This window comes from Caulobacter segnis (assembly GCF_029543125.1).
GTDB lineage: Bacteria > Pseudomonadota > Alphaproteobacteria > Caulobacterales > Caulobacteraceae > Caulobacter > Caulobacter segnis_D.
Genome location: NZ_JARQWW010000005.1, coordinates 339526 through 393883, shown reverse-complemented (window position 1 = coordinate 393883; position 54358 = coordinate 339526). Strand labels below are relative to the sequence as shown.

Annotated in this window: 56 protein-coding genes and 1 tRNA gene (2 of these 57 running past the window's edge); 25 read left to right on the top strand and 32 right to left on the bottom strand. The window is 68.1% G+C overall.

What is annotated here, in order from left to right:
- Positions 1-943: the 3' portion of a phosphogluconate dehydratase gene (gene edd, locus P7B02_RS16785; protein WP_277787493.1), read on the top strand. It extends 875 nt beyond the left edge of the window; 943 of the gene's 1818 nt are visible here — the last part of the coding sequence; its start codon lies beyond the left edge, outside the window; its stop codon occupies positions 941-943.
- Between the two features lie 34 nt (positions 944-977).
- Here edd and P7B02_RS16780 read toward each other — a convergent pair whose 3' ends face one another.
- The 4 genes from P7B02_RS16780 to P7B02_RS16765 all read right to left on the bottom strand — a co-directional run bounded on the left by P7B02_RS16780 (position 978) and on the right by P7B02_RS16765 (position 3951).
- Positions 978-1673, bottom strand: a complete 696-nt coding sequence (locus P7B02_RS16780; protein ID WP_431355826.1) for a Crp/Fnr family transcriptional regulator — start codon at positions 1671-1673, stop codon at positions 978-980.
- Between the two features lie 258 nt (positions 1674-1931).
- Positions 1932-2987 (bottom strand): SDR family oxidoreductase, encoded by a 1056-nt coding sequence (locus P7B02_RS16775; RefSeq protein ID WP_277787491.1) that lies wholly within the window; start codon positions 2985-2987, stop codon positions 1932-1934.
- 1 nt (position 2988) lies between these two features.
- The gene (locus tag P7B02_RS16770) at positions 2989-3489 is read right to left on the bottom strand and encodes a pyridoxamine 5'-phosphate oxidase family protein (RefSeq protein WP_277787490.1); all 501 of its coding nucleotides are present in this window, start codon (positions 3487-3489) and stop codon (positions 2989-2991) included.
- Positions 3490-3549: 60 nt separating this feature from the next.
- Positions 3550-3951 (bottom strand): DUF983 domain-containing protein, encoded by a 402-nt coding sequence (locus P7B02_RS16765; RefSeq protein WP_277787489.1) that lies wholly within the window; start codon positions 3949-3951, stop codon positions 3550-3552.
- A 76-nt stretch (positions 3952-4027) separates the two neighbouring features.
- On the opposite strand from P7B02_RS16765, the gene P7B02_RS16760 reads away from it, so the two are divergent.
- On the top strand, positions 4028-5365 hold the full coding sequence (locus tag P7B02_RS16760) for a PLP-dependent aminotransferase family protein (protein ID WP_277787488.1): 1338 nt from the start codon (positions 4028-4030) through the stop codon (positions 5363-5365).
- A gap of 57 nt (positions 5366-5422) precedes the next feature.
- Here the strand turns inward: P7B02_RS16760 and P7B02_RS16755 are convergent, their stop codons facing one another.
- The 3 genes from P7B02_RS16755 to P7B02_RS16745 all read right to left on the bottom strand — a co-directional run bounded on the left by P7B02_RS16755 (position 5423) and on the right by P7B02_RS16745 (position 8811).
- Positions 5423-6352, bottom strand: a complete 930-nt coding sequence (locus P7B02_RS16755) for an SH3 domain-containing protein (RefSeq protein ID WP_277787487.1) — start codon at positions 6350-6352, stop codon at positions 5423-5425.
- A gap of 97 nt (positions 6353-6449) precedes the next feature.
- The gene (locus P7B02_RS16750; RefSeq protein WP_277787486.1) at positions 6450-7577 is read right to left on the bottom strand and encodes an acyl-CoA dehydrogenase family protein; all 1128 of its coding nucleotides are present in this window, start codon (positions 7575-7577) and stop codon (positions 6450-6452) included.
- A gap of 28 nt (positions 7578-7605) precedes the next feature.
- Complete coding sequence (locus P7B02_RS16745; RefSeq protein ID WP_277787485.1) at positions 7606-8811, bottom strand: acyl-CoA dehydrogenase family protein; 1206 nt, start codon at positions 8809-8811, stop codon at positions 7606-7608.
- Positions 8812-8961: 150 nt separating this feature from the next.
- Here P7B02_RS16745 and P7B02_RS16740 point away from each other — a divergent pair, with 150 nt between their 5' ends.
- A complete protein-coding gene (locus P7B02_RS16740) occupies positions 8962-10617 on the top strand; it encodes a bifunctional lysylphosphatidylglycerol flippase/synthetase MprF (protein WP_277787484.1) in 1656 nt (551 codons plus the stop codon).
- Here P7B02_RS16740 and P7B02_RS16735 read toward each other — a convergent pair.
- Entirely contained in the window at positions 10614-10817 is a 204-nt protein-coding gene (locus P7B02_RS16735) for a hypothetical protein (RefSeq protein ID WP_277787483.1), read from the bottom strand. The genes P7B02_RS16740 and P7B02_RS16735 overlap by 4 nt on opposite strands.
- Positions 10818-10965: 148 nt before the next feature.
- Here P7B02_RS16735 and P7B02_RS16730 point away from each other — a divergent pair, with 148 nt between their 5' ends.
- From P7B02_RS16730 to P7B02_RS16715, 4 genes are all read left to right on the top strand, one after another.
- Entirely contained in the window at positions 10966-13926 is a 2961-nt protein-coding gene (locus P7B02_RS16730; RefSeq protein WP_277787482.1) for a peptidoglycan-binding protein, read from the top strand.
- 80 nt (positions 13927-14006) lie between these two features.
- Positions 14007-14927: a sulfite exporter TauE/SafE family protein gene (locus P7B02_RS16725; RefSeq protein ID WP_277787481.1), complete on the top strand. Its 921-nt coding sequence runs from the start codon at positions 14007-14009 to the stop codon at positions 14925-14927.
- Positions 14927-15685 (top strand): TIGR02186 family protein, encoded by a 759-nt coding sequence (locus tag P7B02_RS16720; protein ID WP_277787480.1) that lies wholly within the window; start codon positions 14927-14929, stop codon positions 15683-15685. The genes P7B02_RS16725 and P7B02_RS16720 overlap by 1 nt, the downstream gene beginning before the upstream one ends.
- Positions 15686-15689: 4 nt before the next feature.
- Positions 15690-16139 (top strand): DUF3429 domain-containing protein, encoded by a 450-nt coding sequence (locus P7B02_RS16715; protein ID WP_277787479.1) that lies wholly within the window; start codon positions 15690-15692, stop codon positions 16137-16139.
- Positions 16140-16266: 127 nt separating this feature from the next.
- On the opposite strand, the gene pdeM is transcribed toward P7B02_RS16715, so the two are convergent.
- Both pdeM and P7B02_RS16705 read right to left on the bottom strand, forming a co-directional pair.
- Complete coding sequence (pdeM, locus tag P7B02_RS16710) at positions 16267-16968, bottom strand: ligase-associated DNA damage response endonuclease PdeM (RefSeq protein ID WP_277787567.1); 702 nt, start codon at positions 16966-16968, stop codon at positions 16267-16269.
- 11 nt (positions 16969-16979) lie between these two features.
- Positions 16980-19556, bottom strand: coding sequence for a ligase-associated DNA damage response DEXH box helicase (locus P7B02_RS16705; protein WP_277787478.1), 2577 nt, complete (start codon positions 19554-19556; stop codon positions 16980-16982).
- A gap of 123 nt (positions 19557-19679) precedes the next feature.
- Between P7B02_RS16705 and P7B02_RS16700 the strand changes: the two genes are divergently transcribed.
- Positions 19680-20747, top strand: a complete 1068-nt coding sequence (locus P7B02_RS16700) for a RelA/SpoT domain-containing protein (RefSeq protein ID WP_277787477.1) — start codon at positions 19680-19682, stop codon at positions 20745-20747.
- Between the two features lie 2 nt (positions 20748-20749).
- On the opposite strand, the gene P7B02_RS16695 is transcribed toward P7B02_RS16700, so the two are convergent.
- A complete protein-coding gene (locus P7B02_RS16695; RefSeq protein WP_277787476.1) occupies positions 20750-20878 on the bottom strand; it encodes a hypothetical protein in 129 nt (42 codons plus the stop codon).
- Positions 20879-21245: 367 nt separating this feature from the next.
- Between P7B02_RS16695 and P7B02_RS16690 the strand changes: the two genes are divergently transcribed.
- The 3 genes from P7B02_RS16690 (at position 21246) to P7B02_RS16680 (ending at position 25643) form a co-directional block, all read left to right on the top strand.
- Complete coding sequence (locus P7B02_RS16690; RefSeq protein ID WP_431355828.1) at positions 21246-23921, top strand: ATP-dependent DNA helicase; 2676 nt, start codon at positions 21246-21248, stop codon at positions 23919-23921.
- Positions 23918-25114, top strand: coding sequence for an MFS transporter (locus P7B02_RS16685; RefSeq protein WP_277787474.1), 1197 nt, complete (start codon positions 23918-23920; stop codon positions 25112-25114). Before P7B02_RS16690 ends, P7B02_RS16685 begins: the two co-directional genes overlap by 4 nt.
- Before the next feature lie 67 nt (positions 25115-25181).
- On the top strand, positions 25182-25643 hold the full coding sequence (locus tag P7B02_RS16680; RefSeq protein ID WP_277787473.1) for a hypothetical protein: 462 nt from the start codon (positions 25182-25184) through the stop codon (positions 25641-25643).
- Here the strand turns inward: P7B02_RS16680 and P7B02_RS16675 are convergent.
- The 4 genes from P7B02_RS16675 to P7B02_RS16660 form a co-directional block, all read right to left on the bottom strand.
- Entirely contained in the window at positions 25640-26575 is a 936-nt protein-coding gene (locus P7B02_RS16675) for a prephenate/arogenate dehydrogenase family protein (RefSeq protein WP_277787472.1), read from the bottom strand. The genes P7B02_RS16680 and P7B02_RS16675 overlap by 4 nt on opposite strands.
- The gene (gene hisC, locus P7B02_RS16670; protein ID WP_277787471.1) at positions 26572-27687 is read right to left on the bottom strand and encodes a histidinol-phosphate transaminase; all 1116 of its coding nucleotides are present in this window, start codon (positions 27685-27687) and stop codon (positions 26572-26574) included. Before hisC ends, P7B02_RS16675 begins: the two co-directional genes overlap by 4 nt.
- A gap of 11 nt (positions 27688-27698) precedes the next feature.
- Positions 27699-28499, bottom strand: coding sequence for a chorismate mutase (locus P7B02_RS16665; protein WP_277787470.1), 801 nt, complete (start codon positions 28497-28499; stop codon positions 27699-27701).
- A gap of 95 nt (positions 28500-28594) precedes the next feature.
- The gene (locus P7B02_RS16660; protein WP_277787469.1) at positions 28595-29548 is read right to left on the bottom strand and encodes a DUF2125 domain-containing protein; all 954 of its coding nucleotides are present in this window, start codon (positions 29546-29548) and stop codon (positions 28595-28597) included.
- Positions 29549-29579: 31 nt separating this feature from the next.
- On the opposite strand from P7B02_RS16660, the gene P7B02_RS16655 reads away from it, so the two are divergent.
- The gene (locus P7B02_RS16655; RefSeq protein WP_277787468.1) at positions 29580-30134 is read left to right on the top strand and encodes a gamma-glutamylcyclotransferase; all 555 of its coding nucleotides are present in this window, start codon (positions 29580-29582) and stop codon (positions 30132-30134) included.
- Here the strand turns inward: P7B02_RS16655 and P7B02_RS16650 are convergent.
- Genes P7B02_RS16650 through ftsE form a run of 4 tightly spaced genes read right to left on the bottom strand, consistent with a single transcriptional unit; the run spans position 30131 to position 33111 of the window.
- Positions 30131-30844 (bottom strand): lysophospholipid acyltransferase family protein, encoded by a 714-nt coding sequence (locus P7B02_RS16650; RefSeq protein ID WP_277787467.1) that lies wholly within the window; start codon positions 30842-30844, stop codon positions 30131-30133. The genes P7B02_RS16655 and P7B02_RS16650 overlap by 4 nt on opposite strands.
- 11 nt (positions 30845-30855) lie before the next feature.
- A complete protein-coding gene (locus P7B02_RS16645; protein WP_277787466.1) occupies positions 30856-31458 on the bottom strand; it encodes a YdcF family protein in 603 nt (200 codons plus the stop codon).
- 10 nt (positions 31459-31468) lie between these two features.
- Entirely contained in the window at positions 31469-32365 is an 897-nt protein-coding gene (locus P7B02_RS16640; protein WP_277787465.1) for a cell division protein FtsX, read from the bottom strand.
- The gene (ftsE, locus tag P7B02_RS16635; RefSeq protein WP_277787464.1) at positions 32362-33111 is read right to left on the bottom strand and encodes a cell division ATP-binding protein FtsE; all 750 of its coding nucleotides are present in this window, start codon (positions 33109-33111) and stop codon (positions 32362-32364) included. Before ftsE ends, P7B02_RS16640 begins: the two co-directional genes overlap by 4 nt.
- Positions 33112-33167: 56 nt before the next feature.
- On the opposite strand from ftsE, the gene P7B02_RS16630 reads away from it, so the two are divergent.
- Together P7B02_RS16630 and P7B02_RS16625 are read left to right on the top strand one after the other, a co-directional pair.
- Entirely contained in the window at positions 33168-34001 is an 834-nt protein-coding gene (locus tag P7B02_RS16630) for a DUF3426 domain-containing protein (protein WP_277787463.1), read from the top strand.
- A complete protein-coding gene (locus tag P7B02_RS16625) occupies positions 33994-34518 on the top strand; it encodes a phosphoribosyltransferase (RefSeq protein WP_277787462.1) in 525 nt (174 codons plus the stop codon). Before P7B02_RS16630 ends, P7B02_RS16625 begins: the two co-directional genes overlap by 8 nt.
- Before the next feature lie 51 nt (positions 34519-34569).
- Here P7B02_RS16625 and lysA read toward each other — a convergent pair whose 3' ends face one another.
- The 3 genes from lysA to argH are packed head-to-tail and all read right to left on the bottom strand — an operon-like array spanning position 34570 to position 37522.
- Positions 34570-35841 (bottom strand): diaminopimelate decarboxylase, encoded by a 1272-nt coding sequence (gene lysA / locus P7B02_RS16620; protein WP_277787461.1) that lies wholly within the window; start codon positions 35839-35841, stop codon positions 34570-34572.
- A complete protein-coding gene (lptM, locus tag P7B02_RS16615; RefSeq protein WP_277787460.1) occupies positions 35838-36107 on the bottom strand; it encodes an LPS translocon maturation chaperone LptM in 270 nt (89 codons plus the stop codon). Before lptM ends, lysA begins: the two co-directional genes overlap by 4 nt.
- Positions 36104-37522 carry an argininosuccinate lyase gene (gene argH, locus P7B02_RS16610; protein WP_277787459.1) on the bottom strand — a complete coding sequence of 473 codons (1419 nt, stop codon included), beginning with the start codon at positions 37520-37522 and terminating at the stop codon, positions 36104-36106. Before argH ends, lptM begins: the two co-directional genes overlap by 4 nt.
- Between argH and P7B02_RS16605 the strand changes: the two genes are divergently transcribed.
- The 3 genes from P7B02_RS16605 to P7B02_RS16595 all read left to right on the top strand — a co-directional run bounded on the left by P7B02_RS16605 (position 37523) and on the right by P7B02_RS16595 (position 39273).
- Positions 37523-38155 carry a TlpA family protein disulfide reductase gene (locus P7B02_RS16605; RefSeq protein ID WP_277787458.1) on the top strand — a complete coding sequence of 211 codons (633 nt, stop codon included), beginning with the start codon at positions 37523-37525 and terminating at the stop codon, positions 38153-38155.
- 98 nt (positions 38156-38253) lie between these two features.
- Entirely contained in the window at positions 38254-38457 is a 204-nt protein-coding gene (locus P7B02_RS16600; RefSeq protein WP_277787457.1) for a cold-shock protein, read from the top strand.
- A gap of 60 nt (positions 38458-38517) precedes the next feature.
- Complete coding sequence (locus tag P7B02_RS16595) at positions 38518-39273, top strand: GNAT family N-acetyltransferase (protein WP_277787456.1); 756 nt, start codon at positions 38518-38520, stop codon at positions 39271-39273.
- Here the strand turns inward: P7B02_RS16595 and P7B02_RS16590 are convergent.
- Genes P7B02_RS16590 through P7B02_RS16580 form a run of 3 tightly spaced genes read right to left on the bottom strand, consistent with a single transcriptional unit; the run spans position 39252 to position 41664 of the window.
- Entirely contained in the window at positions 39252-40148 is an 897-nt protein-coding gene (locus P7B02_RS16590; RefSeq protein ID WP_277787455.1) for a DMT family transporter, read from the bottom strand. The genes P7B02_RS16595 and P7B02_RS16590 overlap by 22 nt on opposite strands.
- A 31-nt stretch (positions 40149-40179) precedes the next feature.
- Complete coding sequence (gene gluQRS / locus P7B02_RS16585; RefSeq protein ID WP_277787566.1) at positions 40180-41031, bottom strand: tRNA glutamyl-Q(34) synthetase GluQRS; 852 nt, start codon at positions 41029-41031, stop codon at positions 40180-40182.
- A 3-nt stretch (positions 41032-41034) separates the two neighbouring features.
- Complete coding sequence (locus P7B02_RS16580; protein WP_277787454.1) at positions 41035-41664, bottom strand: TetR/AcrR family transcriptional regulator; 630 nt, start codon at positions 41662-41664, stop codon at positions 41035-41037.
- Positions 41665-42087: 423 nt separating this feature from the next.
- Here P7B02_RS16580 and P7B02_RS16575 point away from each other — a divergent pair, with 423 nt between their 5' ends.
- Positions 42088-42651, top strand: a complete 564-nt coding sequence (locus P7B02_RS16575) for an HNH endonuclease (RefSeq protein WP_277787565.1) — start codon at positions 42088-42090, stop codon at positions 42649-42651.
- 58 nt (positions 42652-42709) lie between these two features.
- Here P7B02_RS16575 and P7B02_RS16570 read toward each other — a convergent pair whose 3' ends face one another.
- Entirely contained in the window at positions 42710-44119 is a 1410-nt protein-coding gene (locus P7B02_RS16570; protein ID WP_277787453.1) for a hypothetical protein, read from the bottom strand.
- A gap of 205 nt (positions 44120-44324) precedes the next feature.
- Between P7B02_RS16570 and P7B02_RS16565 the strand changes: the two genes are divergently transcribed.
- A complete protein-coding gene (locus P7B02_RS16565) occupies positions 44325-44651 on the top strand; it encodes a hypothetical protein (protein WP_277787452.1) in 327 nt (108 codons plus the stop codon).
- Between the two features lie 53 nt (positions 44652-44704).
- Complete coding sequence (locus P7B02_RS16560; RefSeq protein ID WP_277787451.1) at positions 44705-45583, top strand: TraB/GumN family protein; 879 nt, start codon at positions 44705-44707, stop codon at positions 45581-45583.
- Between the two features lie 17 nt (positions 45584-45600).
- Here P7B02_RS16560 and P7B02_RS16555 read toward each other — a convergent pair whose 3' ends face one another.
- Genes P7B02_RS16555 through P7B02_RS16545 form a run of 3 tightly spaced genes read right to left on the bottom strand, consistent with a single transcriptional unit; the run spans position 45601 to position 47281 of the window.
- On the bottom strand, positions 45601-46167 hold the full coding sequence (locus P7B02_RS16555; protein ID WP_277787450.1) for a demethoxyubiquinone hydroxylase family protein: 567 nt from the start codon (positions 46165-46167) through the stop codon (positions 45601-45603).
- A complete protein-coding gene (locus tag P7B02_RS16550) occupies positions 46164-46688 on the bottom strand; it encodes a disulfide bond formation protein B (protein WP_277787449.1) in 525 nt (174 codons plus the stop codon). The genes P7B02_RS16555 and P7B02_RS16550 overlap by 4 nt, the downstream gene beginning before the upstream one ends.
- Positions 46682-47281, bottom strand: a complete 600-nt coding sequence (locus tag P7B02_RS16545; protein WP_277787448.1) for a YqaA family protein — start codon at positions 47279-47281, stop codon at positions 46682-46684. Before P7B02_RS16545 ends, P7B02_RS16550 begins: the two co-directional genes overlap by 7 nt.
- A 158-nt stretch (positions 47282-47439) precedes the next feature.
- Between P7B02_RS16545 and P7B02_RS16540 the strand changes: the two genes are divergently transcribed.
- Genes P7B02_RS16540 through P7B02_RS16530 form a run of 3 tightly spaced genes read left to right on the top strand, consistent with a single transcriptional unit; the run spans position 47440 to position 49176 of the window.
- The gene (locus P7B02_RS16540) at positions 47440-47685 is read left to right on the top strand and encodes a hypothetical protein (protein WP_277787564.1); all 246 of its coding nucleotides are present in this window, start codon (positions 47440-47442) and stop codon (positions 47683-47685) included.
- 1 nt (position 47686) lies between these two features.
- Positions 47687-48694 (top strand): fumarylacetoacetate hydrolase family protein, encoded by a 1008-nt coding sequence (locus P7B02_RS16535; RefSeq protein ID WP_277787447.1) that lies wholly within the window; start codon positions 47687-47689, stop codon positions 48692-48694.
- Complete coding sequence (locus tag P7B02_RS16530) at positions 48691-49176, top strand: MarR family winged helix-turn-helix transcriptional regulator (protein ID WP_277787446.1); 486 nt, start codon at positions 48691-48693, stop codon at positions 49174-49176. The genes P7B02_RS16535 and P7B02_RS16530 overlap by 4 nt, the downstream gene beginning before the upstream one ends.
- Here the strand turns inward: P7B02_RS16530 and P7B02_RS16525 are convergent.
- From P7B02_RS16525 to P7B02_RS16515, 3 genes are all read right to left on the bottom strand, one after another.
- Positions 49118-49501 (bottom strand): (2Fe-2S) ferredoxin domain-containing protein, encoded by a 384-nt coding sequence (locus P7B02_RS16525; RefSeq protein WP_277787445.1) that lies wholly within the window; start codon positions 49499-49501, stop codon positions 49118-49120. The two genes, P7B02_RS16530 and P7B02_RS16525, sit on opposite strands and share 59 nt — an antisense overlap.
- A 38-nt stretch (positions 49502-49539) precedes the next feature.
- Positions 49540-49971: an NIPSNAP family protein gene (locus P7B02_RS16520; RefSeq protein WP_277787444.1), complete on the bottom strand. Its 432-nt coding sequence runs from the start codon at positions 49969-49971 to the stop codon at positions 49540-49542.
- Positions 49972-50055: 84 nt separating this feature from the next.
- Positions 50056-50140, bottom strand: a tRNA-Leu gene (locus P7B02_RS16515).
- A gap of 298 nt (positions 50141-50438) precedes the next feature.
- On the opposite strand from P7B02_RS16515, the gene P7B02_RS16510 reads away from it, so the two are divergent.
- Positions 50439-53456 carry a TonB-dependent receptor plug domain-containing protein gene (locus P7B02_RS16510; RefSeq protein ID WP_277787443.1) on the top strand — a complete coding sequence of 1006 codons (3018 nt, stop codon included), beginning with the start codon at positions 50439-50441 and terminating at the stop codon, positions 53454-53456.
- Positions 53457-53529: 73 nt separating this feature from the next.
- A protein-coding gene (gene ggt / locus P7B02_RS16505; RefSeq protein ID WP_277787442.1) for a gamma-glutamyltransferase crosses the window boundary here: on the top strand, positions 53530-54358 show its start. It continues 899 nt past the right edge of the window; the window shows 829 of its 1728 coding nt (coding positions 1-829); its start codon is at positions 53530-53532; the stop codon falls past the right edge of the window.

Here is a 54358-nt window from a genome sequence, read left to right as displayed (position 1 = left end):
CAACGGCGTGGTCGGCCTGATGGCCACCGGCGGCTCGACCAACCATGCCCTGCATCTGCCCGCCATGGCGCGTGCGGCGGGCATCCAGCTGGAGCTGGAGGACATGGACGAGCTGTCGGCGGTGGTGCCGCTGCTGGCCCGCGTCTATCCGAACGGCTCGGCCGACGTGAACCAGTTCCATGCCGCCGGGGGCATGGCCTTCGTCACGCGCGAGCTGCTGAACGCCGGCCTGGCCCACGAGGATGTCCTGACCGTGGCCGGCCACGGCCTGTCGCGCCTGACCCAGGAGCCGCATCTGGATGGCGAGACCCTGGTCTGGAAGGATGGCGCGTCGGAGAGCCTGGACCGCGAGATTCTGCGCCCGGTCAGCGACCCCTTCCAGCATGAGGGCGGCCTGCGCCTGCTGAAGGGCGGCTTGGGCCGGGGGGTCATCAAGACCAGCGCCGTGAAGCCGGAGCACCGCACTGTCACCGCGCCGGCCGTCGTGTTCGAGACCCAGGAAGACTTCCTGGCCGCCTTCAAGCGTGGCGAACTGGACCGCGACTTCATCGCCGTGGTCCGCTTCCAGGGCCCCGCCGCCAACGGCATGCCGGAGCTGCACAGCCTGTCGCCGGCCCTGGGCGTGCTGCTGGATCGTGGGTTCAAGGTGGCTCTCGTCACCGACGGCCGCATGTCCGGCGCCTCGGGCAAGACGCCTGCCGCCATCCACGTGACGCCGGAAGCCGCCAATGGCGGTCCGCTGGCCTATGTGCGCGATGGCGACATGGTGCGCCTGGACGCCGACAACGGCGTGCTCGACATCCTGGTGGACGCCGCCGAGCTGCGCGCCCGTCCGGCGGCGGTGAAGCCGGCGGACCTGCACGGCTTCGGCCGCGAGCTGTTCGGCTGGATGCGCCAAGGCGCCGGCCCCGCGGATCGCGGGGCGAGCGTCTTCTACGCCTGAAGCTCTTCTCCTGCCCCGCTTGCGGGGGAGGAGACTAGTCGAACGAGATCGGCAGGAGCTTCTCGTAGAGCCTGCGGGACGCGCCGTAGCACTCGCAGGTCATGGCTTCGAGGCCCTGGCGGTCAAGGATGTCGACGATGCCCCGGCGGTAGCGGATCAGGCCCTTGGCCTGCAGCGCGCCGGCCACGGCGGTTACAGTGGTCCGCTGCACGCCCAGCATGTCGGCCAGGAATTCCTGGGTCAGGCTGACGGTGTCCACATCAATGCGGTCATGGCAGGTCAGCAGCCAGCGGCAGAAGCGCGCCTCCACCGAATGCAGGGCGTTGCAGGCCACGGACTGGATGGCGTGACCGAACAGGGCGTCCGAGTGCTTGTGGATCAACTGCTGCAAGGTGACGCTGCGTTTGACCACGTCCTGGAACTGGCTGACCCCTATGCGGGATGCGGAGCCCGGCACCTGGACGATGGCGCGCGACAGCGAGATGCGTGGCGTGAACGCCGCGCCCAGGCCCAGCCCGCCTTCACGACCGATAGTCGAGGATTCGATCGCCGCGCCGCTTTCCATAAGCGTCATCAAGGAGATGACGCAGTCATGAGGAAAATAAACGGTCTCTACGGGATCGCCTGGATCATAGAGCAAGCGTCCCTTCTCGAACTCCACTTGGGTGAGATGGGCGGATACCAGGCTGTAGTCGTCCGGGGGTAGGGATGCGAGAAATCTGTTCTTCACCGGACGGCGGGTTCCTTAGCTTTGCCTGGGAATCACAACGCGACCCCCACAGCGAGGGTTGCAAGCTATAGGCAGGTGAAACCGGGCGCCGTCAGGTAGCCGACACAAATGCCCGCAGGCGTTCAGAAAAGCAGAAACCCCGTGCTGGTAAGGCACGGGGCGCTGCGAATTTATCACTCGTCTTGGTTTTGTCGGGTTCCCGACTTTTGTTCTCAGGCACGCCGCCGTTTCTCTAGAAAAGGCGGTGCGATTACAGCGTCACGCTGCATTCAGCGTCGTCGGCCGCTTCCGCTTGCGGCCCAGGTGATAGGCCGCGCCGACACCCGCCATAGCCAAGGCGGCGACCCCGACGGTCGCCAGAGGACGCATCTGGACCGTCGAGAACAGGCTGGTCTCCCGGACCTTGGGGTAATAGCTGCGCTCCCGCAGGTCTTGTCCGGCCTCATGAAGGTTGTCGCTGTGGACCACCTTGCGACCGGAGCGATCGGTGGACATGCGGGGCGTAAAGCGCGCCAGGGCGCGCTCCATCGCGTGCGGCCACGCGCTCCAGGCCAGGGTCTGCAACACGCCGCCGCCGCCCACGGTCATCTCACGAACCGGATGCTCGGCGGCGTAGAGGATCGCCTGGGCCACCAGCGGCGTGGCGTAGATCGGCGCGGGATTGCGCACCGGATGGCCCGTATAGTTGCGGGCGTGGTCCTTGTAAGGGGTGTCGATGGCGCTGGGCTTGATGTGCGTCACCGCGATGGGTGCCTTCTGCTCCATCAGCTCCATGCGCAGGGCGTTGGTGAAGCCGCGCACCGCGTGCTTGGACGCGGAATAGGCGCCCTGGGTGGGGATCGCGAGGTCGCCGAGGACCGAGCCGACATTGATCACCGTGCCGCCGGCGGGCCGATTGCGCAGATGCTCCACAGCCGTCAGGGAGCCATGGACGACCCCCCAATAGTTGGTGTCGAACAGCTTGCGTTGGTCTTCCAGCGGCACGCGGGTCACGTCGCCGAAGATCGACACCCCGGCGTTGTTCACCCAGGTATCGAAGCCGCCGAACCTTTCCACCGCCTGCTCGGCCAAGCGCCGCACATGATCAGCGTCCCCCACGTCGGTGACGCAGTACGCCACGTCGGCGCCCCTGTTGCGCAGGTCATGGCAGACGTCTTTGAGCGCATCCCCATTGCGCGCGGCCAGCAACAGCCGCGCGCCACGCGCCGCCGCGGCCCGGGCTGTGGAAAGCCCGATGCCGGACGTCGCGCCGGTGATGACGATGACCTGCTCGCGCAGGGGTTTGAGCTTCAGCTTTCCCCGATGTCTGGCCATGTCAGTGCAGATCGAGGTTTGCCCGATCACCCATGTCAGGCTGTTGCCCGGTGATGTTGGCCCGCGCCACTTCCCAGGCGAAGCGAATGGGGCCGCCCTTGGAGATCCATAGGGCCGCATCCTCCACGTCGAGGCACAGCATGGTCAGGCGTGGATCGTCCTTGCCCTCGGGGTACCAGGCGGCGACGACCGGATTCCAGTACTTCTCGACGCGGGCATGATCGCGCATCTGCATCAGGTGGCCGCCGATGCAGGCTTGGAAATCGCCATCCTTGGATTGGATGGTGAACATGGCCATTTCGCCATTCTCGACGGCGCGCGCCAGATCGGTGTCCTTCAAGCTGAAGAACCAGATCTTGCCGGTCTCAGGCTCCGCATACGCGGTCATCGGCTGGAAATGTTGGCTGGAGTTGGTGAGGCCGAGCATCCCGAAACGGGCGTCGTCGATCTCCTTCCAAAGGCGCTTTTCCACGGCGGCCTTGTCGTTCACGTCGGTGGACATGGCGAGTGCTCCCAAATGTTTGTGTTTAGGGAGAACCGCTGACGCCAGAAGGGGTTCCGGTCAGAACGGCCCGTGTTTGCCCACGCTCTCGAAACGGGCGTCCTCGGCCTTGTGGAAGAACTGCGAGGCGATAAGCCAGGCCTTCACAGGCCGCAGGGTGCCCAGGCAGCCCACGGTGAAGAGCGGCAGGGTGAAGAGGAAGTGGAACCAGATCGGCGGCTGGTAGGCGATCTCGATCCAGGCGAACAGCGCCATGATCGCGCAGCCGATGCCGGTCATGACGAAGAACGCCGGACCGTCCGCTGGATCCGCGAAGCCGTAGTTCAACCCGCAGACGTTGCAGGCGGGCGCCACCTTCAAAAAGCCCTCGAACAGCTTCCCCTCGCCGCAACGGGGGCAGCGGCAGCGCAAGCCGCTGATAATGGGGGCGGGGGGCGTATGGACGTCGTTCGGATCCGTCATGGCTTGGCTCGCCTACAATCTTGAGGTAGATGCATACAATCAATCAGTAATGTATGCATTCGAGAGCTGCATTGCAATGACGACCGAAGACGCCATCGCCGCTGAGGTGGGAACTCGCGAAGGACCCGTTTATGTCCGGATCGCCGATGCGATTCAGGCGGCGGTTCTGAGCGGCGGCATCCAGCCGGGCGACCGCCTGCCGGCGCAGCGCAGTCTGGCGGCGCGGCTGGCCGTGGACTTCACCACCATCACCCGCGCTTACGGTCTGGCCCGCGAACGCGGGCTGCTGGAGGGAGAGGTCGGACGCGGCACCTTCATCCGCTCCACGGCGGGGGAGGAGATCCGCTCCGTCGTCGATCTGTCCATGAACGTGCCGCCGCAGCCGTTCGGGATTTCGCTGGCGGCGGCGCTGGATGAAGAGTTGTCGCGCATCCTGAAGCGCAGCGACTTGGCGGCGGTCATGGCCTATCGCGCCGCCACGGGAGCCGCGCCTGAGCGCGCTGCGGGCGCCCGCTGGCTTCGCCTCGTGCTGGGCGAGGTCGATCCGGGGCGGGTGGTCGTCACGGCCGGGGCCCAGGCCGGGCTGAACGCGGTGATGCAGGTGCGGCTTAAGGCGGCTGACAGCCTGGTCGTCGACGCCCTGACCTATCCCGGTCTGATCTCCGCCGCGCGCCAACGGGGCTTGAGGTTGATTCCCGTTGAGGCGGACGAGGAAGGCATGTCGCCTGACGCGCTTGAAGCCGCCTGCCGCGATGGAGCGAAGGCGCTTTATATAGTGCCGACACTCTATAACCCGTCCGCCGGCACCCTGAGCGAGACGCGTCGCCGGCGCCTGGCGGAGATCGCCCGCAAGCATGACCTCGTCATCCTGGAGGACGACGCCTACGGCCGGCTGCCGGACGAGTCCATGCCCGCCTTGGCGGCCTTCGCGCCCGAACGGACCTTTCATGTGGCCACCTTGTCCAAGTCTCTGTCGCCCGGCCTGCGCACCGCCTTTGTGGTGGCGCCGGACGAGGCGGCGGCGCGAGAGACGGCCGACGCCGCTCACGCTCAGGCCATGATGCCGGCGCCATTGATGAGCGCGGTGTTCGCGGGCTGGGTGCAGTCTGGAACGGCTGAGGCCTTGCTGGCGGGGGTCCGGACCGAGGCCGCCGCCCGCCGGGCCATCGCGGCCGAGGTGCTGCCGGCGGCCAGGGGCGGGGCGAACAGCCTGCACGTCTGGCTCGACCTGCCGGCGCGGCTGGATCGTCTGGCTCTGGCGGAGCAGGCGCGGGAGCGCGGCCTGGGCGTGGCGACGTCGGATCTATTCTCCGCGGGGCCGCCGCCCAACGGCCTGCGCCTGTCCCTCGGCGCGCCGGGTACGCGCGCCAGCCTGACGCGAGGCCTGAAAGCGCTGGCGGAGCTGACCGCATAGAAAAAGCCGCCCGGACGGACCGGGCGGCTTCTCCAATTCCGCGATCGCGGCGCGCGCTTAGTTGCGCGGCGTGACCTGGGCCGAGGAGACCCAGCCGCGGTTGCCGTTCTCGTCGTCCACTTCCATCCAGACGCCATTGCGCTGGCCGGTGGGGTAGAGGATGTCGCCGGCGTCGACCGGAACCACGACCTTGCCGGTCGGGGCGGCGGTGGCGCGCAGTTGGGTGGCGACCTTGGCGGTCTGGCCGGCGGCCGGGGCGTTGGCCGAAGCCTGGCCCGGGACCTGGGCCCGCATGTAGTTCACGAGGTCGACGTAGGCGTTGAAGTACGCCGCCGTGATGACCTTGCCGATTTCAGTGTCCGAATAGCCGCCTGCCACCGCGCCGAAGCCGCCGCCGTAGCCGCCGCCGCCCAGCGACAGGTCGGTCTTCTGGGCGGTGCCTTCGGCGATGTAGAGCTGCTCGGTGGTGCGGGCGTCGACCAGGGTGATCAGGGTGTGCGCCTGAGCCTTCTTGGTCTTCAGGTTGCCGGCCAGGAAGCCGACCGGTCCGGGCATGAAGCCGCTGACGGCGCCCAGGTTCATGCCGCCGGCGTTGGCGTTCGAATTGGCGATGTCCGGCACGATGAAGAAGTCGGCGGCCTTGACCTGGCCCTTGCCGATGTTCGACCCGCGAGCCAGCTCGCCGCCCAGCTCACGTTCGCCCTGGCGCATGGCCAGGCCGCCGTTGCGGTCGACGATGCGCAGGCAGCCCGAGCGCATGGCGAACAACTTCAGCAGGGATTCCGGATTGGACAGGCCCAGCGAGGTCCACCATTGGTTTTCCGGCTCTTGGATGGCGGCGGTGCCCAGCGGCTGCGCGCACTTCGGAAGTTCCGGCGTGGCCGTGTTCTTCGGACCCTTCTTGTCCATGCCGTATTGCGCGGCGGCGGGTTGAGCCAGGCCCAGCAGGGCCGTCGCCGCGACAGCGGCAGTCAAGATCTTTCGCATGTGTAATTCCCCAGATACGGGCGCCCGTGTAACGCAACGCCGTCCCAAGGCCAAGATCGCGCAGACCGTCGTTCGGTTAAAGGCTCGTAATGTGCGACTAAAAGCCTAAAATCCGCCCGTAACGATCACGATGATACGTGGTCCCGCCGAACAACGCCTCCGCGACGCGAGCCCTTTTCATGTAAAGGCCTGCATCGTGTTCGTCGGTCATACCGATGCCGCCGTGCATTTGCACCATTTCGATTGAAGCCAGGTGCAGGATTTCGTTGGCGCGGGCCTTGGCCAGAGAGGCGGTGGCGCGCGCATCTTGGCCGGCGTCGATGGCCTCCAGCGCCGCTTCGACGCAGGAACGGGTCATCTCCAGATCGGTGAACATCTTGGCCGCGCGGTGCTGCAGGGCCTGGAACGTGCCGATCACCTGACCGAACTGCGTGCGGGTCTTCAGATATTCCAGCGTGATCTCGAAGGCCTGTGTCGCCGTGCCCAGCATCTCGGCCGCCAGACCCGCGCGGGCGCGGTCCAGGGTCGGCTCCAGCACCGCCCAGCCCTTGTCGACCTCGCCCAGCACCGCGTCGGCGCCGACCTCGACGCCCTCGAAAACGATCTTGGCCGCGCCCCGGCTGTCGGCCAGGGACAGGTGAGTGCGGGTGACGCCGGGCGCGTCGCCGGCCACCAGGAACAGGGTGATGCCGTCCGTTCCCTTGCCGCTGGTGCGGGCGGCGACGATCAGCAGGTCGGCGGCCTCGCCGTCCAGCACGAAGGTCTTGGTTCCGTTCAGCACCCAGCCGCCGCCGGTCTTCTCGGCCTTCAGGGCGGTCTTCTCCGGCGCGTGGTGAGAGCCCTCGTCGATCGCCAGGGTGGCGACGATCTCGCCGCCGGCGATCTTGGGCAGCCATTCGGCCTTCTGCGCCTCTGATCCGCCCAAGGTCAGGGCCGAGGCCGCCGTCAGGGCTGTGGAGATCAGGGGAGAGGCGGCCAGGGTGCGGCCCGTCTCCTCCAGCACCAGACCCAGGCTCAGATAGCCGAAGGCCGAGCCGCCGTGCTCTTCCGGCACGATGACCCCGGCCCAGCCCATCTGGCCCATCTCGGCCCAGGTCGGGGCGTCGAAGGTCGCCTTGGACTTGCCGTCGCGCAGCTTGCGCAGGGCGGTGGTCGGAGCGTTCTCCTGGGTCCATTCGCGCGCGGCGTCGCGCAGCATGGTCTGTTCTTCGTTGAGCACGGCCATGGCGGTTCTCCCTTGTTCTCTATGGGCCTTATTGGTGGTCCAGCAGGCCAAGCACCCGCTTGGCCACGACGTTCAGGTTCACCTCGCTGGTGCCGCCCTCGATGGAGTTGCCTTTCGAGCGCAGCCAGCCGCGGGTCACGGCCAGTTCGTCCTTGGCGAAGCCTTCGCCTTCCCAGCCCAGACCTTGCAGACCCATGGCCTCGACCATCAGCTCGAAGCGGTCCTGGTTCATCTTGGCGGCCGCGTACTTGATGATCGACACGGCGGCGCTGGGGCCCTTGCTGGCCTTGGACTCCGCCTCGGCCCGGCGCACGGTCAGCATGAAGGCGTGAGCGTCCATCCGATGAGCGGCGATGCGGGCGCGCAGGTCGCCGTCATCGATGCGGCCTTGCTCGTCGAGGCCGATCTCCTTCTTGGCCACCTCGACCAGATCGAGGCCGCCGCCGGAGCCGAAGCCGGAGGACGAGATGTTTTGGCGTTCGTATTGCAGCAGGCGCTTGGCGATCTCCCAGCCGCCGTTCAGCTTTCCGACCATCTGGTCCTTGGGGACCTTCACATTATCGAAGAAGGTCTCGCAGAAGGGGGACGAGCCGCTGATCAGCTTGATCGGCCGCGCCTCGACGCCAGGTGTCGTCATGTCGAACAGGACGAAGCTGATGCCCTCGTGCTTCTTGGAGGTGTCGGTGCGGACCAGGCAGAAGATCCAGTCGGCCTGGTCGGCGTAGCTGGTCCACACCTTCTGGCCGTTGATCAGGAAGTGGTCGCCCTTGTCCTCGCACTTGGTCTGCAGGGCCGCGAGGTCAGAGCCCGCGCCCGGTTCGGAATAGCCCTGGCACCAACGGGTCTCGCCCTTGATGATCGAGGGGATGAACTTCTGCTTCTGCTCCTCGGTGGCGTATTCCAGCAGGACGGGGCCGAGCATCCACAGGCCGAAGCTCATCAGGGCCGGGCGGGCGCGGATGCGCCGCAGCTCCTGTTCCAGCACCTTGTTCTCGTCCTTGGACAGGCCGCCGCCGCCGTATTCCTTGGGCCACATGGGCGCGGTCCAGCCCTTGGCGGCCATGCGGTCCAGCCACAGCTTGGCGTCGGGGTTCTTCCAGGTGAACTTGCGGCCGCCCCACGGCGCGTCGTCTTCCCCCATCGGGGCGTTGAGAGAAGCGGGGTAGTTCTCCGCCAGCCAGGCCCGCGTTTCGGCCCGGAAGGCCTCCAGATCGGTTCCGCCGAAATCGGCCATGGCCGTCCTCCCTCGAAATGCTCTTGTCGTTAGGACAAACATGCCCTTGGGGCGAGCGGGGACGCAAGCTGATTCAAACGATTGTTTGCGTCGTCGCGGTGCGTCATCGCAATGGTTGAGACTGTCATCGCCCGCGCGTACCCAAGGGACATGACTCCGATCCGCGAGATTCGGGCGGCCCTGCTTGCGGTGGCGCCGACATTGGCCTCCATCCTAGCGGCCGTGGCAGGCGTCATGCTGCTCACTTCCGGCGCGACGCCGTCGGAGCCGGAGCGTTTCGTCTTCCTGCTGCGCGTCGCGCCGCAGTGGCTGATCGAGGCCAGCCACACCCTGTCCTCCATGATCGGCCTGCTGCTGCTGATGCTGGCCTTCGGTCTGCGGGCGCGGATCGACGCGGCCTGGGGGGCGGCTGTCTGCCTGCTCACCGTGGCGACCGTCCTGGCCGTGCTCAAGGGCCTGAACTGGGAAGAAGCCTTGCTGCTGGGTGTGTCCGCCCTGGTCATGACGCCCCTGCATCCGGCGTTCCCGCGCAAGTCGCGCCTGATGCAGATGGAGCTGACCCCCGGCTGGATGTTCTCCGCCGTGGCGGTGCTGCTGGGCGCTTGGCTCATCGGGCGGTGGGCCTTCTTCCACGCCGATTACCGCAGCCAGCCCTGGTGGCGGGCCCTGGCGGACGAGGATTACATGCGCACCGTGCGTTCGTCGGCGGGCGCGGCGGTGCTGCTGCTGACCATCGGGGTCTGGCGCCTGTTCGCCACCACGGCGACGCCCAAGGTGATCGGCGACGCCGACGAGGATTTCGCCAAGGTCCGGGCCATCCTGGCCTCGGCCGAGAACGCCGAGCCGGAATCCAACCTCGCCCTGCTGGGCGACAAGCGTTTCCTGTTCTCGTCCTCGGGCCAGAGCTTCCTGATGTTCGGGGTGCGCGGCCGCTCCTGGATCGCCATGGGCGGGCCGGTGGGCCAGCGGGACGAGCGTATGGACCTGCTCTGGCGTTTCCGTGAAATGGCGGACGCCCACGGGGCCCGAACCGCGCTCTATGGTTTGGACCCTGAAGACCTGCCCGACGTGGTCGAACTGGGCTTCTCCATTCAGAAGACGGGCGAAAGCGCGGTCGTCCAGCTTGAAGGCTTCTCGCTCGCGGGCCGTCGCCGCGAGGTTTTGCGCCGCAACTGGCGCAAGGCCGGCGAGGGCGGCGCCCTGTTCGAGGTGATCGAGGCCGGCGCCGCCAGCGCGGTCATGGATGATCTGCAGGCGGTGTCCGACGCCTGGCTGGGCCGTCACGCCGGAGGGGAGAAGAGCTTCTCCATGGGCAGCTTCAGCCCGCGCTATGTCTGTGAGTTCCCCACCGCCCTGGTGCGGGTGGAAGGCAAGATCGTCGCCTTCGCCACGCTCTGGACCACGCCGGACAAGTCCACCTTCTCCATGGACCTGATGCGCTATTCCGATGGTGCGCCGCCCAACATCATGGACTTCCTGTTCGTCGAGCTTCTGCATTGGGGCCGCGACCAGGGCTATGCCGGCTTCGAGTTCGGCGTCGCGCCGCTAGCTGGGCTGGAGGACCGCCGTCTTGCGCCGATCATGTCGCGCATCGGCCACCTGGTCTTCGAGCGCGGCGAGGACATCTACAATTTCCGGGGCGTCCGCCGGTACAAGGACAAGTACGATCCGCTCTGGCGCCCGCGCTATGTGGCCGCCCCGCACAAGTGGGTCATCCCCCTGCTGATGGCAGATGTGGGCCTGTTGTCCAGCGGCGGCGTCGCCGGCCTGACCAAGCGCCCGAAGGAGCCGAAAAAGGCGGCCTAACGCCCGGTCTGCACGCCCATCAGGTTGGCCAGATGGACCAGCATCATCAGCAGTCCGAAGGCTGAAACCATCATCATCGGGCGCCACGGAATCATGCGGGGGCCCTTGGCCGGATTCGATGGCTGAGCCCCGCGCCAGCCGCAAAATACGGTGGCCGTCAAAAAGCCAAGGGCGGCGATCAGGGTGGTCGTCAGCGTCATGGCGCACACCTGCCCACGCCGGTTCGCGTATGCAAGCGTTCGTCCACAGACATTATCGCCAGACCCCAGATTTAGCGTTAACTCCGCGTTTACACACTAGGGCTCGCTGGCTAGCGTCCAGTGTGAAGAGTGCCTGGAGATCGATTCGATGAGCGCGGGGGCGCCGTGGAGCGTGAAGGGGATCGACCCCAAAGCGCGTGAGATCGCAAAGGATCTCGCCCGCCGCTCCGGCATGACGCTCGGCGAGTGGCTGAACCGCATGATCCTTGAGGATGATGCGCCGGACTTTGGCGACAGCGGTTATGGCGCCCGTCCGCAGGGCCACAACGTCCTCGATCATCCCCGTTCGCAGCGCGAGTCCTCGCGCTTCGACGCCTCCGGCTATCCCATCGACGACTCCGGGCGTATCGCCCTGGCGCTGGAGCGCTTGTCCGACCGCATCGAGGCCGCCGAGGCTCGCCAGGCCCGCGCCGTCACCGGCATCGACCATTCCGTCCGCAATGTGATCGCCCGCCTGGAGACCTCCGAGCGTGACGCGGTGGCTGTCGCCTCCCGTTTCGAAGGCGCGATCGCCGATCTGGGCGAAGAGCAGCGGCACATCGCCGACCGCATGCGTCGGATGGAGCAGGGTGGGGCGGACGCCGCCTCCACCGAGGCCATCAAGACCCTGGAAGGCGCCATCGGCAAGCTGGCCGGTCAGGTCTATGACACGGACGCCCGCACCAAGGCGGCGCTCGACGGCGTGAAGGCGTCGGCCGGCAAGGTCGACACGGACGCCCTGGTCGAGGCCGTCGTCGCGCGCGTGGCTCAGCGGCTGGAGGCGGCGGAGAGCAAGACCGCCGACGCCCTTCTGGAGCTCAGCGCATCTTTCATCACCCTCGACGAACGCCTCAAGGCCGTCGAGGGCGGGGCGGGGCTCGGCGGTGAGGGTCTTGGCGCCCTGGCCGCCGACCTCTCGCGCCGCATGGAGGCTGCCCGGGCGGAGATGACCGTCCAACTGGAGAAGTCCGCCGGCGGCCGCCTGAACAGCCTGGAAGCCTCCTTCCACACCCTGCAGTCCCACGTTGAAGCGGCCGAGCGCCGTTCCACCGGCGCCCTGGAGCGCATGGGCCGTGAGGTGATGTCCATCGCCGGCGCCATGAACGCCCGCATCAAGGAGGTCGAGGACCGCAACGCCGACGCTGTCGAGAAGATGGGGGCGGAGATCGCCCGCGTCGCCGCGACGACCGACGGCAAGCTGGCCCGCGCCGATCTTGTCCAGGCCCAAGCCCTGGAGCGTCTTGGCGGCGAAATCGCCCGCATCACCGAGCGCCTGTCCGAACGCATCGCCACCGCAGAGCAGCGCAACGCCCGCGCCATCGACGACGTGGGCGAGCAGGTGGCCCGCGTGGGCGAGCGCCTGACCGAACGCCAGGAACGTGTCACCAGCGAACTGACTGACCGCATCCGCCAGAGCGAGGAGCGCACCGCGCGCCTGCTGGAAGAAGCCCGCGAGAAGGTCGACGCCGGTCTGCAGGGCGCGCGCCGCCGCCTGGCCGACCCCATCGTCGAGGCGCCGTTCGAGGCTCCCGCCGAAACGCTCGCTCCGGCCCCCGAGGCCTCGTCCGAGACTACGGCCTTCGTCTCCGAAGGTGACGGCGCGGGGTCCTTCTCCGAAGGCCGCTTCTCCTTCTCCGAGGTTGGGGTCGAGGACAGCCGTCCGCCCCTGACCGCCCAGACCTTCGCCCGTCCGGCGGAGCCCGCGCCGGCGCCCAAGGCCGCCGCCGAACCCGAGCCGATAGAGCTGACCTCCCTGTTCGAGCCGGCTGACCCGGTGGAGCATGAGGACGCGCACGCCGCCCGGTCCCCGGACGACATCGGCTTCACGGACGAGGATTTCGACGCCGCCGACGGCTTCATTCCGCTGCACGAGTCCGAAGACGCCGCCGACAGCGCGGACCTGTTCGGCAGCGGCCAGAACTATCTGCTGACGCCGGACGCCGATCCGGAGCCTGTGCGCGTCCTGTCGACCCGCGAGGCGGTGGAGCAGGCCCGCGCCGCGGCCCGCGCCGCGCAGTCACCTTCCGAGACGCGGCCTTTCGTTCTGGCGTCCTCGGGCCATTCCCGCTCGATCTTCTCGGGACTCATGGGTTCGCGCCGGGGCGGCCGCCGCGCCGGTTCGTCCATGCAGACCGTGGCCTTCTTCGGCGCGGGCGTCGCCCTGCTGGGGATGATGACCACGGGCCTGGTGATGAGCAATCAGAACCCCGGCAAGGCGAGCAAGAGCGACGAGACCGCTCCGACCTCGCTGACGAACGCGCGCGCGGCTGTGGCGATCGCCACGCCCAATATCGCTTCGTCCATGGCGCCGGTCGTCACCGAGGACCAGACCAAGGCCTATGAGGCGGCTGTCCGCCGCATCGAAGCCGGCGACGACGCCGCGCTCGCGCCGCTGCGCAACATCGCCGAGGCGGGCCACCCCGCCGCCCAATTCTATCTGGCCAAGCTGTATGAGAATGGCGAAGCCGGTCTGAAGGCCAACCCGGCGGAAGCGCGCCGCTGGACCGAGCGCGCCGCCCAGGGCGGCGACCGCAAGGCCATGCACAATCTCGCCCTCTACTATTTCGAGGGACAGGGCGGTCAGAAGAACCCGGCCGTGGCCGCCGAGTGGTTCCGCAAGGCCGCCGATCTCGGCCTGGTGGACAGCCAGTACAATCTGGGCCGCATCTATGAGGCCGGCTTCGGGGTCGCGGCGAACGAGGCCGAGGCCTACAAGTGGTACCTGATCGCCGGCCGCGCGGGGGACGATGAGGCCCGCGCCAGCGCGGTGCGCCTCAAGCCCAAGCTGAGCGCCGAGGTCCAGGCGACGGCGGAACGCGCCGCCAACGGCTTCCGCGCCGCCGGCTCCGCGGCGCCCGCTTCGGCGACGGCCTCCGCCGGCACGGCCACCAGCCTGGTCACGGCTCAGAAGGCCCTGGCGCGGCTCGGCTACTATCAGGGCGCGCAGGATGGCGTGTCGTCGCCGGCCCTGCGCCTTGCCATCGCGGCCTACCAACGCGACCAGGGGCTCTCGTCGACCGGCAAGGCCGATCCGGAGCTGGTTGCGCGATTGGCGGCCTTCGCGCAGTGATGCCTCGCCTTCGGGCGAAGACTTGAAGACGTCAGGGGTGGCGCAAGGCCGGTGCGGCCGGCTGGTGTGGAAGGCGTGGTTTGGACCTCTATCTGCCCATAGCGGAAGTCTCCGTGAATGCGCCCCTGCTGGTGGCGCTGGGGGCGTTGGTCGGCTTCATCTCCGGCCTGTTCGGCATCGGCGGCGGGTTCCTGATGACGCCCGTTCTGGTCTTCCTCGGCATCCCGCCCGTGGTGGCTGTGGCGTCCGAAGCCAATCACGTGGCCGCATCGTCGGTCTCCAGCGTCATCGCCTACAGCCGCAAGCGCGCCGTGGACTTCCGCATGGGCGGGGTGCTGGCCACCGGCGGCGTCATCGGCGCCTTCCTGGGGGTCGAGGTGTTCCGCCTGCTGCGCCTGCTGGGCCAGGCGGACCTGGTGGTGTCGGTCTCCTACCTGCTGTTCCTGGGCGTCATCGGCGGGCTGATGCTGATGGAGTCCCTGCGCTCCATCTTGCGCCGTCGCAGGGGCGAGGCGCCGGCCGCGCCGCGCGACCGCCGGCCCATGTGGCTGTACGGCCTGCCGTTGAAGGTGCGCTTCCCCAAGTCGCGCCTCTATATCAGCGTCATTCCGCCCATCGTGCTGGGCATCTTTGTCGGCGTCCTGTCGGCCATCATGGGGGTCGGCGGCGGCTTCATCCTGGTGCCGGCCATGGTCTATCTGCTGCGCATGCCGGCCGGCGTGGTCGTCGGCACCAGCCTATTCCAGATCATCATCACCACCAGCCTGACCAGCGTGCTGCAGGCCGGCCGCAACCAGACGGTGGACATCGTCCTGGCGACCCTGCTGCTGGTCGGCGGGGTGGTGGGGGCCCAGTTCGGCGCCCGCATGTCGGCCCGCTTCCGGGCAGAGGAGCTGCGCGCGCTGCTCGGCCTGCTGGTGCTGCTGGTCGGCCTGCGCATGGGGCTGGACCTGTTCATCCGGCCTGACGATCCGTTCGTCCTGGTCTCGGGGGCGGGCTGATGGCGGTCGATCTTCCCCCGCCGATCCCGGCCGTCTCCGCCGCCCTGACCGAGACCGAGGTGAAGGTCACCTCCGGTTTTCAGGGCGCAGACATCGTCATCTACGGCGCGGTGTTCGATCCCGCCCAGCGGCCCAGCGACGTGGTGGTGCTGGTCAGCGGGCCGGAGCAGCCCATCCGCCTGGCCGAGAAGACCCGCGTCGCTGGGGTTTGGCTCAACAGCCGCCCGGTGGTGTTCACCGGCGCGCCGGGCTTCTACATCGCCGCCTCCACCAAGCCGCTGAACCAGATCGCCAGCTTCTCCGTCCTGCGCGAACTGAACGCCGGCCTGGACCATCTGGCCATCGCCGCGCCGGAAGAACAGCGGGTCGAGCGCCGTTACGGCGTCCGCGACATGGTCGTCAGCCGCCTAGGAGCGGACTATCTGGACTGGCGCCGCGCGGTGATCCGCCTGAAGGAGAAGGCTGGTCTCTACGCCGCCGAGCCCGACGGCGTGCGCTTCGTAGACCGTGGCCTGTTCCGCGCACAGCTGGCCCTGCCGACCGCCGCGCCCATCGGCAGGTACGAGGCGCGGATCATCCTGTTCCAGGACGGTCGGCCCGTCTCCATCCGCGACCGCACCCTGACCGTTGAGAAGGCGGGTCTGGAGCGTAATCTTTATCTCTTCGCGCACCGGCGGCCTTGGATTTATGGTCTGGCTTCGGTGGCGATCGCGCTGTTGGCGGGCTGGGCCGCCTCCGTCGTGTTCCGCAGGAGCTGACCTCATGGACCTGGCGAGCAAGCCCCCCCGCGCGATCTGGATGATGGGCGTCCTGACCATCCTGCCGCTGTTCGCCGCCTCGGCGGTGTTCTGCTTCGGCCCGCAGCATCTGCGCGCCGCGGGACTGGTCAGCCTGATCGCTTACGCCACCGCGTTGTTGTCCTATCTGGGCGGCATCCATGCGGGGCTGGAGATCGACAAGCCGCAGCCGCGCTGGCTCGTCCTCGGCCTGTCCCTCGCCGCGCCGGCCGTGGCCTGGCTGCTGCTTCTGGGCGGCGACAATTTCGGCCCGGTCTGGCAGATCGCCGGCGTGCTGACCGCGCTGCTGCTGCAATGGCTGTGGGACGCCACCAGCCACGACGGCCCCTCCTGGCGCCCGCGCCTGCGCACCCTCCTGACCGCCGGGGCGGCCATTGCCCTGGCGGTGGCGCTTGAGCAGGCGATGAGTCTGTAGAAAGCGATCCTCCCCCTCCGGGGGAGGTGGCCCAGAGGGCCGTAGGGGGCGTGCTGAGTCAGCACCCAGTCCTACCCCCTCCACCGCTTCGCGGTCCCCCTCCCCCAGAGGGGGAGGATTTAGGCCGCTAGTCAGGCCGCAGCGACTTCCACCCCACCGCATGCACCTTCCCACGGCCCAGAGCCCCGGCGATCGGCGCCGCGGCGAACAGACCGGCGAAGGCCTTGTCCATGATGTTCAGGCCGCCGGTGAAGGCGCCGAAGGCCGGCATCACCAGCCGCCGGCCGTCCGTCACGAAACACCGCCGCCGCACCGATCCGCCGCCCGCCGCCACCCGCGCGCAGGGGTGCAGGTGCCCGGCGACCTCGCCCGGCTGCTCGCCCGGCTCCGGCTCGTGGCGGAAGGTCAGGCCGGACAGTTCGATCTCGTCGATGATCTCGCCGGGCAGGGTCTGGGGTCCGTCCTCGTCGTGGTTGCCCACCGCCCAGATCAGGGTGCGGCCCTTGGCCAGGCCCGCGATCCGCGCGGCGTCGTCGTCCGCCAGCCGGTCCTCCGCCGATCCGTCATGGAAACTGTCGCCCAGAAACACCAGTAGCGCCGGGTTGGTCGCCGCCAACTCCCGCTCCAGCCGGTCCAGGGTCTCGCGCGTGTCATAGGGCGGCAGCATCTGGCCACGCGCCGCATAGGCGCTGCCCTTTTCGAAGTGCAGATCGGCCACCACGAGGGCGCGCTCGGCCTCCAGCCACAGGGCGCCGGACGCCCGCAGCACCGGCTCGGCCCCATGCAGGCCCACGCGCAGCCCCCCGCAGGGATTGGCCGCGAAACTCATACGGCCCGAACTCAAGCCAGCGCCTCCGCGATCAGATCGGCCTCGGCCTCCGCCAGGATGGCGTCGCCCGCATCGCCCAGGTTCACCCGTTCGCGCCCGATCTCCAGCATGATCGGCACGGCGAAGGGCGAAACCTTGGCCAGGGCCGCATGCCGGATGCGGCCCTTGATGCGCGCCAGAAACCCGGCCACGCGCGCCACGTCGATGAGGTCGGTCGCCGCATCCTGCCGCGCGCACTTCAGCAGCAGGTGGTCCGGCTGGTGCTTGCGCAGCACGTCGTAGATCAGGTCGGCGCTGAAGGTAACCTGCCGGCCGCTCTTCTCCTGACCGGGGAAGCGCCGCTCGATCAGCCCGGCGATGATCGCCGCCCCCTTGAAGGTGCGCTTCATCATGTAGCTTTCGTCCAGCCACGCCTCCAGATCGTCGCCCAGCATGTCCTGGTCGAACAGGGCGTTGAGGTCCGTCTCGTCCAGCGGCTTCAAGGCCCAGATGTTGACGGCGTAGTCGTTGGCGACGAAGCCCAGCGGCTGCAGACCGGCCCGCTCCATCCGCCGGGTCAGCAGCATGGCCAGGGTGTTGTGCGCGTGCCGCCCCTCGAAGCTGTAGCAGACCATGTGGTGCCGCTTGCCGCGCGGGAAGGTCTCCACCAGCAGCTCGTCCTCCGACGGCAGGGCGGAGCGCGCCTTCTGGTAGCCGAGCCATTCCTGCACGTCGGCGGGTAAGTTCTTCCACTCCCGCTCGTCCGACATCATTCGCCGCACCCGCTGGGCGAGGTAGGTGGACAGGGGGAATTTCGACCCGCCCCACGACAGGATCATGGGGTTCTCTTTCGGCGCCGGGCTGACCAGCACGTCCTCGCCGACGATGGTGTTGAAGCGCCAGACCTGCCCCGCGAAGACGAAGGTGTCGCCAGCCTTCAGCTGCTCGAAGAAGCCTTCCTCCGCCTGGCCGATCTTGCGGCCGCCGCGCTTGCCGATGGCGACCTTCACGTTCAGCGTCGCCGCCGACAGGATCGCGCCGACATTCAGCCGGTGCCGCTGCGCCGTCTGGGCGTTGCGCACGCGCCAGAGGCCGTCCTCGCGCCCCTTCACGATCCGCCGGAAGCGGTCATAGGTCTTTAGGGCGTAGCCGCCGGTGGAGACGAAATCGACCACCTGTTCGAAGTCCTCCCACGACAGGCCGCGATAGGGCCCGGCGGTGGTCACCTCTTCGTACAGCTCCACCAGATCGAAGGGCTCGGAGCAGGCGCAGCCCATGACGTGCTGCGCCAGCACGTCCAGCGTACCGGTGCGTCGCGGCTCCCCGTCCAGGGCGTTCTCGACGATGGCGTCGGCGGCGGCGCGGCACTCCAGCATCTCGAACCGGTTGGCCGGCACCAGCAGGGCTTTGGACGGCTCGTCCAGCCGGTGGTTCGACCGCCCGATCCGCTGGACCATGCGCGAGCTGCCCTTGGGCGCGGCCAACTGCACCACCAGGTCCACATCCCCCCAGTCGATCCCCATGTCCAGGGTCGAGGTGCAGACGATGGCCCGCAGCTCGCCCCGCGCCATGGCCGCCTCGACCTTGCGCCGCTGCTCCGCCGACAGGCTGCCGTGGTGCAAGCCGATGGGCAGGTCGTCGTCGTTCAGGGCCCACAGCTCCTGGAACGCGAACTCGGCCTGAAAGCGGGTGTTGACGAACACCAGGGTGGTCTTCTGCCGCTTGATGATCTCGTACAGCTCGGCCATGGCGTGCTCGGCCGTATGCCCGGCCCAGGGCACATGCCCGCCGCTGACGAGGACCTCGACGTGAGGCGTGACCCCGCCGGCGCCGAAGACGATGTGGACGCTGGTCCTCGCTAAATCCTCCCCCCCTGGCGGAGGTGGCCCAGAGGGCCGGAGGGGGACTGCTGAGTCAGAACCCGGTCCCACCCCCTCCACCGCTTCGCGGTCCCCATCCCCCAGGGGGGGAGGACCTGAGGGCGACAGCCACTCCGCGATCAGCCCCGGATCATCCACGGTCGCTGACAGCCCGACCCGCCGCATCTGCGGCGCGAACTGCTGCAGGCGCGCCAGACCCAGCGACAGCAGGTCGCCGCGCTTGTTGGGCCACATGGCGTGGACCTCGTCGATGATGACGCAGCGCAGGTCCTCGAAATAGGTCCGCGCGCCCTCCCAGGCGCAGAACAGCGCCAGCTGCTCCGGCGTGGTCAGCAGGATGTCCGGCGGCTTCAGCCGTTGGCGGGCCTTGCGCGCCTCGCCGGTGTCGCCCGTGCGGCTCTCGGCCACGATGGGCAGGCCCATCTCGCGGATGGGCGTCATCAGGTTGCGCTCGACGTCCACCGCCAGCGCCTTCAGCGGCGAGATGTACAGGGTGTGGACGCCCCGGATCGGCCCGTTCGACGGCGGCCGCTCCGCCAGCTCGATCAGGCTGGGCAGAAACCCGGCCAAGGTCTTGCCCCCGCCGGTAGGCGCGATCAACAGCGAATGCCGCCCCGCCATGGCATTCTCCACCATGGCCAACTGATGCGCCCGCGCGCTCCACCCGCGCGAGGCGAACCAGTCCGCGAAGCGGGCGGGAAGAAGGGAAGAGGGCGTCGAGCCGTCCATGGGACGGCTATAACACGTTCCCGTTATGTTTCGATGCGACGGATTGGGCGCTATTGCGAGCGTGAAGGGTATCTTGGACTATGAAATGCAATGAAACGGTAGCGCTGATTCGAAAGTCATAGAATGGCTTGGGCAACACCTGAATACGATCTTCCCACTGTAAACGCGGCGGGAAAGAAGCTGATCGAAGATCGGTTCCCGTTGTCGGATGACTCTATGTTGAAGGTGGTCAACAACTGGCGATCAATTCACAGTTATCCTTTGAATGCTTTCCAGATAACCCTCCGGCGCCGTGGTCGCCAATTTGAAAAATCAATTATCGTTTCTCAAAGAATTAAACGTCTGGAATCTATACATGCAAAACTAATGAGGCAGTCGTCCATGCGATTGTCTCAAATGCAGGACGTTGCTGGATGCAGGATTGTATTTAAAGATATAAGAAATGTGAGGCGTCTTGTTGATCGGTATAAAAGGGGTTCTAAAAAGGGAAAGCTTGAACATAAGCTTGTTGGTGAAAAGGATTACATTAGATATCCGAAGGCTGATGGTTATCGATCTTATCACCTAGTTTATGAATATACGGGATCATCTAAGTCTGCTTGCTGGAGCGGGAGGAAGATCGAGATTCAAGTGCGCACCCAGCTTCAACACGCGTGGGCTACGGCTGTGGAAGCGGTTGGAATTTTTACTCGTCAGGCTCTGAAGTCTAATCAGGGTGATGAGGAGTGGCGCAGGTTTTTTGCGTTGATGGCTACTGCAATCGCAGCGATTGAGGGGTGTGCTCCAGTTCCGGGAGTGCCGACTGACAGAAATAAGTTAAATAGAGAACTTGGATTCTTGGCTTCGAAATTAAACGTCGAAGCGGTTCTTGCTGCATATAATATGAGTTTAAATTACACAGCGGAGAGAGTTAAAGAGGCTAAGTATTTTCTTGTTGATCTTGATCCTGCTACCAGAAATGTAAAGGTGGCGCGCTTTAGGGCGCGGCAATCGGAAGCTGCGAACGAGACCTATACGGAATGGGAACGAAGAATACCCGAGGGATCGGATAGGCAAGTTGTCCTTGTGTCTGTAGATTCGATATCTGCTTTGAAGCGTGCATATCCTAACTACTTTTTGGATACTGGTCGGTTTGCTGATCTCGTGAGTCAGGTTCTTAGGGATGATTATCCTGATCCGCTTATCGGCTAAGCTCACCCAAACAACCCCGCTAGAATGCTGATCCCCAGCGCCAGCAGCGCCGTGTTGTAGACATAGGCCGCCGCTGCTTGGGCGGTGATCAGGTTGCGCAGGGGCGTGGAGCCGACGGCGGTGTCCGACAACCTGATAGGTCGCGCCCACCGAGAACGACAGATAGGCGAAGTCGAGATAGGTGGCTGGCGGATCGCGCGATAGGCCAATGGCCTCTGTGCGTCCTTCGAGACGCGCCTGCGGCGCTCCTCAGGATGACGAAGGTGCGGGCAGCCCACGTTCGTCATTCTAAGAAATCACGAAGTGGCGTCTCGAAGGACGCAGCGCGACATCGTTCCCGTTCCGTTTCCACCCGACGCGGGGTAGGAAGAGCGGGTGAACGCGCTCGCTCCGAGTCTTGATCTGGCCCCCGCGCTCGTCGTCCTGCCCGGACCGCGCGGCGGGGTGGCGGATGCGGCGGGGCCGCGCGCCCTGCGCCCGCCGGACGCGCGCGACCTGATGGAGCAGGGTCCGGTCCTGGTGGCCCATGCGGGCATGACCGCCCGGCGGCTCGGCCTGCATTCGCCCATGCGTTCGGGCCGCATCTTCGACGCGCTGGAGCTTTACGCCTTCGTCCGCCCGGCGCGGTTCTGCGCCCCCTCGGCGGCGGGCCTGGCCCTGGCCATGGGCCTGCCGGAGCCCAAGGGCGCGGTGGAGCAGGCCGAGGCCCTGCGCCGGGTCTGCGAGTTGCTGCTGGCCGAGGTGGCCCAAAGCCCCTGGCCCACGCGGGAAGAGGCCCTGGCCCTGGCCGAGACCCTGGCCAAGGGCGGCTGGGCCTGGGGCCCGCCGATCATCGGGGCGCTGCGCTCCTATCCGGTGGGCAACGCCTTTCGCAGCAGCGGCCTGGACGTGTGGAGCCGCATTCCCGAGTGGGAGGATCAGGCGCCGCTGGGCGAGGCGGGCTCCAAGCCGATCAGCCCGCAGGGGGCCGCCGACCGGCTGGCCTCCCTGCTGCAACGCTCCGGCCTGGACGAGGCGCGGCCTTCCCAGGCCGAGTTCGCCACCGAGACCGCCTACGCCTTCCAGCCCCGCGACCGCGAGGGCGAGCCGCGCATGATGCTGGCCGAGGCGGGCACCGGGGTCGGCAAGACCCTGGGCTATCTGGCCCCGGCCTCCCTGTGGGCCGAGGCCAACGGCCCGGCGGTTTGGGTCTCGACCTACACCCGCGCCCTGCAACGGCAGATCGAGCGGGAGAGCGCCTCGATCTTTCCCGACCCGGCGGTGCGGGCGAAGAAGGCCGTGGTCCGCAAGGGACGCGAGAACTACCTGTGCCTGCTGAACTTCCAGGAGCAGAGCAACGCCGGCCAGTTGGGCGGCTCCGACCTGATCGGCATGGGCCTGACCGCGCGCTGGATCCGCGCCAGCCGCGACGGCGATATGACCGGCGGCGATTTCCCGGCCTGGCTGCCGACCCTGTTCGCCGTGCAGCCGTCCATGCAGGCCAGCGCCGCCAACCTGGTCGACCGGCGCGGCGAGTGCGTCCACGCCGGCTGCCCGCACTATCGCGTCTGTTTCGTGGAGAAGGCGGTTCGCGCCTCCCGCCGGGCGGACATCGTCATCGCCAACCACGCCCTGGTCATGACCCAGGCCGCCTTCGACGGCGCCCGCTCGGCCAAGGGGCTGAAGACCGACGTGGAGACGACGACGCTCAAGCGCATCGTCTTCGACGAGGGCCACCACCTGTTCGAGGCCGCCGACAGCGCCTTCTCTTCGGCCCTGTCCGGGGCGGAGTCCGCCGAGCTGCGCCGCTGGATTCGAGGACCCGAAGGCCGCGGCCGCCGGGGCAGGGGGCTTGAGGCCCGGCTGATGGACATCCTGGGCGACCGGGAGACCGCGCGGGACGCTCTGCGCGCCGCCCTGCACGCCGCCGCCGCCCTGCCGGGCGAGGGCTGGTCCGGCCGCATCGCTCCGCCCGACGGCCAGGTGAACCCCATCGGCCCCATCGAGGCCTTCCTGGTGGTGGTGCTGGAGCAGCTTCGCGCCCGCGCCACCTCGTCGGACATCGGCATGGAGTGCGCCGCACGCCCGGCCCTCGACATGGTCCGCCAGACCGCCGCGGAGGCCGCCCGCGCCATCGCCGCCGTGGAGGCGCCGCTGCTGGCCCTGGCCCGTCACCTGGAGGACGTGCTGGACGAGGATACGGACACCCTGCCGTCCTCCGAACGCGCCCGGATCGAGGGGGCGCTGCGCGGTCTGGACCGCCGGGCGCGCATGACCCTGCCAGCCTGGCGCTCCATGCTGAAGGCCATCGACGAGGACAGCGAGGACGATCCCGAGTTCGTCGATTGGTTCGAGGCCACCTTCCTCTATGGCCGCGTGGTGGACGCCGCCTGCCGCCGGCATTGGGTGGACCCGACCCAGCCGCTGCAGGCCGCCGTGCTGTCGCGGGCCCACGGGGTGCTGGTGACCAGCGCCACGCTCACCGATCCCTCGGCCGACGACCCCTTCGCCCTGGCGGAGATGCGCACCGGCGCGGCCCGTCTGCCGGAGCCGCCCAAGCTGCTGCGCCTGGCCTCGCCCTTCGACTACGCCAAGAACGCCCGCGCCTTCGTAGTGACCGATGTGGGCCGCGACGACCCACGTCAGGTGGCCGCCGCCATGCGCGAGCTGTTCCTGGCCGCCGGGGGCGGGGGGCTTGGCCTGTTCACCGCCATCCGCCGGCTGAAGGCGGTGCATGAGCGCATCGCCGCCCCGCTGGCGGACAAGGGCCTTGCCCTCTACGCCCAGCACGTGGACCCGCTGGAGGTCGGCGCGCTTGTCGACATCTTCCGCGCCGAGCGGGACGCCTGCCTGCTGGGCACCGACGCGGTTCGCGACGGCGTGGACGTGCCGGGGCGCTCGCTGCGCCTGCTGGTCTTCGACCGCGTGCCGTGGCCGCGCCCCGACCTGCTGCACAAGGCTCGCCGCCAACGGTTCGGAGGCAAGAACTACGACGACGCCACGGCCCGCGCCCGCATCTCCCAGGCCTTCGGGCGCCTGATCCGCCGGGCGGACGACAAGGGCGTGTTCGTCATGCTCGACGCCGCCGCGCCCACCCGCCTGTTCGCCAGCCTGCCCGAGGGGGTGGAGATCCAGCGCGTCGGCTTGGTCGAGGCCATCGAGGCCACCGCCGCGTTCCTCAAGGAGGACCAGTGAGCGAGGGCTTCACGCGCGGCTCTCCGGAGTACCGGCGCGTGGCGGTGGCCCTGTTCGCCGCCGGTTTCGCCACCTTCGCCTTGCTGTACTGCGTTCAACCGCTGATGCCGCTGTTCGCGGAGGGGTTCGGCCTGAACCCGGCCGACAGCTCCTTCGCCCTGTCGTTGTCCACGGCGGCCATGGCCATCTCGTTGCTGGCGGCCGGCGCACTGGCTGACCGGGTGGGGCGCAAGACCCTGATGACCGCCTCGCTGTTCGCCTCGGCGGCCCTGACCGTGATTGCGGCCCTGGCGCCGAACTGGGGCGCGCTGCTGGTGACGCGGACCCTGCTGGGTGTGGCCCTGGCTGGCGTGCCCGCCATCGCCATGACCTATCTGGCGGAGGAGGCGAAGGCCGAGGCCTTGGGCTCGATCATGGGCCTTTATGTGGGCGGCACCGCGGTGGGCGGGATGAGCGGCCGGCTGCTCAGCGGCCTGCTGGCCGACTTCACGGGCGATTGGCGTATGGCCGTCGGTGGCGTGGGCCTGTCGGGTCTGGCCGCCGCCGTGGTGTTCGTGAAGCTGCTGCCGCCGTCACGGCGGTTCCAGCCGAAAGTGGGACTGACCATAGGTCAGCAGGTGCGCGACTACGCCGTCAGCCTGCGTACGCCCGGCCTGCTCTGGCTGCTGGTCTGCGGCTTCTGCCTGATGGGTGGGTTCGTGACGCTCTACAACTATGTGGGCTTCCGCCTGCTGGGGCCGCCCTTCCATCTCAGCCACGCGGCGGTGGCGGCGATCTTTCTGGTTTATCTGGCGGGCGTGCCGTCCTCCCCGTTGTTCGGATCACTCGGCGGTCGGCTGGGGCGCGGGCCGGTGCTGGCTGCGGCGGCGCTACTGATTGCAGGCGGAGCGGCTATGACCCTGAGCGCCAACGTGGCGCTGACAGTCCTGGGTGTCGCTCTGCTGACGGCGGGATTCTTCGGCGGCCACGCCCTGGCCTCCGGCTGGGTCGGACGGCTGGCCGGGCCGGCCAAGGCGCAGGCGGCGTCGCTCTATCTGCTGTTCTACTATCTGGGCTCCAGCATCGTCGGCTCCACCGGCGGCCATGTGTTCTCCACCTTGGGGTGGGGCGGCCTTGTTGCTCTGGTCGCCAGTCTCGCCGCCCTGGTGCTGACGGCGGCCTGGCGGCTTTATGTGACAGAACGACGACTGTGACGCTTTCTCCAATCCTCCGAACGGTTTAACCAAGCGCTCAGGGGCGCATTCGGGGGAGAAGCGCAGCGTGTCCAAGTTCTGGTGTGTCGGTCTGGCGGCTCTGCTGCTCGCGGGAACGGCGCAGGCCGACGAGTTCGTCCGCACGGACTGCCGCAGCCTGGTCTCGGCCAGCGACGGGCTGAGCTATGAGCGGCCGGAGCACCCCATCTGGTACCGGCGCTTCTGGACCGGCGAATGCGGCGGCCTGCCGCTCTATCGCTGCAAGCCCGGCTCGCCCAACTGGAACGACGTGGCCAGCCAGATGATGGCCCGCGCCGCGCCCGCCGCCCGCAACGCCGTCCGGCTGAAGGCCTGCCGCCTGGGCCAGGTGATCGGCTACGAGTGGTCGCGCGACAAGCCGATCCGCCGCATCGACACCGCCGCGCTCAAGGACTTGCTCAAGCTGCTGAACGAGACGCAGGACGTCTCCGCCGGGCTCGATCGCGTCGATCGGCGGGTGAAAGAGCTGATGGGCCGCCCGAAGCCCTAGTGCTTGCCGCGATCCCGGCCGAAGTTGGACTCGGCGCTGTCCTGGCCCATGTCGATGATGCCCCGGCGGATGGCGCGCGTGCGGGTGAACAGCTCGTGCAGCTTGTCGCCTTCGCCCCAGCGGATGGCGCGGGACAGGGCCTGCAGGTCCTCGGTGAAGCGGCCCAGCATCTCCAGCACCGCGTCCTTGTTGGTCAGGAAGATGTCCCGCCACATGGTCGGATCGGAGGCGGCGATGCGGGTGAAGTCCCGGAAGCCCGAGGCCGAATAGCGCATCACTTCGCTCTCGGTGACCTCCTCCAGATCGGCGGCCGTGCCGACAATGTTGTAGGCGATCAGGTGGGGCAGGTGGCTGGTGACGGCCAGCACCAGATCGTGGTGCTTCTCCTCCATCAGCTCGACCTGCGAACCCAGGCTGCGCCAGAAGGCGGCCAGCTTGCCCACGGCGTCGAGATAGGGCGCGTCGTCACGCTCCTGCGGCGTCAGGATCGTCCAGCGGCCCTTGAACAGTTCGGCGAAACCGGCGGCGGGGCCGGAATGCTCGGTGCCGGCGATGGGGTGGCCGGGAATGACGAAGACGCTGTCGTCCGTGCGGGCGCGCAGGGCCTCGGCCACGGCGCTCTTCACCGAGCCCACGTCGCTGATGGTCGCGCCGGCCTTGTAGGCGCCGGCCGCCGCGTCCGCCGCGTCGGCGATGGCGAGAACCGGAGTGGCGAAGATCACCAGGTCGGCGCCGGCGACCGCTTCACGGATGTCGCCCGTGACGTGTTCCGCCAGCTTCAGCTCGGCGATGGTCTGGCGGGCGGCCTCGCTGGCGTCGGCGATGACGATCTCACCGACCACGCCAGCTTCACGGGCGGCGCGGGCGATGGATGAACCGATCAGGCCGCAGCCGATCAGGGCCAGACGCGGGTAGAGGATCGGCGTGTTCATCGCTCCACGCCCATGAACTGCGCCAGCAGGTCGGCGACCGCCCGGTTGTGCTCCTCAAGCCCGATGGTCAGGCGAAGGCAGTCCGGCAGGCCGTAGCCGGCGACCGCGCGCAGGATGTAGCCCTTCGAGGACAGGAAGGCGTCCGCTTCCTTGGCCGTCTTGCCCGGCGTGGTGGGGAAGGTGATGAGGATGAAGTTGGTGGCCGAGGGGCCGACCTCCAGTCCTATCCCGCCCAACTGCTGGGTCAGCCAGTCGCGCCATTGCTCCACATGCGCGATGGAGCGCGCCTGGAACTCGTCGTCGGCCAAGGCGGCGATGGCGGCTTCCTGCGCCGGGATCGAGGTATTGAACGGCGGGCGGATGCGGTCCATCGCATCGATCATCTCCACCGGGCCATAGCCCCAACCCACCCGCAGGGCGGCCAGGCCGTGCAGCTTGGAGAAGGTGTGGGTGACGATGATGTTGTGGGCCGTCCGCGCCAGCTCGTGCCCGCACTCGAAGTCGGGCGAGCGGCCGAACTCGGAATAGGCCTCGTCCAGCACCAGCACCACGCTCGGCGGCAGGCCGGCGTGCAGTCTGCGGACTTCCTCGCCGGAGATCCAGGTGCCCGTCGGGTTGCCGGGATTGGCCACGAAGACAATGCGCGTGCGCTCGTCCACCAGGGCCAGGACCGCGTCCACATCCATGCGGTGGTTCGGCTCGGGCGCCATGCGCGCCTCGGCCTGGGCGGCGCGGATGGCGATCGGATAGGCGGCGAAACCGTGCTCGCCCATCACCGCGTTGTCCCCCGGCTCGAGATAGGTCTGGCAAAGCAGGGTGAACAGCTCGTCCGAGCCGTCGCCGAAGATCAGGCGCTCCGGCTCCAGGCCGTACTTGCCGGCGATGGCGGCGCGCAGGCCTTCGGCCCGGCTGTCCGGATAGATGTGCAGGCGGTCGGCGCCGGCCAGATAGGCCTCACGCGCAGCCGGGCTGCAGCCCAGGACATTCTCGTTCGACGACAGCTTCACCGGATGGGCGACACCATCCACCTTGGACTTGCCGCCCACATAGGCGGCGATCTCCATTACGCCCGGCTTGGGGATCGGGCGGTCGGCGGCGGATCGGTCTGTCATGGTGGGGCTTACTACACGTCGAAGGGCGACGGCGCAGCCCCGATTACACCCGTCAGGCTGCCGGGCGCGCGGGCCAGACGCTCGTCCTGCGGCTGATAGAAGCCGGACAGGGCGAACAGCTTCAGCCCGCCGGCGTCGGCCACCAGTTCGGCGGCCACCCCGTCCTGCGCCAGGCGGTCGGCGACAGCCTGGGCGGAGCCCGGAGCATCGGTGACCCAGAAGGTGTCGTCGCCGCCGGTCGGCTCGACGTTCACCTCGGCGGCGGCGAGGGCGCCGGTCGTTCCCCAGGCGGATAGGCAGGGCAGGGCGGCGAACACCTTTATCTTCGGCTCCGCCAGCAGACGGCCCCACCAGGGCGTCTCGGAATTCAGCGCCAGCACGGCGACCCCGCCCGGCGTGCGGGCGGCGGCGATGGCGTCCTCGGCCTTCGCGGCGTGTCCCATGCGCGGCGCGGCGCCAAAGCGCAGGCGGGCCAGCTCGACGGTGCGGGCGGGCTCGCGGCCGCCGAAGACGGAAAGGTGGAAGGGGCCCTGGCGGGACAGGCTCTCGGCCATGATCTCGCGCCAGATGCGCAGGACCAGGCTGTTGCTTGCGGCGTCGCGCGGTTTTGCCAGCAAATTGCGGACGATCTGGGCTTCCCGGTCGGGGCGCAGGCCGAAGCGATCAGCCTCGCCCGCCGCCTTTTTCGCGGCCGCTACGGCGCGCGCCAGTCCCGCCCGCTCATCGATCAGCTTGAGCAGTTCGGCGTCGATGGCGTCGAGCCGCCATCGAACCTCTTCGAGCGAGGGCGCGTCGCTGGGCGCTTTGTCCATTTTCATCCCCGAAAATCGAGGTGCGGAACATAGTCCTTGCGTGGCGAGGCGCAACTACGCTCTTCAGCGCAAGGATATTGCGCCGTTAGCCGGGATCAGTAGATGCGCGGCGACTTGCCCATGGTCTGGCCCGACAGGCGCGTCTCGCCATGCTCGAACTTGAAGGTGGAGCCGATCAGGCCGCCGGTGGCGCCCTGGGCGCCGAGCGCGGCGTCGATGTGGCCGATCATCCGGCCGTCCGGACCGACGCCCAGAACACCCTTCTGGCTGTTCAGCCCGCCTTCCTTGGTGCTGATCTCCGCGCGGCGCACGGTCACCTGACCGCCGGCGGCGGCCCAGGACTGGGCGGCCTCACGCCAGCCGCGTCCCTTCAGGGCGCTGAACTTGCTGAACACCACGTCGGCCAGCAGGGTCGCCGGCTCGTCGCGAGCGACCCGGTCGATGACCTGATCGTCGAAGTGCACGCGCGCGCCCTCGATCTTCAGCATGAAGGCGGCCTGATCGTCCGGGCCGGGACGCAGGTGGATCTCCAGGCGGCTGGCCGAACGGATCGGATAGTCCTCCGCCCCTGCGCCGGGCGTGAACGTCAGGCCGACGCCCTCGACCGATATGCGCGGCGGCGCGCCCTCGGGCCCCGCGATGCTGGCGCGCAGGGCCTCGCCCGTGACGGTCACGGAACCGCCGAGGGGGCGGGTGAGCATGGCGCCTTGCGGAGCGGTCCCCACCCAGTGCCTCAGATTGAACACCTCCGCCTCGCTCTTGATCACTGGAGCCGAGAGGCCCCAGCCCGAAGGCTCGGTGATGCGCAGGTTGTCGAACTCCACGTCCAGGCGGAACGGATAACCGCCGATCTTGCGGTTGGCCCAGGCGATGTCGTAGCCGACCGAGCGCAGGCGCTCCGTCTCGGCGTCCACGCGGCGTTCGGTCTCGCCGCGCAGCCAGACCCAGACGACGGACCAGACGACGGCTGCGATCAGCACCACCACATAAGGTGCGATCAGCAGAAGCCGACGGGGTTTACGAGGCGGGATCGGATCGGGCAGGGTCATTTCAAAGGGTGCCGAGCATCGGGAGTTGAAATTGGACGACGACGCGGCCGCTTCGAGCGGCGACCGCTGGGTGTTCGGTTATGGATCGCTGATGTGGCGGCCCGGGTTCCAGTATCTAGAACGCAAAACGGCTGTGCTCCATGGCCGACGACGCGCTTTCTGCATCTATTCGGTTCACCACAGGGGCACTTATGAGCGCCCAGGTCTAGTCCTGGGGCTGGCGCCGGGCGGCGCCGTGCGCGGCGTGGCCTATCGCGTGGCCGCCGCCGAGTGGCCGGAAACCTACGCCTATCTGCGTGAACGCGAGCAGCCGACCGAGACCTATGTGGAGGCCTGGCGCGAGGCGCGGATCAATGGCGGCCTGAAGGCGCCGGTGCTGGTCTTCCTCTCGGACAAGGCGCATCCCCAATGGGCCGGCGCTCTGACCGACCAGCAGCAGGCCGACCTGATCGCCGGAGCCAAGGGGCTGTCCGGCCGCAACATCGACTATCTGCGCGATCTGGTGATCCACCTGCGCGACGAAGGCGTGCGCGATCAGGGCATGGAGAGCCTGCTGGCGATGGTCGAGGCGCGAGAGGCGGCCTAGACGCCCTCGGCCAGGAGCGCGTTGGACGCCGCGTCGATCCGGGTCTGCATCTCGCGCATGAATTCGGCCCGCTTCAGTCCGGCGGGGATCGGCGGCAGATATTCGAAGACGATCGTTCCCGGGTGCAGCTTGAAGCCCTTGCGAGGCCAGTGAACGCCTGTGTTCAGGGCGAGCAGGCTGCAGGGCAGCTCCAGCTCGCGGTAAAGCGCGGCGACGCCCGGCTTGTACTCCGTCGGCTCACCGGGGTTGGAGCGGGTGCCTTCGGGGAAGATCACCAGCTGGCGGTCTTCCTTCATGCGGTCGCGGGCGTCCCGAACCAGTTTCTTCAGAGCCGTGGAGTGTCCGTCGCGGTCGACGACGATCATGTCGTCCTTGCCGGCGTACCAGCCGAAGAACGGGATCAGCATCAGCTCCTTCTTCAGGATGAAGCAGGCGTCGGGCAGCACCGGCAGCTGGCCGAAGATATCGAACATGCCCTGGTGCTTGGCGGCGATCAGGGCCGGCCCGGTGGGGCGATGCTCAAGCCCGCGCACCTCCACCCGCACGTCGCAGATGACTTTCAGCAGCCAGGTGACCGCGCCGCCCCAGATGCGCAGGGCGCGCGCCAAGGGGCGCCGCGGCGTGAACAGCAGCGGGATCATGATCAGGCAGGTCAGCACCGACATCAGGTAGAAAGCGGCGATGAACAGCAAAGAGCGAAGCAAAATCAAAGGACTGGCTCCTAGCCCTTACGTTCCTGATCCGGCCCGAGCTTGAGGAACGCCTCACGCCCGAGGATCGCCAGATACTTGCAGTACTCGAACGTCATACGCTTTGCGCCGCTGGCGGTCTTCCACCAGCCGCGGGCGTCCACGGCGTCGGTCTTGATCGGAAAGGGATGGAACTCGGCTTCCGGCATGGCCGAGCGCAGCTCGATCATGGCGCGGGGCATGTGGTAGTCGGCGGTGACCACGATCACGCTCTTGTAGCCCAGGTTGCGGGCCCACTCGGCCGTTTCCCGCCCGTTGCCGATGGTGTCGGCGGCGGTGAAGCCCAGGTCCACGCAGCAGTCATACAGGCCCTTGGTGGCGCCGGTGACGTCCTGGATGTCGGCGCGCGTGGCCTCGCGATTGACGCCGCTGACCAGCAGGCGGTCGCCCTTGCCCTCTTCGAGCAGGCGGATGCCTTCCTCCAGCCGGGCGTTGGACGCGCCGGTCAGGACCACGATGCCTTCCGAGGTCGGCGGAATCTGCGCGGGCGTCGACATGTCGATCCGCGCGACGAAGGTCAGCAGACCCACGCCCCAGATCATCAAGGCGATGAGGAGAGCCGCGATAGTCTTCATGTCTTGTCGATCACCCTGCCAGTTCGCCGGTCAGCCGGATCGCCACCCCGCGCGCGGCCAGGGCCGCGGTGAGGGCTGCGATGACGGGGCACGGCAGGAGCCAGGCCAGGTCGCTCCAGACGAGCGGCAGCACAGGCGCCAGGCCCGCGCCCCCACCGGCGAGCCGTAGTCCGGCGCCGATCATGGCCGCGCCCGCCGCGCCGAACAAGCCCGCCACCGCCGACATGCGTGCGAAGCGCGCCTGGAACAGGCGGGCGATGAACGGGGCCTTGGCTCCGGAAAGATGCAGAACCTCGATCACGTCACGTCGTGCGGCCAATCCTGCGCGCGTGGCGAAGGCGATGGTCGCGGCGGCGGCGGCGGCGATCAGGATGAACACGCCGATGGCGGCCCAGCGGATCAGGGCGGCGGAGCGTTCGATGTCGCCGATCCAGCGGCTATGGTCATCCACGCTGGCGTCCAGGCCAGCGGCCTGCAGCGCGGCGTCCAGCGACTGGGCGCTAGCCGGCGTTTCGGGATGCAGTTCGACCGTCACCAGGCGCGGGACGGGCAGGTCCTCAAGCAACGCCTCACGGCCGATCCAGGGCTCCAGCAATTCTTCAGCATCGGCCTTGGCCAGGGCCCGGGCCTCGGTCACGCCCTTCAGTCCGGCCAGGGTCTCGGCGGCGCGGGCGGCGGCGGCGTCGGGCGATTCCGCGCCCTTGGGCCGGACCACGATGGTGGCCGAACCGGTCAGTTGTCGCGACCAGCCGCGCGCGCCGCGATCGGCGGCGATGGCGGTCAGGGCGGTCAGGCAGGCCAGAAGGCACAGCACCGCGACCACGAAGGTCAGGGCGAAGTCCCGCTCGTCGCGCTTTGGCAGCAGCGGGCCGGGGCGCCAGCGGCGGACGTCGAAGCTTTCGCTCACAGCTCGCCTCCGCGGTTGCCGATGGAGGCGCTGGGCGGAGCCAGCAGGCGGCCGCGCTCCAGCCGCAGGACGGACTTGCGGGCGTGCGCCACCAGATCGTCGTCATGGCTGGCGATCAGCACCGTGGTGCCCATCCGGTTCAGTTCGACGAACAGGCGCAGGATGCGCAGGGCCATCTCGTGATCGACATTGCCCGTCGGCTCATCGGCCAGCAGCAGGTCGGGGCGGTTCACCACGGCGCGGGCGATGCCCAGGCGCTGCTTCTCGCCGCCGGAAAGGGTGGCGGGCAGGGCGTGCATCCGCTTCTCCAGCCCGACCCAGGCCAGCAGCTCGGCGATGTCGTTGCGATAGCTGTCCGGCTTGCGCCCCGCGATGCGCAGGGGCAGGGCCACGTTGTCGAACACCGACAGGTGCTCGAGCATCCGGAATTCTTGGAACACCACCCCGATGCGGCGGCGGATCATCGGCTGGTCGGCGGCGCGGATGGTCGAGACGTCGCGCCCGAACAGCTCGACCCGCCCGCGCGAGGCGCGATGCGCCAGGTAGATCAGCTTCAACAGGCTGCTCTTGCCCGCGCCGGAAGGCCCGGTGAGGAAGTGGAAGGAGCCCGCGGGCAAGGCGAAAGCAATGTCCTTCAGAGTCTCGGGCGCGCGGCCGTAGCGCATCGCCACGCCCTCGAAACGCACAACGTCCGGCGTCGCGGCGAGACCGGAATACTCAGATTGGACAAACGGTTTTCTGGACATAAGGACCGAAATCGGCGACCTCGTTGGGACGAGCGGGAGCGTCCGATTCTGCGGCCATGATACTGACCTGCCCCAAGTGCGCCAGCCGCTATTTGGTGCCCGACGACAAGGTCGGGATGGAAGGTCGCGCTGTCCGCTGCGCCAAGTGCGGAAACAAGTGGACCGCCTATAACGATCAGCCGGCCCCGGTCGAGGACGAGACGCCGTCCGTCTTCGCCGATGTCGAGCCCGCCACCGATGACGACATCGAGGCGGAGCTCAATGAGATCAGCAGCGCGCCCGCCGAAGAAGCACCGCCGCTGAAGGTCGATCCCCGGCGCAAGGTTCGCCACGCCGCCATGACCGGCGCGGTCTGGGCGGGCACTGTGGGCCTGATCGTCGTGGCCCTGGTGCTGGCTGTCGTATTCCGGCAAGCGGTCGTCCACGCCGTGCCGCGCACCGCCGGCATATACGCCATGCTCGGCATGCCGGTGAACAATGTCGGCCTGGTGATCGAGGACCTGAAAGCCAAGCCGTCGATGGAGGAGGGGCGCGCCGCCCTGACTGTCAGCGGCGTCCTCCGCAATATCCGCGACGCCTCCGTCACCGCCCCGCCGCTGCAGGTCGCCCTGTTCAATCCGCAGGGCAAGCGCGTGGCGGGCAAGCTGGTCTCTGCCGCCGATCCGGTGATCCCGGCGGGCCAGACCCGGCACTTCGCCATCGTCATCCTGGATCCGCCCTCCACCGCGCGCGATCTGGAAATCCGCTTCGACCTCGACGGCGCGGCTGCGGCTCATGCGCCGGTCGCCCCGGCGGAGGAGGGGCACGCCGAGGCTCCGGCCCTGCGTGGCGCCAAGACCAAGGCGCATGGCGCGCCGGAAGCTCAGGTCCAGAAGGCCTCTCATGACTGATACGCCCGTCGAGTTGCTGTCCGAAGCCGAGATCGCCGCCCGCGTCGATGCCCTGGCCAAACAGATCGCGCCGCGCGTGGACGAGGATACGGTGGCGGTCTGTCTGCTGACGGGCGGCATCTGGTTCGCCGCCGACCTGACCCGCGCCTTGGGCCGTCGCGGCAAGTATGTGCGTTTCGACGCTCTGTGGCTGGCGTCCTATCACGACGCGCAGGAGTCCTCGGGCCGCTGCCAGGTGCGCGCCGACCTTCAGCGGCCCCTGGTGGGCCGCAAGGCGCTGGTGCTGGACGACGTGTTCGACACCGGCCTGTCGCTGAGCGAGGCCGTCCGCCTGGTGCGCGACGCCGGCGCCAGCGAAGTGATCTCCGCCGTCTTCGCCCGCAAGCCCTGGCCGAAGGAGCGCGCCATCCAGCCCGACTTCGTGGCCTGGGAAGCGCCCGCCCGCTTCCTGGTCGGCTACGGCATGGACAACCAGGGCGTCATGCGCGGCCTGCCCTACATCGGGGCGCTGGATTAAAGATCCTCCCCCTCTGGGGGAGGTGGCCCAGAGGGCCGGAGGATCTAAACCTTAAACCCACTCCGCCGACATCTCGCGGGCCAGCATCTCGTCATAGGTCGGACGGGCGCGGATCACGGCGAACTTGTCGCCGTCCACCAGAACCTCGGGGACCAACGGGCGGGTGTTGTACTCGCTGGCCATGGTCGAGCCGTAGGCGCCGGCCGACATGAAGGCGATCAGGTCGCCGCCGGCGAGGACCGGCAGGGGGCGGTCGCGGGTGAAGGTGTCGCCGGTCTCGCAGACTGGGCCGACCACGTCATAGACCGCCGTCTCCGATCCTCGCGGCTTCACCGGGCGGATGTCGTGATAGGCGTCGTACATCGCCGGACGGATCAGGTCGTTCATGGCCGCGTCGAGGACCAGGAAGCGGCGGCCTTCCGGGCGCTCATGCACATGGATCACCTCGGCCAGCAATATGCCGGCGTTGGCGGCGATGACGCGGCCGGGTTCAAAGGCCAGCTGCACGTCCAGGCCGTCGACCACGCGCGCCACCATGGCGGCGAAGTCGGCCGGCGTCGGCGGTTCGGGCTGGTTGAAATAGGGCACGCCCAGGCCGCCGCCCAAGTCCAGGCGCTCGACCGTCAGGCCCTCGGCCCGCAGGCTTTCGACCAGGCCGCGCATCTTGCGGAAGGCGGCCTCCATGGGGGCGAGGTCGGTGATCTGGCTGCCGATGTGGCAGGCGACCCCGATCGGCTCCAGATGCGCGTGGTTCGAGGCGTTGGCGTAGAGGCGCGCCGCCTCGGCGAACGAGACGCCGAACTTGTTCTCGGCCTTGCCGGTGGAGATCTTGGCGTGGCCGCCGGCCGACACGTCCGGGTTCACGCGGAAGGCGATCTTCGCCTTCACGCCGAGCTCGGCGGCGACCTCGGCGATCAGCTTCACTTCCGGCTCGGACTCGACGTTGATCTCGGCGACGCCGGTGGCCAGGGCGAAAGCGATCTCGCGGCGCGTCTTGCCGACGCCGGAGAAGACGATCTTGTCGGCGGGAACACCGGCCGCCAGAGCGCGGCGGACTTCGCCTTCGGACACCGTGTCGGCGCCCGCGCCCTCCGCCGCCAGGACCTTCAGGACCTGGACGTTGGAGTTGGCCTTGACCGCATAGGCGACCAGCGGCTCGCCGATCTGCGGATGGCTTCGCAGGGCGTCGCGGAACACATTGAAGTGCCGCCGCAAGGTCGCGGCCGAATAGACATAGACCGGCGTGCCGACGGACGCGGCGATGCGCGACAGCGGAACGCCCTCACAGTGGAGTTCGCCGTCACGGAGTTCGAAGTGGTTCATTTAGGACGAGAGCCGAAGGGGTCGTTGATGCCGGGAAGCTGGGTTTCGCCGACCGGACGGTTGGCGGTGGCCGGGTCCATCTGTTCGCGCGTGCTTTTCGGCGCGGACGGCTGGTTGGCCTCCGACGACGACTTGCCCGCGTCGTAGCGCGCCTTGGCGGCGGCGCCCCACATCGGGGCCGGGCGTTCCAGCGGCCCTTGCTTGCCGCAACCGGCCAGCGTCACGGCTCCAGCGGCGACGGCGAGGATCATGAGGCTGCGGGTCATGCGAGAATCTCCTTCCAGCGCGCGATCTGCGCACGGACCTGGGTGGGGGCGGTTCCGCCATAGCTTACGCGGCTGGCGACCGAAGCGGCAGGGGTGAGAACGGAATAGACGCCGTCGTTGATCCCGGCGTTCAGCGTCTGCAGCTCCGCCAGCGGCAGGTCCGGCAGATCGCAGCCCAGCTCCTCGCAGCGCTTCACCGCCGCGCCCGTCACGTGGTGAGCGTCGCGGAAGGGCAGGCCCAGCTCGCGCACCAGCCAGTCGGCCAGGTCCGTGGCGGTGGAGAAACCGGCCCCGGCGGCGGCGGCCATGCGCTCGGCGTTCGGGGTCAGGTCGGCCACCATGCCGGCCATGGCCAGCAGCGACAGCTCCAGGGCGTCGAAGGCCTCGAAGGTCGGGACCTTGTCTTCCTGCATGTCCTTGGAATAGGCCAGCGGCAGGCCCTTCATCACCACGGTCAGGGTGGTGAGCGAGCCCAGGATGCGGCCGACCTTGGCGCGGATCAGCTCGGCGGCGTCCGGGTTCTTCTTCTGCGGCATGATCGAGCTGCCGGTGGTGAAGGCGTCGGTCAGCTTGATGAAGCCGAACTGCGGCGTCATCCACACCACGATCTCTTCGGCCAGGCGCGACAGGTGCGTGGCGCAGATCGAGGCGGCCGACAGGGCCTCCAGCGCGAAGTCGCGGGACGACACGCTGTCCAGCGAGTTGGCCGTCGGGCGGTCAAAACCCAGCGTGCCCGCCGTCTGGTGGCGGTCGATGGGGAAGGGCGATCCGGCCAGGGCGGCGGCGCCCAGCGGGCACTCGTTCATCCGCGCCCGGGCGTCCTTGAAGCGCGAGGCGTCGCGTCCGAACATCTCCACATAGGCCATCAGGTGGTGGCCGAAGGTCACCGGCTGGGCGGGCTGCAGGTGGGTGAAGCCGGGCATCAGGGTTTCGGCGTGCGCCTCGGCCTGGGCCAGAAGGGCCTTCTGGAGGGCCTCGATCTGGGCGGCGGTGCGCTCGCAGGCGCCGCGCACCCACAGGCGGAAGTCCACGGCCACCTGGTCATTACGCGAACGGGCGGTGTGCAGCCGGCCGGCGGTCGCGCCGATCAGCTCGCGCAGCCGCGCCTCGATGTTCATGTGGATGTCTTCGTACTCGTCGCGGAACGGGAAGGTCCCAGCCTCGATCTCGCCCTCGATGGCGTCGAGGCCCTTGAGGATCTCCGCTGCATCTTCGCTTGTAATCACGCCCTTGCTGGACAACATCGCGGCGTGGGCGCGCGAGCCCGCCAGATCCTGCGCCCAGAGGCGCTTGTCGAATCCGATGGAGACGTTGATCGCCTGCATCAGTTCGGCCGGTTTGGCGGAGAATCGACCGCCCCACATGGCTTGGCCCTCGGCCTTATTGGAGGGCGCATTGGAGGCGTTGTCGGTCATATGAGCGAAGTCCAGGCGGAGAAACCCAAGCCCGACTACTTGAAGTGGGCCATCCGGGGCGTCGCCCTGATCGGCGTCGCGGCGGTTCTATACGTCATTGCCGTGTCCGCGTTCAAACCCAATGCGGGCCAAGGCGGGCTGACGGACCTTTCGGACCTCAAGCGCGCCACCCTTTCCAAGCTGGAAGTTCCCAAGGAGCCGCGCGCCGCCCCGGTTGCCGGCTTCACCGATGTGGACGGCAAGGCCCTGACCATCGCCGACTTCAAGGGGCAGGTCGTGGTGGTGAACCTGTGGGCTACCTGGTGCGCGCCCTGCAAGAAGGAGATGCCCACCCTCGCCAAGCTGCAGGCCGCCTATGCGACCCAGCCGGTGCAGGTGCTGGCCGTCAGTGTCGACCGTGACGACGACCTGAACCTGGCCAAGGCCGACATCGCCGCCGTGCCGCCCCTGAAGCTCTATCGCGATCCGGGCTACAAGCTGGCTTTCGGCCTGACCCCGCGCGCCGAGGGCTTTCCGACCACTCTCATCTTCGACAAGCAGGGCCGTGAACGGGCTCGCCTGGCGGGGGAGGCCGACTGGAACAGCCCTGAGGCGAGGGAGCTCGTCGAACGGTTGATCCGCGAGAAGAGCTGACGCCGCCGGGCCGGTTTGCGATTGACCGTCAGGTTTTCACATGCACAGCTTCGCCCCGCGCCGTTCTGACAGGCGCGAGTTTAGGGAGACGGCGACGCATGGCCACGGGTACGGTCAAGTGGTTCAACACCACCAAAGGCTACGGCTTCATCCAGCCTGAAGACGGCGGCAAGGACGTTTTCGTCCACATCAGCGCGGTGGAACGCGCTGGTCTGCGCTCGCTGAACGACGGCCAGCGCGTCAGCTACGAAGAGAAGGAAGAGCGCGGCAAGGTCGCCGCCGTGGACCTGAAGCCTCTTTAAGGTCCTCTCCAGACGAGAAGATTCCAACGGGCGTCGGTCGTTGATCGGCGCCCGTTTCCTATGCGGAGCGCGTCCCTGAAAGTCGATCCCAAGCTGCTTGAGCCTATAGCGGACCGGGCCTGGCCCGCGGCCGAGCAACTTCGCATGGGCGGGTGGCGGCTGAACGCCTCCGTCGGCTTTTCCCAACGCATCAACGCCTGCTGGCCCCTGGGCCGGCCCGACCGCCGCGCGCCCGCCGCCATCGAGGCGGTGGAGAGGTGGTACGCCGCGCGTGGCTTGGCGCCGCGTTTCAAGCTGACCGACGGCGCGACCGCGCCGCGCACCCTGGCGCAGCAACTGGAGAAGCGCGGCTACCAGCCTCGCAACCGCACCCTCGTGATGGTCGGGCCGTGCAAAGGCGAGGGGGATTCCGGCGTGTTGATCGAGGCGCGGCCGGACCAGGCCTTCGAGGCGGTGTTCACCGCCACCGCCGGCGGCAACCTGTCCGACGCGCGGGAGCGTCTGGACGCCCTGCGCCGCATCGGCCCCCCGGCCTTCTTCGCCCGGATCGAGGGCGAGGATGGTCCCGCCGCCATCGGCGCTTCGGCGGTCGAGGGCGAGTGGGCGGGCATCTTCGCCATGCGCACCGCGCCGGATCATCGCCGCAAGGGTTTGGCGCGCCGGGTCCTGTCATCGCTGATGCAGGCCGCGGCCTGGGAGGGCGCGACCCGCGCCTATCTGCAGGTGGAGGCCGACAACGCCCCGGCCATCGCCATGTACCAGGCGGCGGGTTTCGCCACCGCCTATACCTACGCCTACTGGGTGACGGGCGCCTGAGGGCGGCGGGCGCTGGCCCACTGGGCCAGGACCACGGCGCCGAGCACGATGGTCCCGCCCAGAATCTGTTGCGCGGTCAGGACTTCTCCGAACAGCGCCCAAGCGATGGCGCCGCTGAAGGCGGGCTGGATCAGGACGGTGACCGCCGCGACCGCCGTCGGCAGCTTTCCCAGCGCCCAGGCGATGGCGCCCTGGCCGATCACATGCGTCGCCGCCAGACCGACCAAGGCCCAGGCGCCCCCGCCGGTCGCCGGCAGCAGCCGCTCGCCGAGCACCAGGGACACCGGCAGCAGGGCGACCGCGCCCGCCAGGCTGGACCAGAACATGATGGCTGAGGTGGTGCTCTTGGCGCGTCCCGCCCGGGTGGCGAGCAGGTAGCCCGCGTACCAGGCCGCCCCCAGGGTCGCCAGAACGTCGCCGAGCAGCGGATTGGGGCCGGGCGTGCTGACCTTTCCTCCGCCCAGGGCCATGATCACCGCCCCGGCGATCGCGCCCGCCAGGCCGACCAGGAACAGCGCCTTCGGACGCTCCTTGAACAGAAGCCAACCGATGATCGTCACATAGATCGGGGCCAGGTTGCCCAGCACCGTGGCGTTGGTCACCGAGGTGAAGCCCAGTGAATAGTGCCAGAGCGCCAGGTCTCCGCACAGGAACAGCCCGCCCAGCAGGCCCGGCAAGGTGGGGCGGGTGAGGGACGCCGCGTCGCGGTTGACGATCATCAGGACCGCCAGGATCGGCGCGCTCAGGCCGAGCCGCCAGAAGCCGATGGCCGCTGGCCCGGCGTCCGCCAGACGCACCCAGATCGGCGTCATGCTGATGGCGCAGGCCCCGAACAGCAGGGCGGCATAGGCGGTCCAGCGCGGGGCGGCGGTCATGCCGCTGGGCTAGGCCGTTCCTCGGTGAAGCTCAAGCGAAACCCAGTTCGGCGCGCAGATCGTCGGGGCGAACGCCGCGCTCGCGCAGTTCCGCCAGGGTCTCGGCCAGGTCGCGCTTGGCGTAGCGCTTGCCGTCCGGCCCGGTCAGCAGGCGGTGGTGGCGATAGGTCGGCGTCGGCAGGTCGAGCAGGGCCTGCAACAGCCGCTGGATATGCGCCGCCTCGAACAGGTCCTCGCCGCGTATGATGTGGGTGACCCCCTGCAGAGCGTCGTCGACGACCACGGCCAGGTGGTAGGCGACGCCCACATCCTTGCGCGCCAGCACCACGTCGCCGGCGGAGGTTGGATCGGCCTGGATGACGCCGGTTTCGCCATTCGGCCCGGCGCCGTCCTCCTGGAAGGTCAGGCTCTCGAAACCGCCCAGCAGATCGCTCGCCGCCGACAGCGACAGCCGCCAGGCGAAGGGCTTGCCCGCCGCCAGCAGCGCCGCCTCTTCGTCGACCGGCAGGGGTGCGCCGCGGAAGCCTTCGCCCGCGCCGTGCGGAGCGCTGGCGGCGGCCTCGGCGATCTCCTTGCGGGTCTTGAAGCAGCGATAGAGCAGGCCCTTGGACCGCAGGACCTCCAGCGCCGCCTCGAAGTCGTCCATGTGATCGGACTGTCGGCGAACCGGCTGCTCCCAGGACAGGCCGATCCAGGCCAGGTCCTCCAGCAGGGCGGTCTCGTACTCCGGCTTGCAGCGGACCCTGTCGATGTCCTCGATGCGCAGCAGGAAACGTCCGCCCGCGTTTCGCGCCGCCTCGAACGCCGTCAGGGCGGAGAAGGCGTGGCCGCGATGCAGGCGTCCGGTGGGAGAGGGGGCGAACCGGGTGACTAAGCCGGCCAGGGTCTAGTCCTTCATCACCTTGGCGAACATGCCCAAGTGTTCGAGCACGCCGCGCAGGAAGGCCTCCTCGCCGCCGAGCTCCTTCTTCAGGGTCTCGAACTGGCGGAAGCCGCTCATCTCCGCCAGGCCGTGGGCCGCGCACCAGGCGGCGATGGTCGCCAGCTCCAGGTCCAGCGGCGTGACGCCTTCCAGTCCGGCCTCGACCAGGGTGTTGCGGACGGTGCAGTAGGCGCTGTCCTCGTTCTCGTGCAGGTGGTCCGGCATCGCGTCCTTGTCGCGCGAGCAGTCGGACATCACGCGATAGAGCGCCGGATTTTCGCGAGAGAAGCGGACATAGGCCACGCCCAGGGCGGCCATGGCGTCTTTAGGGGTCTCCGCGTCCCGCTTGGCTTCCTTTAGGGCCTCGGCCAGGGCCTCGAAACCCTCATGCGCCACAGCGTCGAGCAGTTCGCCCTTGTCCTTGAAGTGGTGATAGGGCGCCGCCGGGCTGACCCCGGCCTCCCGCGCCACGCCGCGCAGCGACAGGGCCGCCGGGCCGTCAGCCTCCAGAATCCGGCGCGCCGCCTCGATCAGGGCGCGTCGCAGATCCCCATGGTGATAGGGGCGGCTTTCGACGGGGGCGGGCTTGTTCATCGTCACTACTCTAGTGGCTGATCCGGACGGCGTAAAGTTCATCTTGACAACGTTCAGATTTGCGCTATCTAAGCATCGTCCAGATGGGGCGACGCCTCGAAACGTCGAGGCGCCAATAACAGGGGCTCACAAGGTGGGCTCGAACTTTGGAGTGTGTGTCATGCTCAACGCTTTCGAACGTGCTTTCGACCGTACGGGTGCGGTCTATCTTCTCGCTCTCGGCCTGCTGATGGCCGGCGCCGTCGCGGCGATCGGCGCCTAAAAGGCTCGAAAAGAGGGGGCGGCAGGCGTCGGTCACTCGCCTGTCGCCGAAAAAGGCATATCCTTCACGGGTAATCGGGGAGTCGGCGTGATTCTCTGAGAGCGCGTAGGAAGGAGACCTGTCTTCAGTCCTGTGGCGTACATCCCTCTTCGGCGGAGGGTCTGATGCAGGTGCTCACCCGGCCCCCATCAGGCGCACCCGCCCTCGTGCTGAACGCGGACTTCAGACCGCTCAGCTATTATCCCCTGTCGCTCTGGCCGTGGCAGGAGGTGATCAAGGCGGTGTTCCTTGATCGGGTCGACGTGGTCTCGACCTACGACCATGTGGTCCACTCCCCATCCTTCGAGATGAAGCTGCCCAGCGTCGTGGCGCTGAAGCAGTATGTGGCCCAGGACCGCCCCCCGGCCTTCACGCGCTTCAACCTCTTCCTGCGCGACAGCTTCTCCTGCCAGTACTGCACCTCCACCGACGAGTTGACGTTCGATCACGTCATCCCGCGCTCGCGTGGCGGCCGCACGACCTGGGAGAACATCGTCACCGCCTGCGCGCCCTGCAATCTCAGCAAGGGCGGCCGCACGCCGAAGGAAGCGGGGATGCAGCCGCACTACACGCCGCGACGGCCCAACATGCATGAGCTGCAGGACCGGGGACGGCGCTTCCCGCCCAACCACCTGCACGAAAGCTGGCTCGACTACCTCTACTGGGACATCGAGCTGGAGGCCTGACAAAGGAAAGGGCCGCGGATCACTCCGCGGCCCTTCTTGTTTTTGAATGACGTCTGCGTCAACCAAAGTGGATGTCGCCGGCCATCTGCGGGCCGTTGGCGACCGACAGGCCGGTGACGCCGGCCAGCATGACCAGGCCGTCCTCCAGTTCGAGCTCGGCCTTGCCGTTCTGGTGGAAGACGTAGGTGTTTCCGTTCCACTCGAACACGCTGTTCTTGCCCGCCGCTGTCATGCCCGCGACCACGGTCAGGGCGTCCTGCAGCGTCGCCCCGGCGCGCCACAGATAGGCGGTCTGGATGTCGAGCTTCGCGCCCGCACCCAGCTCGGCGTTGAAGCCGACATAGTCCTTGCCCTGTTCGAAATCAGTGATGATCGCGGTCGGGATGATGTCCGGCACGATGCCGTGATTATGCAGCGGGCCGAAGCCGGTGATCTGGACCCAGTCGTGGCCGGTTCCGGTGGTGATCTGGCCGTCGGCGCCGCTGACCACGATGACGTCGTTGCCCGAGCCGGAGTCGATGTCGCCGCGCGTCAGGCCGCCGCTGATGGTGATGGTGTCGTTGCCGCCGCGGGTATGGATGCTGGCGCCCAGCTCCAGGCCCGTGGTGCTGACGATCACGTCGTCCCCCTCGGTGGCCACGGCGTGGACGTTGGAGGTGGGCGACGGCTTGGTCACGTCGACGTTCCAGTTGCTCTGGATCACAACCTTCTCGCCGGGCAGGCCGGGCGCGGAGGCGCCGCCCTGGGCGTAGTCGCCTCCGGGGCCCCAGCTCGCCAGGAAGCGGTTGGAGGCGTGCGTCGAGCCGTCGTCGGCGATGTCGAGCAGCATGTTCTTGACCGCCAGGGCATAGGGGCCGGCGTCGGCCTTCACCGCCTCGGCCAGCAGCCAGCCGATCAGGGCCGCCTTGGTCCCGACGCCGTTGGCGCCGTCGCCGCCATAGGAGGCGAAATAGGCCGCGCGCTCAGGCGTCAGCATGGCCGAGAACTCGGCGTCGGTCTTGCTGGCGCCGAAAATCTGGCCGTAGGCCTTCTTCAGGGTTTCGGCCAGGGTGAGGGGAGCGTAGTCGGTCAGGAATTTGGCTTGGCTTCCCGGCTCCTTGGCGATGTTGACCGCGAAGTTGATGTAGCGGTTCTCGAGGCTGAAGCCCTTGTAGTAGGCGGAGTTCAGGTTGTTCGGGTTCGAGCCGTGGGCCGAGACGAGGTAGTCGAGCCCGCCGCCGGTCAACGAGGTGTCGGTCAGGAAGCCGTAGGTGGCGATGGCCACCGCCGAGGTGGCGTTCACCGAGTCCAGGATCCAGGCCATGGCGCCCTTGAAGTTCCAACCCGTGCCGACCTGGCCGGCGTTGGAGGCGTCGATCCCGTCCGCCATCATCTTCAGCTGGGCGGCGGCGTCCGTGGACAGGGGCTTGTCGGCGGGGATGCGGTGCAGGTTGCGGTAGATGGAATCGAGCGTGCTGTACGTGGACATGTTTACTCTCGCGACTATCCGTTTCCGCGCCCCTCAACGCAGAACAATGATCTCTGAGGTCGTGTATAGCAATTACTGAACATGAAAAGCAAGAGGCTGTGGGCAACGGTCAAGCTGCCTCGCTTTGGTCAACTTCGGGCGCAGATATGCGCCCGGGGGTGCTTCGGTCCTCCCCTTGAGTCCAGTTCAGTTACAGGGAGGGCCCATGGCGACCCGCCAGCTCGATTTCACCGGAAAGTCCGGCGCCGTTTACCGCTACATGCCGCTGGAGGAGGACCGGGTTTCGCCCATGGGCGGCAACTACCTTTACGTCCGTCTGGCCGGCGCCCATGTGACGGTGGTCTACGCCGGCGAGACCGAGAATCTGTACAAGGGGCACCGTGACCGATGGGAAGAGGCCAAGTCCGCCTTCGGCGCCACCCACGTCTTCACGCGCCTGAATGTGGCCGGTGCGGTGCGCCGGGCCGAGAAGGCCGACATGGTCGACGAACACATGCCCGCGATGAACAAGGGCGAGGTCCGCGCCGACTGATCCTCGCCGTCGTGGCGGCGCTGGGTCTGTCCAGCGCCGCGCACGCGCAGGAGATGGCTCCGCCCGACGGCGAGAGCGCCGTGGTTCAGGAATTGGAAGTCGTCGCCCGGCCGCCCGGACCCGCGCTGTGGCGTGCGCGGCGCGGCGAGTCCGAGGTGGTGATCCTGGGCGGTTTGACGCCTCTGCCGCACAGCCTTGAATGGTTCTCGCCGCGCCTGGATCGCGCCATGAAGGACGCCCGGCTGGTGCTGCTGCCCCCCAAGGCCAGCGCCTCGCCGCTGGAGGCCGCGCGCCTGCTGCTGCGCTATCCGTCGCTGAAGACCCGCAACATGCGCGCCAGCCTGACGCCGGAACTGCGCGCCCGGCTGGAGCGGACCGCCGCCTCCATCGGCAGGGATCCCAAGAAATACGACAGCTGGAAGCCCGGCGTGGCCGGCTTCATGATGCTGGAGGATTTCCGCGAGCAGGGTGGTCTGTCCTCCGCCAAGCCGGGCAGCACCCTGGCGCGGCGCGCCAAGGCGGCGGGCGTGGACGCCAAGCCGATCGAGGACTTCAAGGCCTCGTCCCTGATGAAGGCCGCCGCCAACCTGCCAGCCCAGACGCATGTCGCCTGCCTGACCGCGGCGCTGGACGAGATCGACCACGAGGCGGCCAACGCCCCCGAGGCCGCCCGGGCCTGGGCGCGCGGGGACCTGGCCGGGGTGCGCGGGCGCGCGGCGCCGGCGGTGCTCGACGCCTGCCTTCAGCAGGTCCCCACCTTCGGCGTGCTGCTGGAGCGTGGCACGGCCGAGGCGGTGTCGGATATCGAAAGGGCGCTGGCCAAGCCCGGCCGCACCATCGCGGTGATCGACCTGCAATACCTGCTGCGCCGTAACGGCGTGCTGGATCGGCTGAAGGCGCGCGGCGCGGTCATCGACCTGCCGCCGGAATAAGGCCGCCGGAATAGGCCTCAGATTTTCTCGGCGACCTTGATGGCGGCCTTGCAGCCGGCCTTGATCACCGCCGAAAGCACCGGATAGCCGGGAGCCTCCTTGGCGCCTTCCTCGATGGCGTGGTCGCGGTGCATCAGCTCGTCGTCGCGGAACTTGGTCAGCTCGGCGGCCAGTTCCGGATCGCGCTCCTTCAGCTCGGCGATCTGGGCGGCGTAGTGGCCCTCGATCACCGTCTCGACAGCCTCGGTGCAGGCGTGTGCCGCCTTGTCGCCCATCAGGGCCGTGCCGGCGCCCAGGGCGAAGGCCGCCGCGCGCCAGAACGGCGTCAGCAGGGTGGGGCGGACCTGGTGCTCGGTGAGCAGTTCGTCGAAGCGGGCCAGGTGCTCCGCCTCGTGCTGCTCCATCTCCGCCAGTTGGCCGGCGATGCGCCCGCGGCCCTTGGCGCCCTTCAGCACGGCCTGCTGGCCGCGATAGATCTGCACCGCCGCCAGTTCGCCGGCGTGATCGACGCGGAGGATTTCAGCCAGCCGGGTGCGCGTGGCGCCAAGGCCGGGGCGGAGGGGGATGGGGCGTTCGCTGCTCATGCCTTGCGGCCTTCCAGGGCTGAGGCCAGGGACCAGCCGGCCAGCTTCAGCGAGATAAGCACGTTCCAGCCGGCCATGGACAGGCCGAGGAACACCCAGGCCGCCGTATCGCAGGCCGGCGGGCGGATCTTAGCCGTGCCGTTCATCAGGGCGGTCAGGTCGCTGGCCTGAAGCGCGCCTGCGCCCGCGCCGCCGCCGCAGACGCTGGGGCCGGGCCACCACTTCCATTCCGCGCCGGCGTGATAGGCGGCGAGGCCGGCGCCGAACAGGAACACGGCCGCCAGCAGGAAGTTGAAGGCGGTCGCGGCCTTCGCGCTCGGCTTCACCCGCGTCACGACCAGAGCCGCAGCGGAGATCGCCATGGCGGCCCAGTACACCTCGCGCTGCTTCAGGCAGAGATAGCAGGGCGCATAGCCGCCGATGCGCTCGAACCCGTGCGCCGTCGCCAGCATCGCCGCCGAGGTCAGCAGCGCCACCAGCGGCCAGTTCTTTAGGCAATAGGTGATCAGGCGGTTCAGCATGCGGCCGGCGCCTCTCCGCCGATGAAGTGGCCGATGGCGAACCCGCCCAGCAGCAGCACGATGAACAGGATCGCGAACAGGCCCAGGCGCTTCTCGATCACCGGCAGCATGGCCGGGCCGAATTTCTTGACCACGGCGGCGACCATGAAGAACCGCGCACCGCGCGTGACGACCGAGGCGGCGATGAACACCGGCAGGCTGAACTGCGCCAGACCCGAGGCGATGGTCACCAGCTTGTAGGGCACCGGCGTCAGACCCTTGATCAGGATCAGCCATACGCCCCACTGGGCGTACCAGCACTGATACTCCTCCAGCCCCGACGCGTGGCCGGTCAGGGTCAGCATCCAGCGGCCGAAGTCTTGCAGGAAGAAGCCGATCAGATAGCCGGCCATGCCGCCCAGCACCGACGCGCCGGTGCAGACGCCGGCGTAGAACCAGGCGCGCTCCGGCTTGGCCAGAACCATGGGGGCCAGCATCACGTCCGGCGGAATCGGGAAGAACGAGCTTTCGGCGAAGGAGACGGCGAACAGGCTGGCGGGCGCGCGGCGCGAGGCCGCCAAGCCCATGACCCAGTCGTACAGGCGGCGAAGCATCTAGATTCCGTCGAACAGGGGTGAACAGCCTTCTAGCTAGCAGGGCGTCCGGCGCTTGTCTCCCCGCGTCGACCGGCTCTAGATGCCCATATGACAAGACTCAGCGCCCAAGCGCGGCCGCAGTGACCGACCCCATCCACGATCCCGCCCTCCAGGCCATGGCCGACGACGAGCTGTCGCGGGCCTCCACCCTGTCCTGGCGCGAGCTGTCCAAGGTGACCCCATGGGGCGACACCTTCGAGGGCGTCGCGCCGGGCGGGCGCTATGTGGAGGTGGAGCGCAGCTATATCTGGGCTCAGGAATCCGGCGGGGACATCCTGGTCGAAATCGTGGTTTCAGGCGGGCCTTCCCGCTATGAGCACGGCGCACGGGCAAGCCGAGTCATCAAAAAAGGAAACGCCTGACGTGAAGCTAGCCTCCTTGAAGTCCGGCCGTGACGGTCGTCTGGTCGTGGTCTCCAACGACCTCGCCTGGTGCACGACGGCCGCCGCCTATGCGCCGACCCTGCAAGCCGCCCTCGACGACTGGGAGCGCATAGGGCCCCAGCTCGAGTCCCTTGCCGAGAGCCTGGAGCATGGCTCGGTGCCGCGTGACCGTTTCCATGAGCATGACGCCGCCTCGCCGCTGCCGCGCGCCTATCAGTGGGCCGACGGCTCGGCCTATGTGAACCACGTCCAGCTCGTGCGTCAGGCGCGGGGCGCCGACATGCCGGAAAGCTTCTGGACCGATCCGCTGATGTACCAGGGCGGCTCCGACGGCTTCCTTGGCCCGCGCGACGACATCCCGCTGAAGGACGAGGCCTGGGGCTGCGATCTGGAAGGCGAAGTGGCGGTGATCGTCGGCGACGTGCCCCTGGGCGCGACCCGCGAGCAGGCTCTGGCGGCGATCCGCCTGGTCATGCTGGTCAATGACGTGTCCCTGCGCAACCTGATCCCCAATGAGCTGGCCAAGGGCTTCGGCTTCTTCCAGTCCAAGCCCGCCAGCGCCTTCTCCCCCACTGCGGTCACGCCGGAATCCCTGGGCGACGCTTGGAAGGACGGCCGTCTGCACGGCAAGCTTGAGGTCGAGCTGAACGGCAAGTCGTTCGGGGAGGCCGACGCCGGCGTCGACATGACCTTCGATTTCGGGACCCTGGTGGCGCACGCCGCCAAGACCCGCGCCCTGGCGGCCGGCACGATCATCGGCTCCGGCACCGTGTCGAACCGCGACGCCGACGGCGGCCCCGGCAAGCCGGTCAGCGAAGGCGGCCTCGGCTATTCCTGCATCGCCGAGGTGCGGACCATCGAGACGATCACCAACGGCAAGCCGACCACGCCGTTCCTGAAGCACGGCGACACCGTCCGGATCGAGATGCGCGACGCCAAGCGCCACACGATCTTCGGCGCCATCGAACAGCGCGTGTCGCCCGCATGAGCAAGGCGGCCGGAACGGAGCAGGGCGCGGGGCTGAGCCTCGACGACTACCTGCCGTTCCGGCTGTCCATCGCCTCCAACGCGGTCTCCAAGCTGATCGCGCGCGCCTATGAGGACCGCTTCGGCCTGACCGTGCCCCAATGGCGCCTGATCGCCGTCCTGGCCGAACAGCCCATGACGCAGCAGGCGCTCGTGGCCCGCACCATGATGGACAAGGTGATGGTCAGCCGGGCGGCCCAGACCCTGACGACGCGCAACCTTGTCGTCCGCTCCGCGCACGAGATCGACGGCCGCTCGCACGTCCTGACCCTCAGCGACGAGGGGCGGCGGCTCTATGCCGAGGTCGCGCCCATGGCCTTGGACTACGAGGCGGCGCTGCTCACCGGCCTGACGCCCAAGGACGTGACCCAGATGAAGCGGCTGCTTATTCGGCTGGAAGGGGCGGCGGCGAAACTGTCGGGCGAGGATCCGGCGGCGTCCTAGAGCCTGAACGCCTTTTGACGCCCAGGCTGTCCAGCACCTCCGGCATTGCTGTTCCTCGCGGAATGACACGCCAGGTCTTGGGATCGGCCGCATTGACCGCGACGACCGCGTCCTTGGGGCAGATGTCCAGGCAATCGACCTCGATCACCGCCGCGCCGTCCTTGCGGTGGTCTCCCTTGCCGCCACGCAGTTCGCGGCGCAGCGCCTTGGCCAGGCTCTTGTCGCCCTTGGCGCCGAACCCACCGTCCAGCTTCTTCGAGCACTTGCGGCAGACCAGAACCACCTCGGCCCAATCCGCGCGCACCTGTTTGATCCTGCGGCTCATGCCCTTCAGATCGTGAGCGTGGCCGTTCGGAACAAGGGTCAGGCCGGCGGACGCGGCGAATAGTCCGTCAGGCGCAGGACCCGATCCTCGATCTCGCCCACAAGCCGTCCATGCTTGGCGGCGGTGCGCCGCTTGATGGCGGCCCATTCCTCGTCGGCCATGAACTTCGCCCAGCGGTCCCTCATGGTCGCCTCGTCCGGCCATCTCAGGATGTAGACGAACTCCGTGCGCGCCGGGGTCTTGGCCTCCCACATGGCGGCGATGTCGAAGTCATGCCGCTCCATGATCGGAATGGCCTGGTCGCGGAAGCGTTCGTGGAAGGCCGCCTTGTTGCCCTCGAAGATCTCATAGACCCGAAGCTGGTGGATCGGCCCGCTTCCAGCGTCGGCCAGGGCAGGGAAGGCGGGAAGGAACGCCACCGCCCCCAGCAACAGGCGACGGGTGAGCCGGATCGTCGACATGGCGGACATGAGCGCCTCCCGCTGAGCTTCAGCGTGAGGATGAGCCTCTGCAAGCGTGTCGATATTGCGGCGTTCGCTGCTGGTTTGGAGGATTGGTGCGGGCGGTCGGGGTCGAACCGACACTCCTTTCGGAACCGGATTTTGAGTCCGGCGCGTCTACCAGTTTCACCACGCCCGCAAGGCCTCGGATCGGCAGGGCGAACCGTTTAGCAACTGATCCGACTCGACGCCAGCCATCCCGCTCGTCAGCGGCTCGCTATTCAATCTTCAGTTGCTTTGCGATTTGAATTTCGCCGGAAGTGGCGAAAATCGTGACCGAAAAGACGCACCTTCCGCTCTGCATGAGTGTGAACGCCGATACGTTCACCAATGAGGTGTGGGTGGGGAGTCAGCGTGCGTCTCGGTTTTACCGAGCGCTGGTCTGCATAAAGGGGGCAGGCCAGCGTCCAACAAGACAACAAGTCTAGGGGACAGTAATGAACACCAAGCGTATGGGGCGCTCGCTCCTGATGATGAGCACGGCGCTGAGCGTCGCCGTTCTGGCCGGCCAGGCCTGGGCGCAGGATGACGCCGCGGTCGAGGAGATCGTGGTCGTCGGCACCCGGATCGAAGGCTCGAAAGTCACCGCGGCACTGCCCGTGACCGTCGTGGGTCAGCAGGACCTCGACGCCATCAGCGCTTCGTCGGGCGATGAACTGTTCCGCTCGATCCCGCAGATGGGCGACATCAACTACAACTCGTCCTATCTGCCCAACTCGTCCAACTCCGCGCGCGGCGACATCGGTTCGGTGAACCTGCGCAACCTGGGCTCGGGCAACACCCTGGTCCTGCTGAACGGCCGCCGCGTGGTGGCGCACCCCACCAGCCAGGCGGACGGCGCCAGCCTCGTCCCGACCATCACCTACAACACCAACGCCATTCCCACGACCGGCCTGAAGCGCCTGGAAGTGCTGCGGGACGGCGCAGCCGCCCTCTACGGCTCCGACGCCGTGGCCGGCGTGATCAACACGGTCCTTCAGGACCGCTTCGAAGGCGCCGAGGTCGAGGCCCGCTATGGCGAGGCCGAGGGCACCAATCTCGAAGAGTACAATTTCACCGCCCTGGTCGGTCACAACTTCGACCGCGGCAACCTCACGGCCTTCTTCAGCTATGACAAGCGCAGCGAGCTGCGCTCCACGGATCAGGACTTCACGGCGTCGTCTGACTACCGCCCTCTGTTCGCCGGCACCCGCTTTGACGGCGCGGCCAGCCTCGACAGCCGCGGCACTCAGAACCCCTGGGGCAACTTCACGGCCCGCTCGGCTGTCCGCCGGAACGGCGCCCTGCTGACCAGCGCCGCCGGCGCTTTTCACATCCAGCCCACCAGCTTCGCGGGCTGTCTGGCGAACGTCGCGGCCGGCGCCTGCATCGACGATGGCGCCCTGGCCACCGCCGGCGCCGAGCGCGACCTGCGCTATGACACCGCCGCAGCCGGCGTCAGCATCATGCCGTCGCTGAAGCGTTCGAACCTGTTCCTCACCGGCAACTACGACCTGACCGAGGAAGTGACCGCCTTCGGCGAGCTCGGTCTCTATCGTGCTGACACCGAGGCCTGGCAGAACCCGATCTACACCACCACGGCCCAGGTCCTGACCGCCCCCGGCTCGAACTACTACAACCCGTTCGGCGCGACCGGTCTGCCGAACCGCCTGTCGGGCATCGACGCCCCGGCGGCGGGTGTGGGCGTCAACCTGACGACCTACAATTTCGTGGACGCCGGCCGGCAGTTCGTCGAGGTGGCCAACGAACAGAACCGCTTCCTGGTAGGCCTGAAGGGCAAGAAGTTCGGCTTCAACTGGGAGACTGCGGCCCTCTACAACTCGGCCAAGGTCGAGGACGTGTCGGACGGCATCAGCGCCACCCTGGCCCAACAGCAGCTCAGCCTGTCGACGCCGGACGCCTACAACCCGTTCAACGGCGGCGACCCGGCCCTGCCGAGCATCGGCGACGCCACCTCCAGCACCGCCGCCGCGATCAACGCCATCAAGATCAAGAGCCAGCGCACCAGCAAGAGCACCCTGGCCCTTTGGGACCTGAAGGTCTCCAAGGCGGACCTGTTCGCCCTGCCTGGCGGCGACGTCGGCGTGGCCGCGGGTGTTGAGTATCGCCGCGAAACCCAGAAGGACGATCGCGACGCCCGCGTCGACGGCACGACCAAGTTCACCAACCCGATCACCGGCGTCGTCTATGACAGCGACCTGATCGGCACCAGCCCGTCGCCGGACACCAAGGGCTCGCGTGAAGTGGCCTCGGCCTTCATCGAGTTCGCCGTGCCGGTGATCTCGCCGGAAATGGGCATCCCGCTGGTCCGCAGCGTCGAGGCGCAGTTCGCCGGTCGCTTTGAGCACTTCTCGGACGTGGGCGATGTGGCCAAGCCGAAGATCGCCGTGGCCTGGGACGTGTTCGACGGCCTGCGCTTCCGAGGTTCCTGGGCCGAGGGCTTCAAGGCTCCGAACCTGGAGCAAGTGAACGCCACTCTGGTGACCCGCTCGAATACCCGCACCGACTGGGTGCGCTGCGAGGCCGACCGACGCGCTGGCCGCATCGCCAACTTCGCCAACTGCGCCCGCTCCAACAGCACGCCGGAGCTGCGTTCGGGCAACCAGGACCTGAAGCCGGAAGAATCGACCAACACCAGCGTCGGTGTGGTCTTCGAGCCGCGCTTCGTTCCGGCTGACCTGGGCCGCTTCACCTTCACCGCCGACTACTGGCGCATCAAGCAGACCGGCATCGTCGGCCTGTTCGGCGGCAACAACGCCCTGGTGCTGGACTACCTGCTGCGCACCCAGGGCCAGTCGAACCCGAACATCCTGCGCGCCGCGCCGACGGCTGACGACGTGGCGGCCTTCGCCGGCACGGGTCTGGCCCCGGTCGGCCAGGTGCTGGGTGTTCAGGATCAGTACGTGAACCTGCTGCCGCAGGAAGCCCGCGGCCTCGACATCGGGGTGATGTGGCGTCTGTACGGCACGAAGTTCGGCGACTTCGACGTCAACTTCAACGCCGCCCATCTGATCAAGTTCTATCAGAGCCCGTCGCCGAACGTGGCCACCCTGCTGGACGCCCGCGCGGCCGGTCAGATCAACGCCGGCACCTCGCTGTCGGGCGGCGGTGATCTGATCCGCCAGAACGGCCGCCCCGACTGGCGCTGGTCGGCTTCGGCCACGTGGCGCTATGACCGGATCACGGTCGGCGCGTTCAGCCAGTATATCGGTGACGTGGAAGACACGAGCCTGGTGGACGCCGCCGGCGCGCCCTGGGTGGTCGATTCCCAGGTCACGGCCAACCTCTACGCCCAGTACGAGTTCGAGGGCGGTTGGGCCGACAACACCCGCGTGCGCATCGGCGCGCGGAACATCACCGATGAGAAGCCGCCGCTGTCCTCCAGCGGCTACCAGGCGAACCTGTACAACCCGTACCAGCGCTACTGGTACGTCAGCGTCCGCAAGAGCTTCTAAGGACAAATGGACTCCCGCCGGCCCAGCCGGCGGGAGTTTCTGTTTCAATGCTTCGCGTAACCGGGAGAACCCCATGAAGCCTGGTCGTATAGGCCGCATCCTCGTCGCCGGCGTGGCGGCGATCGCCCTGCAATCCGCCGCCGTCTCGCCCGTCCTGGCCCAGGCCGGCTCCGGCGGCGACATCGTCGGCTACGCCCAGATTCACAATCCGACCATCGGCCGCCAGGGCATGGTGGTGGCGCAGAACACCATCGCCGCGAAGGTGGGGGCCGAGATCCTGCGCCAGGGCGGCAATGCGGTGGACGCCGCCGTGGCCGTGGGCTTCGCCGAGGCCGTGACCCTGCCGCGCGCCGGCAATCTGGGCGGGGGCGGCTACATGGTCGTCCACATGGCCAAGACCAATCAGACCATCACCATCGAGTATTACGGCGAGGCGCCCAAGGCCACGACGCCCGACCTGCTGCTGGGCGACAACGGCCGTTCCGACCCCAGCAAGATCGCCTCGTTCAAGGGCGTGTCGACGCCCGGAACCGTCGCCGGTCTGTGGGCCGCGCACAGCCGCTTCGGCAAGCTGCCCTGGAAGAAGGTCGTCGAGCCGGCGGTGAAGCTGGCCCGCGACGGCGTCATCCTCACCGACGACGAAGCCCAGGCCACCGCCGCCCGCCAGAAGGCGATGGCCCGCGATCCGGGCGCGACCAAGGCGTTCTTCAAGGCCGACGGTTCGGCCTACAAGGCGGGGGAGCTGTTCAAGCAGCCCGACCTGGCCTGGAGCCTGGCCCAGATCCGCGACGGCGGGCAGGACGCCTTCTACAAGGGCGCGGTGGGCAAGAAGATCATCGACGGCATGAAGGCCAATGGCGGCGTCATGACCATGGAGGACCTGGCCGCTTACAAGGCCAATG

Bases quoted from the DNA above. Each gene is read 5' to 3' on its own strand.
- P7B02_RS16775 (WP_277787491.1), bottom strand. From the start codon at position 2,987: ATGGCCAGACATCGGGGAAAGCTGAAGCTCAAACCCCTGCGCGAGCAG.
- P7B02_RS16770 (WP_277787490.1), bottom strand. From the start codon at position 3,489: ATGTCCACCGACGTGAACGACAAGGCCGCCGTGGAAAAGCGCCTTTGG.
- P7B02_RS16765 (WP_277787489.1), bottom strand. From the start codon at position 3,951: ATGACGGATCCGAACGACGTCCATACGCCCCCCGCCCCCATTATCAGC.
- P7B02_RS16760 (WP_277787488.1), top strand. From the start codon at position 4,028: ATGACGACCGAAGACGCCATCGCCGCTGAGGTGGGAACTCGCGAAGGA.
- P7B02_RS16755 (WP_277787487.1), bottom strand. From the start codon at position 6,352: ATGCGAAAGATCTTGACTGCCGCTGTCGCGGCGACGGCCCTGCTGGGC.
- P7B02_RS16750 (WP_277787486.1), bottom strand. From the start codon at position 7,577: ATGGCCGTGCTCAACGAAGAACAGACCATGCTGCGCGACGCCGCGCGC.
- P7B02_RS16745 (WP_277787485.1), bottom strand. From the start codon at position 8,811: ATGGCCGATTTCGGCGGAACCGATCTGGAGGCCTTCCGGGCCGAAACG.
- P7B02_RS16740 (WP_277787484.1), top strand. From the start codon at position 8,962: ATGACTCCGATCCGCGAGATTCGGGCGGCCCTGCTTGCGGTGGCGCCG.
- P7B02_RS16735 (WP_277787483.1), bottom strand. From the start codon at position 10,817: ATGACGCTGACGACCACCCTGATCGCCGCCCTTGGCTTTTTGACGGCC.
- P7B02_RS16730 (WP_277787482.1), top strand. From the start codon at position 10,966: ATGAGCGCGGGGGCGCCGTGGAGCGTGAAGGGGATCGACCCCAAAGCG.
- P7B02_RS16720 (WP_277787480.1), top strand. From the start codon at position 14,927: ATGGCGGTCGATCTTCCCCCGCCGATCCCGGCCGTCTCCGCCGCCCTG.
- P7B02_RS16715 (WP_277787479.1), top strand. From the start codon at position 15,690: ATGGACCTGGCGAGCAAGCCCCCCCGCGCGATCTGGATGATGGGCGTC.
- pdeM (WP_277787567.1), bottom strand. From the start codon at position 16,968: ATGAGTTTCGCGGCCAATCCCTGCGGGGGGCTGCGCGTGGGCCTGCAT.
- P7B02_RS16705 (WP_277787478.1), bottom strand. From the start codon at position 19,556: ATGGACGGCTCGACGCCCTCTTCCCTTCTTCCCGCCCGCTTCGCGGAC.
- P7B02_RS16700 (WP_277787477.1), top strand. From the start codon at position 19,680: ATGGCTTGGGCAACACCTGAATACGATCTTCCCACTGTAAACGCGGCG.
- P7B02_RS16690 (WP_431355828.1), top strand. From the start codon at position 21,246: ATGGAGCAGGGTCCGGTCCTGGTGGCCCATGCGGGCATGACCGCCCGG.
- P7B02_RS16675 (WP_277787472.1), bottom strand. From the start codon at position 26,575: ATGAACACGCCGATCCTCTACCCGCGTCTGGCCCTGATCGGCTGCGGC.
- hisC (WP_277787471.1), bottom strand. From the start codon at position 27,687: ATGACAGACCGATCCGCCGCCGACCGCCCGATCCCCAAGCCGGGCGTA.
- P7B02_RS16665 (WP_277787470.1), bottom strand. From the start codon at position 28,499: ATGGACAAAGCGCCCAGCGACGCGCCCTCGCTCGAAGAGGTTCGATGG.
- P7B02_RS16660 (WP_277787469.1), bottom strand. From the start codon at position 29,548: ATGACCCTGCCCGATCCGATCCCGCCTCGTAAACCCCGTCGGCTTCTG.
- P7B02_RS16645 (WP_277787466.1), bottom strand. From the start codon at position 31,458: ATGAAGACTATCGCGGCTCTCCTCATCGCCTTGATGATCTGGGGCGTG.
- ftsE (WP_277787464.1), bottom strand. From the start codon at position 33,111: ATGTCCAGAAAACCGTTTGTCCAATCTGAGTATTCCGGTCTCGCCGCG.
- P7B02_RS16630 (WP_277787463.1), top strand. From the start codon at position 33,168: ATGATACTGACCTGCCCCAAGTGCGCCAGCCGCTATTTGGTGCCCGAC.
- P7B02_RS16625 (WP_277787462.1), top strand. From the start codon at position 33,994: ATGACTGATACGCCCGTCGAGTTGCTGTCCGAAGCCGAGATCGCCGCC.
- lysA (WP_277787461.1), bottom strand. From the start codon at position 35,841: ATGAACCACTTCGAACTCCGTGACGGCGAACTCCACTGTGAGGGCGTT.
- lptM (WP_277787460.1), bottom strand. From the start codon at position 36,107: ATGACCCGCAGCCTCATGATCCTCGCCGTCGCCGCTGGAGCCGTGACG.
- argH (WP_277787459.1), bottom strand. From the start codon at position 37,522: ATGACCGACAACGCCTCCAATGCGCCCTCCAATAAGGCCGAGGGCCAA.
- P7B02_RS16605 (WP_277787458.1), top strand. From the start codon at position 37,523: ATGAGCGAAGTCCAGGCGGAGAAACCCAAGCCCGACTACTTGAAGTGG.
- P7B02_RS16600 (WP_277787457.1), top strand. From the start codon at position 38,254: ATGGCCACGGGTACGGTCAAGTGGTTCAACACCACCAAAGGCTACGGC.
- P7B02_RS16595 (WP_277787456.1), top strand. From the start codon at position 38,518: ATGCGGAGCGCGTCCCTGAAAGTCGATCCCAAGCTGCTTGAGCCTATA.
- P7B02_RS16590 (WP_277787455.1), bottom strand. From the start codon at position 40,148: ATGACCGCCGCCCCGCGCTGGACCGCCTATGCCGCCCTGCTGTTCGGG.
- P7B02_RS16580 (WP_277787454.1), bottom strand. From the start codon at position 41,664: ATGAACAAGCCCGCCCCCGTCGAAAGCCGCCCCTATCACCATGGGGAT.
- P7B02_RS16570 (WP_277787453.1), bottom strand. From the start codon at position 44,119: ATGTCCACGTACAGCACGCTCGATTCCATCTACCGCAACCTGCACCGC.
- P7B02_RS16565 (WP_277787452.1), top strand. From the start codon at position 44,325: ATGGCGACCCGCCAGCTCGATTTCACCGGAAAGTCCGGCGCCGTTTAC.
- P7B02_RS16560 (WP_277787451.1), top strand. From the start codon at position 44,705: ATGGCTCCGCCCGACGGCGAGAGCGCCGTGGTTCAGGAATTGGAAGTC.
- P7B02_RS16555 (WP_277787450.1), bottom strand. From the start codon at position 46,167: ATGAGCAGCGAACGCCCCATCCCCCTCCGCCCCGGCCTTGGCGCCACG.
- P7B02_RS16550 (WP_277787449.1), bottom strand. From the start codon at position 46,688: ATGCTGAACCGCCTGATCACCTATTGCCTAAAGAACTGGCCGCTGGTG.
- P7B02_RS16545 (WP_277787448.1), bottom strand. From the start codon at position 47,281: ATGCTTCGCCGCCTGTACGACTGGGTCATGGGCTTGGCGGCCTCGCGC.
- P7B02_RS16540 (WP_277787564.1), top strand. From the start codon at position 47,440: ATGGCCGACGACGAGCTGTCGCGGGCCTCCACCCTGTCCTGGCGCGAG.
- P7B02_RS16530 (WP_277787446.1), top strand. From the start codon at position 48,691: ATGAGCAAGGCGGCCGGAACGGAGCAGGGCGCGGGGCTGAGCCTCGAC.
- P7B02_RS16525 (WP_277787445.1), bottom strand. From the start codon at position 49,501: ATGAGCCGCAGGATCAAACAGGTGCGCGCGGATTGGGCCGAGGTGGTT.
- P7B02_RS16520 (WP_277787444.1), bottom strand. From the start codon at position 49,971: ATGTCCGCCATGTCGACGATCCGGCTCACCCGTCGCCTGTTGCTGGGG.
- P7B02_RS16510 (WP_277787443.1), top strand. From the start codon at position 50,439: ATGAACACCAAGCGTATGGGGCGCTCGCTCCTGATGATGAGCACGGCG.